General features: G+C 73.2%; 57 protein-coding genes, 1 rRNA gene and 1 riboswitch (1 of these 59 only partly in view). Of the genes, 23 read left to right on the top strand and 35 right to left on the bottom strand.

From position 1 onward, the window contains the following. Both ABTY59_RS35015 and ABTY59_RS35010 read left to right on the top strand, forming a co-directional pair. Positions 1-1,795, top strand: the 3' portion of a protein-coding gene (locus ABTY59_RS35015) for a type I polyketide synthase (protein WP_352023175.1). The gene continues 1,442 nt to the left of window position 1, outside the view; only the last 1,795 of its 3,237 coding nucleotides appear in the window; the start codon falls outside the window, past its left edge; its stop codon occupies positions 1,793-1,795. Positions 1,796-1,882: 87 nt separating this feature from the next. Continuing rightward, positions 1,883-2,428, top strand: a complete 546-nt coding sequence (locus ABTY59_RS35010; protein WP_352023174.1) for a TetR/AcrR family transcriptional regulator — start codon at positions 1,883-1,885, stop codon at positions 2,426-2,428. Between the two features lie 30 nt (positions 2,429-2,458). Here the strand turns inward: ABTY59_RS35010 and ABTY59_RS35005 are convergent, their stop codons facing one another. Continuing rightward, complete coding sequence (locus ABTY59_RS35005; protein ID WP_352023173.1) at positions 2,459-3,217, bottom strand: thioesterase II family protein; 759 nt, start codon at positions 3,215-3,217, stop codon at positions 2,459-2,461. A 216-nt stretch (positions 3,218-3,433) separates the two neighbouring features. Between ABTY59_RS35005 and ABTY59_RS35000 the strand changes: the two genes are divergently transcribed. The 5 genes from ABTY59_RS35000 (at position 3,434) to ABTY59_RS34980 (ending at position 10,656) form a co-directional block, all read left to right on the top strand. Further along, complete coding sequence (locus ABTY59_RS35000) at positions 3,434-4,423, top strand: alpha/beta hydrolase-fold protein (protein WP_352023172.1); 990 nt, start codon at positions 3,434-3,436, stop codon at positions 4,421-4,423. Positions 4,424-4,427: 4 nt separating this feature from the next. Beyond that, entirely contained in the window at positions 4,428-5,939 is a 1,512-nt protein-coding gene (locus ABTY59_RS34995; RefSeq protein WP_352023171.1) for a DUF8189 domain-containing protein, read from the top strand. A 10-nt stretch (positions 5,940-5,949) separates the two neighbouring features. Then, positions 5,950-7,989: a DUF8189 domain-containing protein gene (locus tag ABTY59_RS34990; protein ID WP_352023170.1), complete on the top strand. Its 2,040-nt coding sequence runs from the start codon at positions 5,950-5,952 to the stop codon at positions 7,987-7,989. A 457-nt stretch (positions 7,990-8,446) separates the two neighbouring features. Further along, positions 8,447-9,256, top strand: a complete 810-nt coding sequence (locus tag ABTY59_RS34985; RefSeq protein ID WP_352023169.1) for a serine/threonine protein kinase — start codon at positions 8,447-8,449, stop codon at positions 9,254-9,256. Beyond that, the gene (locus ABTY59_RS34980) at positions 9,253-10,656 is read left to right on the top strand and encodes a serine/threonine-protein kinase (RefSeq protein WP_352023168.1); all 1,404 of its coding nucleotides are present in this window, start codon (positions 9,253-9,255) and stop codon (positions 10,654-10,656) included. Before ABTY59_RS34985 ends, ABTY59_RS34980 begins: the two co-directional genes overlap by 4 nt. 288 nt (positions 10,657-10,944) lie before the next feature. Here the strand turns inward: ABTY59_RS34980 and ABTY59_RS34975 are convergent, their stop codons facing one another. The 7 genes from ABTY59_RS34975 to ABTY59_RS34945 form a co-directional block, all read right to left on the bottom strand. Beyond that, a complete protein-coding gene (locus ABTY59_RS34975) occupies positions 10,945-12,612 on the bottom strand; it encodes a PLL family lectin (protein ID WP_352023167.1) in 1,668 nt (555 codons plus the stop codon). Between the two features lie 228 nt (positions 12,613-12,840). Beyond that, on the bottom strand, positions 12,841-13,548 hold the full coding sequence (locus tag ABTY59_RS34970; RefSeq protein WP_352023166.1) for a DUF6230 family protein: 708 nt from the start codon (positions 13,546-13,548) through the stop codon (positions 12,841-12,843). Beyond that, positions 13,545-14,168, bottom strand: coding sequence for a hypothetical protein (locus ABTY59_RS34965; RefSeq protein WP_352023165.1), 624 nt, complete (start codon positions 14,166-14,168; stop codon positions 13,545-13,547). Before ABTY59_RS34965 ends, ABTY59_RS34970 begins: the two co-directional genes overlap by 4 nt. Further along, positions 14,165-14,551, bottom strand: a complete 387-nt coding sequence (locus ABTY59_RS34960) for a DUF6114 domain-containing protein (RefSeq protein ID WP_352023164.1) — start codon at positions 14,549-14,551, stop codon at positions 14,165-14,167. The genes ABTY59_RS34965 and ABTY59_RS34960 overlap by 4 nt, the downstream gene beginning before the upstream one ends. Continuing rightward, positions 14,545-15,297, bottom strand: a complete 753-nt coding sequence (locus ABTY59_RS34955; protein WP_352023163.1) for a DUF6230 family protein — start codon at positions 15,295-15,297, stop codon at positions 14,545-14,547. The genes ABTY59_RS34960 and ABTY59_RS34955 overlap by 7 nt, the downstream gene beginning before the upstream one ends. Further along, positions 15,294-15,758 carry a DUF6114 domain-containing protein gene (locus ABTY59_RS34950; protein ID WP_352023162.1) on the bottom strand — a complete coding sequence of 155 codons (465 nt, stop codon included), beginning with the start codon at positions 15,756-15,758 and terminating at the stop codon, positions 15,294-15,296. The genes ABTY59_RS34955 and ABTY59_RS34950 overlap by 4 nt, the downstream gene beginning before the upstream one ends. A 93-nt stretch (positions 15,759-15,851) precedes the next feature. Further along, the gene (locus tag ABTY59_RS34945; RefSeq protein WP_352023161.1) at positions 15,852-16,538 is read right to left on the bottom strand and encodes a DUF6230 family protein; all 687 of its coding nucleotides are present in this window, start codon (positions 16,536-16,538) and stop codon (positions 15,852-15,854) included. A 135-nt stretch (positions 16,539-16,673) separates the two neighbouring features. Between ABTY59_RS34945 and ABTY59_RS34940 the strand changes: the two genes are divergently transcribed. Continuing rightward, positions 16,674-17,309, top strand: coding sequence for a TetR/AcrR family transcriptional regulator (locus tag ABTY59_RS34940; RefSeq protein ID WP_352023160.1), 636 nt, complete (start codon positions 16,674-16,676; stop codon positions 17,307-17,309). Here the strand turns inward: ABTY59_RS34940 and lepB are convergent. Continuing rightward, a complete protein-coding gene (gene lepB, locus ABTY59_RS34935; protein ID WP_352023159.1) occupies positions 17,298-17,906 on the bottom strand; it encodes a signal peptidase I in 609 nt (202 codons plus the stop codon). The genes ABTY59_RS34940 and lepB overlap by 12 nt on opposite strands. Before the next feature lie 103 nt (positions 17,907-18,009). Then, entirely contained in the window at positions 18,010-19,041 is a 1,032-nt protein-coding gene (locus ABTY59_RS34930) for an AraC family transcriptional regulator (RefSeq protein ID WP_352023158.1), read from the bottom strand. Positions 19,042-19,193: 152 nt separating this feature from the next. On the opposite strand from ABTY59_RS34930, the gene ABTY59_RS34925 reads away from it, so the two are divergent. Further along, positions 19,194-19,592, top strand: a complete 399-nt coding sequence (locus ABTY59_RS34925; protein ID WP_352023157.1) for a Rieske (2Fe-2S) protein — start codon at positions 19,194-19,196, stop codon at positions 19,590-19,592. Here ABTY59_RS34925 and ABTY59_RS34920 read toward each other — a convergent pair. Further along, positions 19,579-20,250: a cysteine hydrolase family protein gene (locus ABTY59_RS34920; RefSeq protein WP_352023156.1), complete on the bottom strand. Its 672-nt coding sequence runs from the start codon at positions 20,248-20,250 to the stop codon at positions 19,579-19,581. The two genes, ABTY59_RS34925 and ABTY59_RS34920, sit on opposite strands and share 14 nt — an antisense overlap. Positions 20,251-20,334: 84 nt before the next feature. On the opposite strand from ABTY59_RS34920, the gene ABTY59_RS34915 reads away from it, so the two are divergent. Next, complete coding sequence (locus tag ABTY59_RS34915) at positions 20,335-20,802, top strand: pyridoxamine 5'-phosphate oxidase family protein (RefSeq protein WP_352023155.1); 468 nt, start codon at positions 20,335-20,337, stop codon at positions 20,800-20,802. 48 nt (positions 20,803-20,850) lie between these two features. Here the strand turns inward: ABTY59_RS34915 and ABTY59_RS34910 are convergent, their stop codons facing one another. Further along, complete coding sequence (locus tag ABTY59_RS34910; RefSeq protein ID WP_352023154.1) at positions 20,851-21,753, bottom strand: LysR family transcriptional regulator; 903 nt, start codon at positions 21,751-21,753, stop codon at positions 20,851-20,853. Positions 21,754-21,826: 73 nt separating this feature from the next. Between ABTY59_RS34910 and ABTY59_RS34905 the strand changes: the two genes are divergently transcribed. Continuing rightward, entirely contained in the window at positions 21,827-22,810 is a 984-nt protein-coding gene (locus ABTY59_RS34905; protein WP_352023153.1) for a DMT family transporter, read from the top strand. Next, complete coding sequence (locus ABTY59_RS34900) at positions 22,807-22,995, top strand: hypothetical protein (RefSeq protein WP_352023152.1); 189 nt, start codon at positions 22,807-22,809, stop codon at positions 22,993-22,995. Before ABTY59_RS34905 ends, ABTY59_RS34900 begins: the two co-directional genes overlap by 4 nt. Before the next feature lie 81 nt (positions 22,996-23,076). Here ABTY59_RS34900 and ABTY59_RS34895 read toward each other — a convergent pair whose 3' ends face one another. From ABTY59_RS34895 to ABTY59_RS34885, 3 genes are all read right to left on the bottom strand, one after another. Next, entirely contained in the window at positions 23,077-23,382 is a 306-nt protein-coding gene (locus tag ABTY59_RS34895) for a hypothetical protein (protein WP_352023151.1), read from the bottom strand. Further along, entirely contained in the window at positions 23,379-24,242 is an 864-nt protein-coding gene (locus ABTY59_RS34890; RefSeq protein ID WP_352023150.1) for an isocitrate lyase/PEP mutase family protein, read from the bottom strand. The genes ABTY59_RS34895 and ABTY59_RS34890 overlap by 4 nt, the downstream gene beginning before the upstream one ends. Positions 24,243-24,453: 211 nt before the next feature. After that, positions 24,454-25,788, bottom strand: a complete 1,335-nt coding sequence (locus ABTY59_RS34885; RefSeq protein WP_352023149.1) for an aminotransferase class I/II-fold pyridoxal phosphate-dependent enzyme — start codon at positions 25,786-25,788, stop codon at positions 24,454-24,456. Between the two features lie 35 nt (positions 25,789-25,823). Here ABTY59_RS34885 and ABTY59_RS34880 point away from each other — a divergent pair, with 35 nt between their 5' ends. Both ABTY59_RS34880 and ABTY59_RS34875 read left to right on the top strand, forming a co-directional pair. Next, positions 25,824-26,528 (top strand): pyridoxamine 5'-phosphate oxidase family protein, encoded by a 705-nt coding sequence (locus ABTY59_RS34880; protein ID WP_352023148.1) that lies wholly within the window; start codon positions 25,824-25,826, stop codon positions 26,526-26,528. Positions 26,529-26,548: 20 nt separating this feature from the next. Continuing rightward, positions 26,549-27,193: an FMN-binding negative transcriptional regulator gene (locus tag ABTY59_RS34875; RefSeq protein WP_352023147.1), complete on the top strand. Its 645-nt coding sequence runs from the start codon at positions 26,549-26,551 to the stop codon at positions 27,191-27,193. A 60-nt stretch (positions 27,194-27,253) separates the two neighbouring features. Here ABTY59_RS34875 and ABTY59_RS34870 read toward each other — a convergent pair whose 3' ends face one another. The 3 genes from ABTY59_RS34870 to ABTY59_RS34860 all read right to left on the bottom strand — a co-directional run bounded on the left by ABTY59_RS34870 (position 27,254) and on the right by ABTY59_RS34860 (position 30,040). After that, the gene (locus ABTY59_RS34870) at positions 27,254-28,222 is read right to left on the bottom strand and encodes a DMT family transporter (RefSeq protein ID WP_352023146.1); all 969 of its coding nucleotides are present in this window, start codon (positions 28,220-28,222) and stop codon (positions 27,254-27,256) included. 175 nt (positions 28,223-28,397) lie between these two features. Next, the gene (locus ABTY59_RS34865) at positions 28,398-29,414 is read right to left on the bottom strand and encodes an EamA family transporter (RefSeq protein ID WP_352023145.1); all 1,017 of its coding nucleotides are present in this window, start codon (positions 29,412-29,414) and stop codon (positions 28,398-28,400) included. A 41-nt stretch (positions 29,415-29,455) separates the two neighbouring features. After that, positions 29,456-30,040 carry a Clp protease N-terminal domain-containing protein gene (locus ABTY59_RS34860; RefSeq protein WP_352023144.1) on the bottom strand — a complete coding sequence of 195 codons (585 nt, stop codon included), beginning with the start codon at positions 30,038-30,040 and terminating at the stop codon, positions 29,456-29,458. 196 nt (positions 30,041-30,236) lie between these two features. Here ABTY59_RS34860 and ABTY59_RS34855 point away from each other — a divergent pair, with 196 nt between their 5' ends. Together ABTY59_RS34855 and ABTY59_RS34850 are read left to right on the top strand one after the other, a co-directional pair. Continuing rightward, a complete protein-coding gene (locus ABTY59_RS34855) occupies positions 30,237-30,461 on the top strand; it encodes a hypothetical protein (RefSeq protein WP_352023143.1) in 225 nt (74 codons plus the stop codon). A 69-nt stretch (positions 30,462-30,530) separates the two neighbouring features. Further along, complete coding sequence (locus tag ABTY59_RS34850) at positions 30,531-30,959, top strand: type II toxin-antitoxin system Rv0910 family toxin (protein WP_352023142.1); 429 nt, start codon at positions 30,531-30,533, stop codon at positions 30,957-30,959. Between the two features lie 67 nt (positions 30,960-31,026). Here ABTY59_RS34850 and ABTY59_RS34845 read toward each other — a convergent pair whose 3' ends face one another. Both ABTY59_RS34845 and ABTY59_RS34840 read right to left on the bottom strand, forming a co-directional pair. Then, positions 31,027-31,644 carry a PadR family transcriptional regulator gene (locus ABTY59_RS34845; protein ID WP_352023141.1) on the bottom strand — a complete coding sequence of 206 codons (618 nt, stop codon included), beginning with the start codon at positions 31,642-31,644 and terminating at the stop codon, positions 31,027-31,029. 69 nt (positions 31,645-31,713) lie between these two features. After that, entirely contained in the window at positions 31,714-32,961 is a 1,248-nt protein-coding gene (locus ABTY59_RS34840) for an erythromycin esterase family protein (RefSeq protein ID WP_352023140.1), read from the bottom strand. Positions 32,962-33,030: 69 nt separating this feature from the next. On the opposite strand from ABTY59_RS34840, the gene ABTY59_RS34835 reads away from it, so the two are divergent. The 3 genes from ABTY59_RS34835 (at position 33,031) to ABTY59_RS34825 (ending at position 35,150) form a co-directional block, all read left to right on the top strand. Continuing rightward, positions 33,031-33,756: a TioE family transcriptional regulator gene (locus tag ABTY59_RS34835; RefSeq protein WP_352023139.1), complete on the top strand. Its 726-nt coding sequence runs from the start codon at positions 33,031-33,033 to the stop codon at positions 33,754-33,756. A gap of 88 nt (positions 33,757-33,844) precedes the next feature. Continuing rightward, positions 33,845-34,564 (top strand): GNAT family N-acetyltransferase, encoded by a 720-nt coding sequence (locus ABTY59_RS34830; RefSeq protein WP_352023138.1) that lies wholly within the window; start codon positions 33,845-33,847, stop codon positions 34,562-34,564. 37 nt (positions 34,565-34,601) lie between these two features. Continuing rightward, positions 34,602-35,150 (top strand): GNAT family N-acetyltransferase, encoded by a 549-nt coding sequence (locus tag ABTY59_RS34825; RefSeq protein ID WP_352023137.1) that lies wholly within the window; start codon positions 34,602-34,604, stop codon positions 35,148-35,150. Here the strand turns inward: ABTY59_RS34825 and ABTY59_RS34820 are convergent. Next, positions 35,128-35,490, bottom strand: a complete 363-nt coding sequence (locus ABTY59_RS34820) for a hypothetical protein (RefSeq protein WP_352023136.1) — start codon at positions 35,488-35,490, stop codon at positions 35,128-35,130. The genes ABTY59_RS34825 and ABTY59_RS34820 overlap by 23 nt on opposite strands. 121 nt (positions 35,491-35,611) lie before the next feature. Between ABTY59_RS34820 and ABTY59_RS34815 the strand changes: the two genes are divergently transcribed. Then, a complete protein-coding gene (locus ABTY59_RS34815; protein ID WP_352023135.1) occupies positions 35,612-36,421 on the top strand; it encodes a PhzF family phenazine biosynthesis protein in 810 nt (269 codons plus the stop codon). Between the two features lie 55 nt (positions 36,422-36,476). Here the strand turns inward: ABTY59_RS34815 and ABTY59_RS34810 are convergent, their stop codons facing one another. Both ABTY59_RS34810 and ABTY59_RS34805 read right to left on the bottom strand, forming a co-directional pair. Beyond that, positions 36,477-37,265 carry a CPBP family intramembrane glutamic endopeptidase gene (locus ABTY59_RS34810; protein WP_352023178.1) on the bottom strand — a complete coding sequence of 263 codons (789 nt, stop codon included), beginning with the start codon at positions 37,263-37,265 and terminating at the stop codon, positions 36,477-36,479. Positions 37,266-37,383: 118 nt separating this feature from the next. Next, positions 37,384-38,883 (bottom strand): glutamate-cysteine ligase family protein, encoded by a 1,500-nt coding sequence (locus tag ABTY59_RS34805; RefSeq protein WP_352023134.1) that lies wholly within the window; start codon positions 38,881-38,883, stop codon positions 37,384-37,386. A 480-nt stretch (positions 38,884-39,363) separates the two neighbouring features. Here ABTY59_RS34805 and ABTY59_RS34800 point away from each other — a divergent pair, with 480 nt between their 5' ends. Both ABTY59_RS34800 and ABTY59_RS34795 read left to right on the top strand, forming a co-directional pair. Continuing rightward, a complete protein-coding gene (locus tag ABTY59_RS34800; protein WP_352023133.1) occupies positions 39,364-39,954 on the top strand; it encodes a hypothetical protein in 591 nt (196 codons plus the stop codon). A gap of 332 nt (positions 39,955-40,286) precedes the next feature. Then, positions 40,287-40,493 (top strand): DUF5999 family protein, encoded by a 207-nt coding sequence (locus ABTY59_RS34795; RefSeq protein ID WP_116162112.1) that lies wholly within the window; start codon positions 40,287-40,289, stop codon positions 40,491-40,493. 82 nt (positions 40,494-40,575) lie between these two features. Here ABTY59_RS34795 and gcvP read toward each other — a convergent pair whose 3' ends face one another. Next, the gene (gcvP, locus tag ABTY59_RS34790; RefSeq protein ID WP_352023132.1) at positions 40,576-43,461 is read right to left on the bottom strand and encodes an aminomethyl-transferring glycine dehydrogenase; all 2,886 of its coding nucleotides are present in this window, start codon (positions 43,459-43,461) and stop codon (positions 40,576-40,578) included. 179 nt (positions 43,462-43,640) lie between these two features. Continuing rightward, a riboswitch (glycine riboswitch) is annotated at positions 43,641-43,740 on the bottom strand. A 113-nt stretch (positions 43,741-43,853) separates the two neighbouring features. On the opposite strand from gcvP, the gene ABTY59_RS34785 reads away from it, so the two are divergent. Further along, positions 43,854-44,228 carry a PRC-barrel domain-containing protein gene (locus ABTY59_RS34785; protein ID WP_352023131.1) on the top strand — a complete coding sequence of 125 codons (375 nt, stop codon included), beginning with the start codon at positions 43,854-43,856 and terminating at the stop codon, positions 44,226-44,228. Between the two features lie 51 nt (positions 44,229-44,279). Here the strand turns inward: ABTY59_RS34785 and ABTY59_RS34780 are convergent, their stop codons facing one another. The 11 genes from ABTY59_RS34780 to rrf all read right to left on the bottom strand — a co-directional run. Then, entirely contained in the window at positions 44,280-45,650 is a 1,371-nt protein-coding gene (locus ABTY59_RS34780) for a DNA polymerase IV (protein WP_352023130.1), read from the bottom strand. Positions 45,651-45,767: 117 nt separating this feature from the next. After that, entirely contained in the window at positions 45,768-46,385 is a 618-nt protein-coding gene (locus tag ABTY59_RS34775) for a MerR family transcriptional regulator (protein WP_352023129.1), read from the bottom strand. Between the two features lie 192 nt (positions 46,386-46,577). Further along, positions 46,578-47,051, bottom strand: a complete 474-nt coding sequence (locus ABTY59_RS34770; protein ID WP_352023128.1) for a bifunctional nuclease family protein — start codon at positions 47,049-47,051, stop codon at positions 46,578-46,580. A 185-nt stretch (positions 47,052-47,236) separates the two neighbouring features. Beyond that, the gene (ftsR, locus tag ABTY59_RS34765) at positions 47,237-47,983 is read right to left on the bottom strand and encodes a transcriptional regulator FtsR (RefSeq protein ID WP_352023127.1); all 747 of its coding nucleotides are present in this window, start codon (positions 47,981-47,983) and stop codon (positions 47,237-47,239) included. Positions 47,984-48,014: 31 nt separating this feature from the next. Beyond that, positions 48,015-48,956 (bottom strand): FHA domain-containing protein, encoded by a 942-nt coding sequence (locus ABTY59_RS34760; protein ID WP_352023177.1) that lies wholly within the window; start codon positions 48,954-48,956, stop codon positions 48,015-48,017. A gap of 81 nt (positions 48,957-49,037) precedes the next feature. Beyond that, positions 49,038-50,063, bottom strand: coding sequence for a DUF881 domain-containing protein (locus ABTY59_RS34755; RefSeq protein ID WP_352023126.1), 1,026 nt, complete (start codon positions 50,061-50,063; stop codon positions 49,038-49,040). Continuing rightward, positions 50,060-50,392 carry a small basic family protein gene (locus ABTY59_RS34750; RefSeq protein WP_015032176.1) on the bottom strand — a complete coding sequence of 111 codons (333 nt, stop codon included), beginning with the start codon at positions 50,390-50,392 and terminating at the stop codon, positions 50,060-50,062. Before ABTY59_RS34750 ends, ABTY59_RS34755 begins: the two co-directional genes overlap by 4 nt. After that, on the bottom strand, positions 50,389-51,318 hold the full coding sequence (locus ABTY59_RS34745; protein WP_352023125.1) for a DUF881 domain-containing protein: 930 nt from the start codon (positions 51,316-51,318) through the stop codon (positions 50,389-50,391). Before ABTY59_RS34745 ends, ABTY59_RS34750 begins: the two co-directional genes overlap by 4 nt. A gap of 101 nt (positions 51,319-51,419) precedes the next feature. Next, positions 51,420-53,915, bottom strand: a complete 2,496-nt coding sequence (locus tag ABTY59_RS34740) for a sugar phosphate nucleotidyltransferase (RefSeq protein WP_352023124.1) — start codon at positions 53,913-53,915, stop codon at positions 51,420-51,422. 116 nt (positions 53,916-54,031) lie between these two features. Then, positions 54,032-54,640: a cardiolipin synthase ClsA gene (gene clsA / locus ABTY59_RS34735; protein WP_351181077.1), complete on the bottom strand. Its 609-nt coding sequence runs from the start codon at positions 54,638-54,640 to the stop codon at positions 54,032-54,034. Positions 54,641-54,789: 149 nt separating this feature from the next. Further along, positions 54,790-54,861 (bottom strand): 5S ribosomal RNA (gene rrf / locus ABTY59_RS37735); the annotation flags it as partial.

Genomic DNA, 54,861 nt, shown 5'->3' with positions numbered 1-54,861 from the left:
GGAGGAGGAGGCCGACGAGGCGCCGGAGGCGGACGACGGGAGGGCGACGGGCGCGGGACTCCCGCTGGTCGCCTGGCCGCTGTCCGGGCGGGGCTCGGGAGCCCCGGCCGCGCAGGCGCGGCGGCTGCTCGACCATCTGACGGAGCACCCCGGGGCGTCCGCCGACGAGGTGGCGCGGGCCCTGGCCGCCCGGCCGGCCCTGGAGGACCGGGCCGTCGTGCTCGGCGAGGACCGCGAGGCCCTGCTGCGCGGCCTGGAGAGCCTGGCGTCCGGCGGCCGGTCCCCGTCCGTCGTCCGGGGCAGGACCGAGCGCCGTGCGGGCACCGCGTTCCTCTTCACCGGCCAGGGCAGCCAGCGCCTCGGCATGGGCCGCGAACTGTACGGGTCCCACCCGGTGTTCGCCGCCGCCTTCGACGAGGTGTGCGGGCTCTTCGACCGGCACCTGGACCGGCCCCTGCGGGACGTCGTGTTCGCGGCGCCCCGCACGCCCGAGGCCGCGCTGCTGGACCGTACGCGGTACGCGCAGGCCGCCCTGTTCGCGCTGGAGACGGCGCTGTTCCGGGTGACGGCACACCACGGCCTCGTGCCGGACTTCGTCATCGGGCACTCGGTGGGCGAACTGGCCGCCGCGTACGCGGCGGGCGTGCTGACCCTGGAGGACGGGGTGGCACTCGTGGCCGTCCGCGGCCGGCTCATGGAGTCGGCGCGCGGCGACGGCGCCATGGTGTCGCTCCAGGCCTCCGCCGAGGAGGTCGAGGCCTTCCTGACGGAGGGCACGGGGGGCACGGAAGCCGCAGAGGGCACGCGCGGCTTCGTGGGCCGGCTGTCGATCGCGGCGGTCAACGGGCCCCGGTCCGTGGTCGTCTCGGGCGACGCCGACGCGGCCGCCGAGGCCACGGCGCACTGGCGGGCTCAGGGCCGCAAGACCAAGCGGCTGCGCGTGAGCCACGCCTTCCACTCGCACCACATGGACGGCATCCTGGAGGAGTTCCGCCGGGCCGTGGCGAAGCTGACCTTCGCACCGCCGGTGATCCCCCTGGTGTCCAACCTGACCGGCAGGCCGGCGAGCGCCGGGGAACTGGCCGACCCCGACTACTGGGTGCGTCACGTCCGCGAGGCGGTCCGCTTCCACCCGGGCGTCCGGCACCTGGAGGACGAGGGCGTCCGGCTGTACCTGGAGCTCGGCCCGGACGGCGTCCTCGCGGCGCTCACCGCGCAGAGCCTGCGCAAGGAACCGCCGGTCCTGGTCCCGGCGCTGCGCGGCGACCGGCCCGAGCCGCGGACGCTGCTCTCGGCACTCGGCCTGGCCTGGGCGCACGGCCGCGCGGTGAGCTGGGCCGGGCTCGCTCCGGCGGGCGACCGGGTGCCCCTTCCGCCGTACGCCTTCCAGCGGCGCCCCTACTGGCTGCACGCCCCGGCCGTACGACCGGCCGAGGAGGCGGCCGCCCTCCCGGCCCCGGTGCGGGACGGCGACTCCGATCTGTTCGATGCCCCCGGAGGCCCCGTCCCGCGCCGGAACCTCGCCGGGCTCGCGCCCGAGGAGCGGGAGGCGGAGCTCCTGGAGCTCGTGCTGTCCACGGCGGCGTGCGTGCTCGGGCACGACTCCGTCGCCGAGATCGCTCCGGACGCCACGTTCCTGGAGGCCGGATTCACCTCGTTCACCGGCCTTGAGCTGCGGAATCTCCTGGCGGAGGCGACAGGTCTGGAGCTGGCGGCGACGCTCGCGTTCGACCACCCGACCCCCGCGGAGCTGGCAGCCCGGCTGAGCAGGGAGATCGGCGGGGAGGCAGGGTAGAATCGGGGCTATACCCCGTTTATGGTGCCGCCGCCGTCGCCTACGGCGGCGGCACCGTTCGAGCACGGCTGAGGAGAAGACAGCACGATGCGCGCAGACGCCCGCCGCAACTACGAGCGGCTCCTGGCCGAGGCCGGCAAGGCCTTCGACACGCACGGCATCCACACCTCGCTCGACGACATCGCCAAGCAGGCGGGGCTGGGGAACGCGACGCTGTACCGCCACTTCCCCACCCGGGAGGCGCTGCTGGAGACGATGCTCCGCGAGAGCCTCTCCGAACTCGGCGCCACCGCACGGGAACTGCTGGTCACGGAACCGGCCGGGGAAGCCCTCGCGACCTGGGTCCGGGCGGCGGTGGCGCACGCCACCACGTACCGGGGACTCGTGACCATGCTGATGGACAGCCTCAAGGACGAGACCTCCGAGCTCAACAACGCCTGTACGTCCATGCAGTCGTCCGGCCAGCAGCTCCTTGAGCGGGCGCAGCGGACCGGTGAGGTGCGGGACGACATCTCGGCGGCCCAGCTGTTCGCCCTCATCGCCGCGGCGGCCTGGACGCGCGAGCACGCCCCCGACGAGGCCGATCAGGTCCTGACGGTCATGATCGACGGCCTCTGGCCACCGCGACGCTGACGGGTCCGCCCGTACGGCGACGCGTGCCGGCTAGCGCGGCTGCCGGGCGAGGGTGCCGGTGATCAGGGCGACGAGCTCGTCGGTGCGGTCCGCCAGATAGAAGTGCCCGCCGCCGGGCACGACGGTGCAGCCGAACCCCCCCGTGGTGTGCGCCTGCCAGGCCCGCGCCTCCGCCTCGGTGACCCGCGGGTCCCGGTCGCCCAGGATCACCTCGACGGGCACCCGGACGGCGGCGTCCGGCTCCGGGCGGTAGGTCTCGATCGCCCGGTAGTCGGCGCGCAGCGGCGGCAGGACGAGCTCCCGCATCTCCGGGTCGGCGAGCAGCTCCGCCGAGACCCCGCTCAGCCGCGCCGTCTCGGCGATCAGCGCGTCGTCGTCGAGCAGGTGGAAGGCCTCCGCCCGGTGCGTGGAGGGCGCGCGCCGACCCGAGGCGAACAGCACCCGGGGCTCGCTCAGCCGCGCCGCCTCGAAGGCGACGGCGGCGCCCATGCTGTGCCCGAAGTACGCCGGCCGGCGGTCCGCCCAGGGCGAGAGGGCGGCGACGACCGCTGCCGCGATCTCCCGCACGTCCTCCATCGGAGCCTCGCTCCTGCGGTCCAGCCGCCCCGGGTACTGCACGGCCAGCACCTCGATCCCCGTGGGGGCCAGCAGTCCCGAGAGGCCGTGGAAGTAGGCGGCCGACCCGCCCGCGTGCGGAAAGCAGACCAGCGGAGTCCGCTCCGGCTCGCCCGCCGCCGGCGGATGGAACCGCCTGATCCACACGTCGCTGTCGACCGTGAGCCCCGTCATGCCCGCACTCCTCGTCTCGGTTCCGCTGTGAACGCGTCATCGTCGCCCACCCTCCTTAAGCCGCGATTACGCCCCGGTGGCCTCCCCCTCCTCCCCGCGTTCCCGGCCCTAGCCGACGGGTCGTCGTCCTGTCAGTCCGCAATCTTCCGGGGTCACCCGGCGCGCTCCCGTTGCTAGCTTCCCGAGCGTCGTCACGCTTCTGACCCGGAGGTCACGTTGAGCGCGCAGAACCCCTCCCGCCGGAACATCCTCAAGTCCGCCGGCGGCCTGTCGGCCGCGCTGGCCCTGGGCGGCGCCGGCATGCTGGCGGCCGCCTCGCCGGCCGCGGCCGTCGGGGACGGCTTCGGTCTCCGCATCGTCGACCGCAACGAGGCGGACGCCCGCATGTGGTACTACCGCTTCCAGACGGCCGCCATCGGCTGGAACCCGGGCGTCAACGTGCTCCTGCCGGACGACTACCACTGGAGCGGCCGCACGTACCCGGTGCTCTACCTCTTCCACGGCGGCGGCAACGACCAGGACTTCATCACGTTCGACCGGGAGGGGATCCGCGCCTGGACCGCCGGCCGGCCGATCATCGTCGTCATGCCCGACGGCGGGCACGCGGGCTGGTACTCCAACCCGGTGAGCTCCAACGTCGGTCCGCGCAACTGGGAGCAGTTCCACATCTCGCAGCTGATCCCGTGGGTCGAGGCGAACTTCCGCACCTTCGCCGAGTACGACGGCCGTGCCGTGTCGGGCTTCTCGATGGGCGGCTTCGGCGCGCTGAAGTACGCCGCCAAGTACTACGGCCACTTCGCCTCGGTGAGCGCCCACTCCGGGCCCGCCAGCCTCCGCAGGGACAACGGTCTGGTGGCGCACTGGGCCAACGCGAGCTCGGCGGCGCTCGACCTGAACGGCGGCACGATCTACGGCGCGCCGTTCTGGGACGAGGCGCGGGTCAGCGCGGACAACCCGGTGCAGCGGATCGAGAGCTACCGCAACAAGCGGGTCTTCCTGGTCGCCGGCACCAGCCCGGACCCGATCAACTGGTTCGACACGGCCAACGAGACCCAGGTGCTCGCGGGTCAGCGGGAGTTCCGCTCGCTGCTCGGCAACGCGGGCATCCCGCACGAGTGGTACGAGCTGCCCGGCGGCCACTTCGTCCGCCACGACATGATGCAGCGCGACATCGACGGCATCATCGACCGCCTCCGCAAGGCCTGAGCCCGTGCTCCGCGGACTGTCCTCGCGCACGCTGACCCGGCTCCTCGCGGCGGCCGCCGCCGTGCTGCCGGCGCTGGCCGTCACCACCCCGGCCGAGGCCGGGACCACCGGTTCCGGCACCGCCTGTCCGAGCGTCGGCTTCGTCAGCCAGCCGTTCCATCCCGGGCACAACGGCGTCGACATCGCCGCGGACATCGGTACGCCGATCCACGCGGTGGGCGACGGCGAGGTGACCATCTCCGGGTACGTCGGAGACTACGGCCAGTGGATCCGCGTCCGGCACCCGGACGGCCGGACCTCCGAGTACGGGCACATGTACCGGCGGGACGTCCAGGTCGGCGACCACGTCGTGGCGGGCCAGCAGATCGCGCTGATGGGCGCCGAGGGCAATGCCGACGGCTCCCATCTGCACCTGCGGATCTGGGGCGACGACTCGTTCTCGTACGGGATCGACCCGGAGGTCTACCTCGCGGAGGGCGGCATCACCCTGCCCTGCGTCCCCGGGAGCGGGCCGCGCCCCAAGCCCCTGGTGTATCCGGCGGAGTCCGGCCGGGTGGTGTCGGCCCGGTCGGCGGACGGGCGCCTGGAGCTGTTCGCCGCGGGCGCGGACGGCGTCCACCACGCCTGGCAGCGGGAGGCGAACCGCGACTGGTCGGAGTGGGAGCGGCTCGGCGGGCCCGTGAACGCGGAGCTGGCGATCGCCCCGAACGCGGACGGCCGCCTGGAGATGTTCGCGATCGACGGGAACACCTTCCGGCACCGCTATCAGCTGTCCCCGTCGGGCTCGTGGTCCGGCTGGGAGGAGTTCGGCGGCGGCGGCCGTGACATCGCGGCCGGGGTGAACGCCGACGGCAGGATCGAGGTCTTCGCCTCGGGCCCGGTCGGCGTGTTCCACCGGTACCAGCTGACGCCCGACGGCGGCTGGTCGGGATGGGAGCCCACCGGAGGGGGTCCGGTCGACGGCCGGATCGAGATGGGGAAGTCGCCCGACGGCCGTCTGGAGGTGTTCGCGCTCAACGACGGCACCTTCCAGCACCTGTACCAGACGGCCCCGAACGGCGGCTGGTCCGCGTGGGAGGAGTTCGGCGGCGGCGGCCGTGACCTCACGGTCGACCACAACGCCGACGGCCGGATCGAGGTCTTCGCCTCGGGCCCGGTCGGGGTGTTCCACAAGTACCAGACGGGTCCGAGCAGTTGGTCCGGATGGGAGGGCACGGGCGGCCCCGCGGACTCCCGGCTCAGCAGCGAGCGCACGGCCGACGGCCGCGTCGAGGTGTTCGCGATGAACGGCGAGACGGCCATGCACACCTGGCAGACCGGGACGAACGCGCCGTACGGCCCGTGGGAGACGTTCGGCGGCGGGGGCACCGAGGTCACCGCGGCCTCCAACGCGGACGGCCGGATCGAGGTCTTCGGCACGAGCGCCGCCGGCACGTACCACATCTGGCAGACCGGCTTCGCGACCTGGTCCTCCTGGGTCTGGGTCAACGGCACGGCGGGCCCGGGGATCGGCTGAGGGGACACGGATGCCTCCGATCAGCAGAAGGAACCTGCTGCGCGGCGCCGCCGGGGTGGGCGCGCTCACGGTGCCGGGCACGGCCCGCGCCGTGGCCGCGCCCGCCGCCCCGGTCCCGCCCGCCCGGTGGGTCGGCGCGGGCCCCTTCGCCGCCGTGTACGACCCCTCCACCCCGGCGGGGGCGCGCTATCTCAACGACCACACGATGATCCGGGCCCGGGGCCGCTGGCACCTGTTCGGCATCGTGGGGGACCGCGCGGCCCCCGGCGAGGCCCCGGACAGCGCGAAGGAGATCTCCTTCGCGCACGCCTCCGCGCCGACCCCGCACGGCCCGTGGACCACCCACCCCGACGCGCTCACCGTCGACCCGTCGCACTTCGGCGAGGAGCACCTGTGGGCGCCGCACGTCGTCGAGGCGGACGGCCGGTTCTGGATGTTCTACGCCGCCGGGGGCGGTGCGGCGAGCGGCGGCGCCGCGATCGGCCTCGCCACGTCGACGGACCTGTTCACCTGGACCCGTGAGCCGTCCGGGCCGCTGTTCCGGGGGCTCGTGGCCCGCGACCCGATGGTGCTGCGGGTCGGCGGCGAGTGGGTCATGTACTACACGGAGCTGTCGGCCCCGGGCGGTCACCACGTCGTGGCGTTCCGGCGGTCGGCCGATCTGGTGCGCTGGAGCGAGCCGGGCGTCGCGTTCACCGACGCGAGCACCGACGCGACCGTGTCGGTCACCGAGTCGCCGTACGTCGTCGAACGGGACGGCTGGTACTACCTGTTCATCGGGCCGCGCAACGGCTACACGGGCACCGACGTGCTGGCCTCGCGCGACCCGTTCCGCTTCGACCTCACCGGCCTCGCGGGGCATGTCGCCGGTCACGCGGTGGAGGTGTTCGCCGACGGGGAGACGTGGTGGGCGAGCGCCGCCGGCTGGTTCGGGCGGGGGCTGTACGTCGCGCCCCTGGAGTGGCGGGACACTCCCCCGCCGTGGCAGAGCCCGGACAACCCCGTGGCGGCGCTCGACGCCCTCGGCCGGCTCACCGTGTTCGCGCTCGACGGGGCCGACCGCTCGATGCTGCGGCGCGTCCAGCACGATCCGGACACCGACGGCTGGTCGGAGTGGGAGTCCTTCGGAGGGCCCGCGGGCGCCGTGCCCACGCTGGGACGCGGCACGGACGGCCGTCTTGAGGTGTTCTCGCTCGCCCCGGGCGGCGTGAACCTGCACCACCGGGCGCAGCGGCCGGACGGCGGCTGGTACGACTGGGAGGAGTTCGGCGGGCCGGCGGGAGCCGCCCCCGCCGTCGCCCGCGACGCGGCCGGCCGGCTGGAGGTCTTCGCGTCGGCACCGGGAGCGGCCTCCTTCGCCCGGCGGCGGCAGAGGTCCCCCGGAGCGGCGCTCTGGGACGCGTGGGAGCCCGGCTTCGGAGGAGCCGCGGGTGCTCCGCCGGTGGTCGCCGCGAACGCCGACGGCCGCCTGGAGGTGTTCGTCCTCGCGGTCGGCGGATCGGGGATCCGGCACCGCTGGCAGGAGTCCCCCGCCGGCGCCTGGTCCGGTGCGTGGCAGGCCTTCGGCACGGCGGCCGGCACCGCGCCCCGGGTGGCGCGGGACGGCAGCGGCCGGCTCACGGTCGTGGCCGTCGGACCGTCGGGGGTGGGGACGTTCTACCGGCGCCAGGCGGTGCCGAGCGGCGGCTGGGAGGACTGGCGGCCGCTGTTCGGCTGGAGCGCCGCCGCTCCGGCCCTGGCGGCCGGCGCCGACGGCTGCCTTGAGGCCTTCTCGCTGGCTCCCGGCGGCGCCCGGCTGAGCCATCGCCGGCAGGTGTCGCCGGGCGGGAGCTGGGATCCCGGCGGGGAGTTCGGCGAGCCGGGTGTGGTTCTCGCTGCCACGCCCTCGGTCGCGCTCGACTCCACCGGGCGGCTGCACGTCTTCGCCGTCACCGCCGAGGGCCGGGTGCGGACCCGGGTCCAGGAGCGGCCGGACGGCGGGTGGCTTCCGTGGACGGCCTTCGGCGACCGCACGGTCGCCCCGCTCGTCTCGGGCGCTCCCGCACTCTGAGTGCGGGCCCCGCAGCGCTGCGTACGGATTGCGCCACGCGCGGGGAGCGAACCGGATGTCCGCGCCCCGCACGAACCTCCCGGATCGGCCCTTACTCCCCCGTCGGCGCGGTGACCTGTCCCACCTCGCGTGCGACGGGGGCTCGGGGGCGACGGCCGGCGACGGGCCCGCCGCGCGCGGGGGGCCGCGTCCCCCGACCCTTCCCGCGCTCCGGCCGATCGGCGCCGCAGAGGACCGGAAACGGCGTCAAATCACCGTCCTGCCGGGGCACTCGGTGGCCCGGGTCACACTTCGGGGCCGGGTCTCGGGGGCGCCCGGGACCGGATCCCGCGCCGGGTCGCGCTCCCCGCCGGGGCCGGTCCTCGCCGAAGTGGCCGAAGGACGCCGGTGAACTCTCCTGACTGGTGAGTATCGTTCCGCACGTCCGACAACCGCGACGGGACGAAGAGGGGGAGCGGTGAGCGGCGTAGTCGTGCATCTGCCGCCCGGGAACGGTGGCGCCGAGGACGGCGAACGGGGCGGTGACGCCGTCACGTTGCGGCTCGGTCCCGGTGAGGTCGCCCGCTTCGGCCGGGGTTCGGCGACGACTCCGGTGGAGCTCCGTCTCGCCGACGCGGCGATCTCCCGGCTCGCCGGGGAGATCCGCGCGACCGACGACCACTGGCAGCTGACGAACCACAGCACCAGCCACAGCTACCTGGTGGAGAACCCCGAGGGAGCGGGCGAGTACCTGAGGGTCCCGCCCCGGCGCGTCGGGGCGCCCGTCCCCTTCGAGTTCTCGCGCGTGGTGCTGCCGACGCGCGGCGACCTCACGGTCTCCTTCCAGGTGTTCGCGCCCGACCACGTCTATCTGGACCCGGACGCGATGGGCGTCCCCTGGGGCAGCCGCACGGTCACCGCGTACTCCCTGGACGAGTCCGCCACGTACTTCCTGGTGCTCGTCGCGCTCTGCGAACCCCGGCTGCGCGACCAGTCCCGGGTGGCGGTGCCCACCACCCCCCGGATCGTCGAGCGGCTCCGGGGGCACGCCACGGGAGGCACGCTCACCGCGCGGGCGATCAGCTCGCACATCGACTACCTCGCCGAGGAGAAGCTGCGCATCGGCGTCCTCGACGAGCGGGAGCCCGGCAAGGGCGAGCGCCGCAACGGCAAGCGGGAGGAGATCGTCGGGCTCGCGCTGCGGTTCGGCCTGGTGCGCGAGGAGCACCTCGCACTGCTGCCGTCCCTCGCGGGAGGCGGCGGGCGGGAGCGGCAGAGGTCGCGATGACACCGCCGTACGACACGGGGGACGGGGCGGGGCACGAGGGTACGGAGCCGATCCCGCCCGGCCACCGGGTGGGCGACTGGGTGGTCACCGAGCTGATCGGGGCCGGCGGATGGTCGACGGTGTACGCGGCCCGGCCGGCCCGCGCGGACCGTCGGGACCTCGGAGAGGTCGCGCTCAAGATCATGCCGACCGCCGGGCTCGCGCCGCGTCAGGCACGCAGGATCGTGGAATCGGCACGCCGCGAGGTCGAACTCGGGCGCAGGGCCGGGCACCCCCGGCTGATCGGCCTCAAGGAGTCCTTCGTCCTCTCCGCGCCGGACCTGCCCGCCGTGGACGGTGCGATCGTGCTGGTCATGGAGCGCGCCGCGGGCAGTCTGCGCGAGCTGCTCGACGCCGGGGTGTCCGGGGCGGACCGGGGCCGGCTGATCGCGGGGATCTGCGAAGGCCTGGCCCACCTCCACCGCTCGGGCTGGGTGCACGCCGATCTGAAGCCGGAGAACGTCCTGCTGGGGGCGGACGGTTCGGTGAAGCTCTCCGACTTCGGGCTCGCCACGGAGCTGACCGGCACGCACGGCTTCGTCCCGCCGCTGGGCACCCTGGACTACCTCCCGCCCGAGCGCTGGCGGGCGCCCCTGGGGGAGCTCGGCGTGCAGGTCCGGCCGAGCGCCGACATCTGGGCGCTGGGGGTGGTGATCCACGAGGTGTTCGCCTCCGGCGCCTCGCCGTTCCCCGGTGCCACTCCCGTGGCGCGGGGCGCCGCGGTGCAGGAGTACGGGGAGGGGCGTGCGCCGCTGCGCATGGACCTCGCGGTGCCGCCGTTCTGGCGTGCGCTGGCCGCCGACTGTCTGGCCCCGACGCACGCGGAGCGCGCCCCGCACACGGCCGAGACCCTGCTCGCCCGCATCGCGGCCGGGGAGGCCGCGCGGGGCCCGGCGACGGGCGTGGCCCGGGTGCGGCGCCCGCGGGCGCGGGCCGCGGTGCTCGCCGCCGTCCTGTGCGCGACGGCCGGCGCGACGCTGTGGTCGGACGCGGTACGGGAGGGCTCGGCGGCCCTGGGGGCGACGCCCCGTGCCGTGCGGGTCTTCAACGCCGAGCGCGGCTGCCAGGACCGGGCGGACCGGGACCCGCAGTGCAGTCTGGGCCTGGCGATCGATCCCCTCCGGCCGTACGTCGCGGGGAACGTCGTGCCGACCCGGGTCTGGCACGGCGACCTCCTCACCGCCGACTGCCGGCTGCCCGACGGACTGCCCGTCATCGACGAGGAGGACCTGACGTCCACCCTCTGGTTCCGCGTCCGTCTCCCGCGCGGCTCCGCGTACCCCGCGGCCTGGCTCCCCGCCGTGCGCACGAAGGACCGACCGCAGCTGCCCGGCTGTCCGCATCGCCCGGTCCCGCGCTGACCGACCGCCGCTGCCCGGCTGCCCGCGTCCCCCGGTCCCGCGCTGACCGAACGCAGCTGCCCGGCTGTCCGCGTCCCCCGGTCCCGCGCTGACCGACCGCCGCTGCCGGCTGTCCGCGTCCCCCGGTCCCGCGCTGACGGCCGGCGGGACCCGTCATCGGTGTGCCCTCGCTCCTCCCCGGCGGCCGCGCCGCTGGGAGCGGGAGCTCCGGGACCTGATCTCCCCCGCGGCACGGGAGAGAGGCCGGCCTCCCCCGGAGGTCCGGCCTCCTTCCCGTGCGTGCCCGCCCTACCCGACCGCGGGCCCGGCGTCGTTCAGCCAGCCCCACTCCGCCCAGGTGGTGAAGCCGGTCTGCCAGCGGTGGTAGACGCCGGCGTTGCTGGTGCCGAAGACCTCGATGCGGCCGTCGGCGTTGTTGCCCGCGCCGATCTCGGTGCCCCCGCCGCCGAAGGTCTCCCAGCCGGAGTAGGCGGCGTTCGGGCCGGTCTGCCAGGAGTGGCTCGCGGTGGCGGAGTTGATCGCGAAGACCTCGACCCGGCCGTCGACCGAGCGCGCGGTGGTCAGCTCGGCGTTGCCGATGCCGCCGGTGCCCGTCCACGCCGACCAGGAGGCCGGGCTCGTCTGCCAGCGGTGGAAGATCCCGTCGGCGTTGGAGGCGAAGACCTCCAGGCGGCCGTCCTGGTTGTGGCTGACGGCGACGTCGTGTCCGCCGCCGCCGAAGTCCTCCCAGGCGGACCAGCCGCCGTTGACCGCGGTCTGGTACAGGTGGCCGAACGTCGAGTCCGACAGCGCGAACACCTCCAGGCGCCCGTCGGGGGCGGTCTCCAGGGCGAGACGGGAGTTGGCCGGGCCGCCGCCGGCACCCTCCCAGTTCGCCCAGCCTCCGCTGGGCGCCGTCTGCCAGCGGTGGAAGACGCCGTTGGCGTTGGAGGCGAACACCTCGATGCGGCCGTCCGCGTTGCCGCCCGCGGCCAGCCGGTAGCCGCCGGTGCCGAAGTTCGCCCAGCCCGACCAGCCGGCGCTCGGCCCCGTCTGCCACATGTGGTCGAGGGTGGTGTCCGACAGCGCGAACAGTTCGAGCCGGCCGTCCGCGTTGGGGACCACCGCCAGCTGCGCGTTGCGCGGCCCGCCCTCGAAGCGCCACGGTGACCAGCCGCCGTTCACCGCCGTCTGCCAGGCGTGGTGGACGCCGTCGGCACCTGCGGCGAAGGCCTCAAGGCGCCCGTCGGCGGACCGGCCGGACACCACACGGCCCGAGCCGTAGGGGTGCGCGGGGCCGGCGGACATGCCGGACCAGAGGGCGTTGGCGATGAGCGTCGCGTCGCCCGCCTCGACTCCGTACAGGTAGCGCAGGTCCTCCCGGGGGCGCTGGACGTGCCAGCACACCTCGCCGATCGCCTCGTCGTTCCACGAGCCGCCGGGGTACTGCCGTTCCACCTCGTCGAAGAAGGCGTTGGTGGCGTACACCGGGTCGAGGCGCTGCTCCCTGCTGCCCCACCAGTCCTGCTGCTGGAACAGCCCGAGGCTGGTGTAGTCGACGGCCTGGGCGTAGTTGTTCATGCTGCTCTCGACGATGATCGTGGCGATCGCGATCGCCGCGGCCCTCGGGTTGAGCCCGCGGTCCTTCACCGCCTGGGTCACCCTCCGCGCGCAGGACATCTTGTACGCGTCGAGGTAGCCGGCCATCTTCGCGCCGAGCTGCGGGTTGAGCTGGTCGGCCAGGAGGCCGTCGGTGGCGGTCGGGCCGGCCGGGTCGCAGGGCACGGTGGGAATGGCGAAGCCCTCGGGGCCGCCGAAGTAGCGGGAGACGCCGGCCCGGTCCTTGCCGGGGGCCGGGCTCGGCTCCGGCACGGGCCGGGCCGTGGCGGCCGGGGCCAGGGCGCCGACGGCCAGGGCCCCGGCGCTCGCGGCGACGGCCAGTCGGGTGAGCACGTGACGTAACGAGCCTCTTGCCATGGTGGGCCTCTCTGTCGGGAGGGGGAGGGACCGTCGAGAGTCGGCCGTCGGGGAGCGGCGGCGGGTCGGCCGGTGGTGCCGGTCGTCGGCATCGGTGCTCCCCCGGGCTCCGGACCGGTCGGTCTGGCGGACGCCGTCGTCAAGGTAGCGGCGGGTCCGCCGGGGGAGGCATCCGGAACGATCCGGAGTGACAGCGGGGTGACTCCGGGGTGGGGCGGTGACGGGCGGTCAGGGCGTGCCGGGCGTCCCGGTGGGCGCGGCCGGGGCCGGGCAGGCGACCGTGCCGGGGCGGACGGAGAGCGACAGCTTCGGGGCCGTGAGGAGGCCCGGGATCTGGAAGTCCTGGGCGGTGCCGGTGATCCGGTCGAACTTGGCGTAGCGCGCCTGGATGCCGAAGCGGTGCTGCGGGCTGTCGAGCGGGTTGACGACGTACGCGCCGGTGGCGTCCTTGACGGTCTTCACGTCGGCGCCGTTCGTGTTGAGGTCGACGACGCCGTCCATGTCGAGGACGCCGGTGGCGCCGCGCAGGTCGAGGACGGTGTTCTGCGTCCTGATCTCCCAGGTGCCCGGGTCGCCGTCGCCGAGGGTGAGCAGCAGGGTGTACGTGGCTCCCGCGATCTGCTGCCGCTGGCTCAGGCAGAGGCCGTTGATGACGCCGTCCGCGAAGCCCATGCGGAGCACGCGCTGGGTCCCGGTGGTGCCGTCGGGGCGCCCGACGGTCTGGTCGACGACGGCGGCGCCGTACTGCGTCCCGTACAGGCTGCTGGTGGTGAAGTCGACGGGCCGGTCCTGGATGCGGAGGCCGACGGCGAGGGCCCCGGTGGCCATGGCGGAGCCGAGGCCGCCGGCGGCGAGGAGCGCGGGCAGGGCGACGGCGAGGGACCTGCGCCAGTGGGTGCGGCCTTCCTGACGGGGCCTCGTGCCAGGGGTGCTCATGGGGTGGTCACCGTGATGGTTCCGGGGAGGTGGACGGGGTTGTCGGTGGAGTCGAGGGCCGCGTGGTCGTCGACCGTCCGGATCGCGTAGATGTCGCCGGTGAAGTCCTCTGCCCCGGCGGTGAGCGGGATGAGGGAGCCGAAGAAGTCGAGCAGCCCCTGCACGCCGCAGATCTTGACGAGGACGCGGACGCAGACGTGGGTGATGTCTCCCCACATGGTCGTGGTCTCGGCCTGCCCTGCGCTGTCGTAACCGCCGAGCGAGCCCTCTCCGGGCACGTCGATGGTGACGGTGTGTCCGGCCGCCCGCTGCACCACGTTCAGGTGCGAGCGGATCTTGAGCTTGGTGAAGGTGTACCGGGTGGTGGTGCGCGTCGAGCCGTCCGAGAGCCGGATGGTGACGTTCTTCTCGACGGTCATGGAGACGGCGACCATGCTGGCGATGGTGACGTGCAGGGGGTCGGGGGACGGAAGGAAGGGCACGCCGAGGGGCGTGACCGCGGCGCTCTCGCCCGAGGCGCTGCTCGGCTGCCCGGACCAGACGGCGGTCACGACCGCGAGGGCCAGGGCCACGGCCACGGCGAGGGCCCTGGGCCGCGCCCCGCGCACCCGGGCCGTCACCCCTCCACCGCCCGGCGGCGCGGGCGCTTGACGCCCCAGCCGACCGTCATGGAGCCGCCGAGCACGCCGAGCGCCGTGCCGAGCAGGAAGCCGCCCAGGTTGGAGACGACGAGCGAGACGACGGCGAGGACCGCACCGATGAGCCCGAAGGTGTACCGCTGGGCGGGCAGCGCGAGCGGGATGAGGCCGCACAGGATCATCCCCCCGCCGACCAGGTACCCGGCCACTCCCCCGAAGCCGGTGCTGACGATCAGCTGCAGGGAGCTGAGGGAGAACTTGAGGACGGTCCAGCCGCCGGCGACGAGCCACACCCCGCCCCAGAACGGCCGGGTCCGGCGGAACGCGCGGAACCAGAGGTACGCCGCCCTCGCCCGGCTCAGCATGTCGTCGCCGTTCCCGCCACGACCCGGATCCTCAGGTCGGGCAGCACGAGCGCCCCCGCCATCTCGGCGTCGTACGCGGTGGCGTTCAGTCCGTGCAGCGCGATGGAGCTGCCGCCCTCGCCGCCGGCCGAGCCGAGTCCGAAGCCGCCGGGCAGGGCGCCGGTGAGCGGCTTGCCGGCGACGGTGACCTGGTCGGCGGACTGCCCGAGCACCGCGTTCTGGAGGGTGGTGGGCCCGTACGCCTGGAGTTCGGTGGCCTGGATGTAGAGGTTGGAGGCGTCGATGTCGGTGGTGAAGGCGGCGGGCGGGGTCGCGGTCACCTTCTGGCCGCCCGTCAGGAGCAGCGAGTAGGGGACGCCGGCGATGGTCTGGTGGACGATCCCGCAGAGCCCGGCGAGGCCGGCGCTCGCGAAGCCGACGCGGGCCATCGCGGTGGTGGTGGTCGTGGTGCCGTCGGGGCGCCCGACGGCGGGGGTGTTGACGATGGCGCCGAAGCCGCTGCCCCGGACCCCGTTGGAGGTGAGGGTGAAGGGCTGCCCGGTGACGCTGAAGTTGGCGGCGAGGGCGCCCTGCGCGAGGGCGGCGCCGAGGGCACCGACGGCGAGGACCGAGGGGACGAGGGCGAGCGCTCCCCGTCCCCAGCGGGTGCCGCGGCGGGTGCCGTCGGCGGCCTGGGCGAGCATGCGGGCGTTCCAGTCGGCGGCGGCGCGCAGGCCCGTGCGGGCTCCGGAGGCGAGGGGGTTCACGCGGGTCCGCTCCCTTCGGCGGCGGGGGCCGTACGGGCGAAGGGGCGGCGGCGCTTCGCGGGCTTCTCGGGGAGCCAGGCGAAGGCCATGGAGCCGCCGAGGACCGAGAGGAACATGCCGACGAACAGGCCGCCGAGGTTGGAGAGCGGGAACGAGGCGACTCCCGCGATGACCGCGATGACGCCCGCGGTGTGGCGCTGCCCGGGGAGCAGCAGGATGAGCAGGGCCATGGCCATGAGGAGGACGCCGCCGGCCATGCCCGCGATGCCTCCGACGCCGACCTGGAGGATCTTGCCGAGCGGCGCCAGGGGCAGGAAGAGGATGACGAAGCCCCCGGTCCCGGTCCACAGGGCCGCCCAGAAGGGCCGGGTGCGGCGCCAGCGGCGGAAGGCGCGGCGCGCGCGGCCGGTGGCGGGTCCTTCGGGCGTCTCGGGCTTCGCGGGCGGCGGATCGGTGGTCATGGAGGCCTCGCAGCGGTGGGTCGGGGCGGGTCGGGAGGGCCGGGGCCCCGCGCCGTGCGGCAGGACGCGGAGCCCCGGGGGCGGTGCCTGCGGTCAGGCTCCGCAGGTCTTGTCGCCGTGGGCGATCCCGATCGCGAGGTCCGGGAGGGTGATCGCGCCGGCGATGGTGGCGCCGTTGGCGTCGGCGTTGAGGTTCTTGATGTCGGTCAGGCCTCCGGTGGCGTCGAGGCCGAACTGGCCGGGGGTGCCGTCGTTGATGCCGGTGCTCTTGATCCCGGCGCCGTCGGCTGCCGCGCCGATGACGTTCGGGGTGGTGTCGCTCGCGTTGAGCGTCGCCGTGGCCGCCTTGAGCGCCTGGGCGTCGAGCACGAGCTTGTTCGCCTGGAGTCCGGCGCCGGCGACGAGCTGGTCGCTGGTGAGCGGGGTGGCGGCGGCGGGCGAGGAGATGTTGAGCGACCAGGTGCCGAGGCTGCCGATCACCGGGAGGTTCACCGACTGGACGGCGTGGACGCAGATGCCGTCGAGGCCCGCCTTGGCGATGCCGACCTCGGCGGCGCCCTTGGCCCCGCCGGCGTCGATGGTGTGCATGACGGCGCCGATGCCCTGCGGGGCGGCGACCGTCTTGGAGCTGAGGGTGAACGGGACGCTGGTGAGCGAGAGGTTCGCGGCGAGCGCGCCCTGGACCATGGCGGTGGCCATGGCGGCGATGGCGGCCGTCGCGGGCACGGCGAGGAACGCCGATCTGCGCCAGCGGGTGACGCCCCGGGTCTCGTGCTGCATCTGATCTCCAACCGTCGTGCCGCACGCGTCGGATGACACCCTGCGGCTCCCTGTTCGAGAATTGGACACTCCCATGAGAAGTGTCAACAGTTCTGACAATCCTGAGGATTTTTCCCGCTGGACTAGGCTTGGCCGATGCCACGGTTCAGGGAGACGGTCCGGACACTGCTGCGCGAGCGGCTGCTCGACGCCGCGTACGAGGCGGTCGCGGACCGCGGCTTCGACAAGCTGCGCATGTCCCACCTGGCCGGGGCGGTCGGCGTCAGCCGACAGACGCTGTACTCGGAGTTCCCCTCCAAGGAGGCCGTCGGCGAAGCCCTGTTCCAGCGCGAACTGGAGCGCTGCCTCGTCGGCATCCAGCAGGGCCTGGACGCGCACCGGGACGATCTGCGCGCGGCCGTCGAGGCCGCCGTCGGCTTCACCCTCACGCTGGCCGCCCGGAACCCGCTGATCAAGGCCATGCTGACCAGCACCGGCGAGGACGGACTCCTCCCGTACCTCACGACCCGGTCCACGGCGGCCTTCGCCCTGGCGACCGAGACGGCCGACGCGTACGTCACGGAGGCCTGGCCCTCCGTCGACCCGGTCGCCCGCGAGCTGGCCGTGGACGCGGCGGTCCGGCTGACCGCCAGTCACATCGTCCAGTCCGGGCCCTCCCCCGAGGAGTCGGCCCGCCGCGTCGCGGACACCGTGCTCCGGATCGCCCTGAGCACGGGCCACGAGCGGATCCCCCGGGCGGCGCCTCCCGCCGGACCGGACTCACGGCACTGACCCCCGGTACTCCTCCAGGGCCGGCCGGTTGCCGATGCCCGGGGAAGCGGAGACGGGATAGGCCCGCGCGCCGACCCGCCCCTCGATCCGGTCCAGCGCGCCCCAGCCGTAGGCCCGCGAGTCGTCCGAGAGGTCGGGGTTGTCGCCCAGGTAGAAGAACGCGCCCTCGGGCACCGTCCGCAGCTCGGGACGCGCCGACCGCGTGCCGTCCGGACCGCAGCACGCGCCCGTACGGTGGACCTGCGCCTCCCACTGGGGCGCCACGACCCGCCACACCGGGCCCTCGCCCCGCTCCTGGAGGAGGACCTGGAAGGGCTCCTCCGGCGTGGAGACGATCGCCACCCGGTCACCGGGAAGGGCGATCACCCGCTTGACGAGGAGGGCGTCCCTCCCGGTGGCCCGCAACAGCACCACGTCGAAGCGGTGCGCCCGGCCCGCCGAGCCGGGGGCGACGAGGATCCGGTCTCCCTGGTGGAGGGTGGGGGCCATGCTCGTGCCGTGGACCCGGACGCCCAGGGCCGTGACGGCGACCCCGGCGAGGAGGCCGAGCAGGACGACGGTCCCGAGGGCGGCTCCGGCCGGCCGGCGCGCGTTCACCGGCGGCCCGTGCGGTCCGGCGGCCGGGGGCCCCCGGACCGGTCGATGTCGGTCATGGCGGGACGGTAGGCCCGGCGGCGGACGGCGACCGTGACCGTACCGCTCAGGGTTGTTGACCGCGCGTCTGATAGGAGCGGGGCGTCTCACCGGTCCAGCGTCTGAACGCCCGGTGGAAGGCGCTGGGTTCGGAGAAGCCGAGCTGCCGGGAGAGCCGCTCGATGGACACCCGGCCGCCGGTCAGCTCCGCGAGGGCGTGGTCCCGTCGCACCTGGTCACGGACCCGCTGGTACGTGGTCCCCTCGGCGGCCAGCCGGCGCCGCAGCGTCTGCGGGCTGACGGACAGCCGGGCGGCGAGCTCCTCGGGCGTCGGCACGGGGCCGGCGGGCAGCGCCCGGCCGATCAGGTGCCGCACCCGGCCGGTCACCGTACTGCCGTAGTCGGCGCGGACCAGCACGTCGATGGGGGCGCGGCGGAGGAAGGCCTTGAGCGCCGCCGCGTCCCGCAGGACGGGTTCGCCGAGGTCGGCGCGGTCGAAGACGGCCGTCGTCCGCTCCGCGCCGAAGACGCAGGGCGCCCCGAAGAGCCGGGCGTACTCGTGTGCGTGGCGCGGCTCGGGGTGGACGAACTCGACCCGTCGCAGTCCGATCGGGCGGCGGACGAGCCAGCCGGCGAAGCGGTGCGCCACCAGGACGGTGGACTCGGCCCCGAAGTGGAGGGGGTCGTCGTACCCGGAGAGGTCGAACTCCATCCGCGCCTCGTCGGGCCCGCCGGTCCCGCCCGCGCCGGGTTCGAGGAGCCGGAAGCGCGGGCCCGCCGGGAAGAGGGAGTAGAAGGTCTGGGCGCGCCGGAGCGCCTCGCGCAGGTCGCGGCTGCCGTGGACCACGACGTGGGCCATCATCGCGAAGGTGCCGACCTTGCTGGGTGCGGCGCCGAAGCCGATCAGCTCGTCGTCGAGCGTGGCCCAGAGCGTTCTGACGAGCTGTCCGAACTGTTCGGCGGGGACCCTGGCGGGGAGTTCCTCCAGGAGGGCGGAGGGCAGTCCGGCGCGGGCGAGGAGCGGACCCGGGGCGACCCCGCGCCGCTCGGCGCCGAACAGGACGGCCCGGACGTGATGGGGGCTGACCGAGGCGTTCACCGAAGCTAGACACTTTCATGGAAGGCTGTCCAGGTTCGGACACTCTACTCAGAACTGTAACCCTGCCGAAGTACGCATCCTGTGAACGGGACACAGCTCACAGCCGTACCGTCACCCGTGCAGCAGGCACACCGAGGGAAGAGGGGCATCACATGAGCGACGTGGCACGCCGGACGGTCGTCGCGGCGGCGGGCAGCGCGGGCCTGGCGGCGGCGCTCGCCGCCTGCGGGGGCGGCGGGGACGACAAGAACGCGGCCCCGGAGGGCACGGCGCTGGCGCGGACCGGGGACATCCCGGTGGGCGGCGGGAAGATCCTCGCCGACAAGGGCCTGGTGATCACCCAGCCCAAGGCCGGCGAGTTCAAGGCCTTCTCCTCGAAGTGCACCCACGCGGGCTGCGCCGTGAGCAGCATCGAGGACGGGGTCATCGTCTGCCCGTGCCACCAGAGCCGGTTCGACGTCTCGGACGGCAGCGTGAAGTCCGGCCCGGCGTCGTCGCCGCTGCCGCCGGAGCCGATCCAGGTGGTGGGCGAGGAGATCAGCCTCGGCTGACGGCGCCCCCGCCGGACGTGGGGGCCTTCCAGCACCCCAGCACCTCGTCCGTCGTGGTGATCGTGGCGACGAGCGCGAGGGTGTGACGGATCATCGCCGGGGTGTAGTCGGCCGGCACCCCCGCGATGGCGTCCCCGGGCACGACGACCGTGTAGCCGAGGTTCACGGCGTCGAAGACGGCGTTGGGCACGGCCACGTTCGCGGAGACCCCGGTGACGATCAGCGTGCGGCAGCCGAGGTTGCGGAGCAGCGCGTCGACGTCGGTGCCCGCGAGCGGGGAGAGCCCGTGCAGCCGCCGGACGATCAGGTCCTCCTCGGCGACCTCGATCGGTTCGGCGATCCGGACGGCGGCACTGCCGCTGTGCTGCTGCACGGGCAGCCGGGCGGCGGCCGCGAAGAGCCGCGCGTTGGTGTTGGCGCCCCGCCCGTCGGGGCGCCGTTCGGCGACGGCGTGGATCACCTGGACGTCGGCCGCGTGCGCGGCGGCGACGAGCCGGGCGACGTTGCCGAGGGCGCCCGACGTGCGGGCGACGGCCGCCAGTTCGGGCAGGGCGCTGTCCGTCCCGACGACGCCCCGCTGACATTCGACGGTGAGCAGGACGACTCCGCCGTCCGGACGGATCCGCTCCCCGAGGCGTTCTCTCGGACTCTGGCCCATGATCCCCTGACCTCCCCTTGCACGTGCGCGGTTGGTCCCCCATGCTTTCTGACGACTCATCAGAAATCCAGAAGGGTGCGGACGATGACCGTCGCACAGCGCCGTGGACGCCGGATCATGATGACCCCGGCCGAGCTCGACGCCTTCCTCGCCGAACAGCGCACCTGCCGCGTCGCGACCGTGTCCGCCGACGGCCGCCCGCACGTGAGCGCGCTCTGGTTCGTCTGGGACGGCACCTCACTGTGGCTGTACTCCCTGACGCGCAGCCGTCGCTGGGCGGAACTGCGCGCCGACCCCAGGATCGCGGTGGTCGTGGACGACGGGGAGGAGTACGGGGAGCTGCGCGGCGTGGAGCTGTCGGGGACGGCCGTCTTCGTCGGCGAGGCGCCGAGGACCGGGGAGCCGTGCCCCGAGCTCGAGGTGCCCGAACAGCTCTTCCCCGCCAAGAACTTCGGCCTGGACACCATGCCGCACGACGGCAGGCACGCCTGGCTCCGGCTCACCCCGGACGCCGTCGCCTCCTGGGACTTCCGGAAGCTGGCTCAGCCCTGAGCCGCGCCCGGGACGGATGCGGATCGCCCGTCCGCCCCTCCCGGGCCTTCAGCTCGCCAGGGGTTCCGCCGCCGCTCGCAGCGCCGCGACGACCGCGCGCACGGAAGGGCGGCGGCCCGCGTCGGCGCGCCAGGTCGCGTAGATGTGACGCCGGACCTTCTGCCGGACGGGGACGCAGACGACGCCGTCGGGCACCGGACGGCCGAGCCGGGGCGTGACGCACACGCCGAGTCCGGCGGCGACCAGGGCCAGCTGGGTGTGGTGCTCCCCCGCGAAGTGCCCGATGCGCGGCTCGATGCCCTGCGAGCGCAGCGTGAACATGAGCCAGTCGTGACAGAACTCGCCCTCGGGCCAGGAGACCCACTCCTCGTCGGCGAAGTCCTCCAGGTCCACCGCCTCCCGCTCGGCCAGCGGGTGCCCGGCGGGGAGGGCCACGTCGGCGGAGTCGTCGAGGAGGTGGGCGCGCTCCAGGCCGCCGGGGACGGGTGCCCGCTTGTTGCTCCAGTCCAGGACGATCGCGAGGTCGGCGTCCCCGCGCAGCACCGCCCGCACGCCGGGCTCCGGCTCCAGCTCCGTCGTACGGACGCGGAGTTCGGGGTGGCCCTCGCGCAGCGCGGCGAGCGCGGCCGGGAAGAGTCCCCGGGCCGCCGTCGGGAAGCCGGCGAGCCGCACCTCGCCCACCACCCGCCCCTGCTGGGCCTCGATGTCGGCCTGGGCCATCTGGACCTGGGAGAGGATCCGGGCGGCGTGCTCGGCGAGCAGCAGTCCGGCGTCGGTGAGTCGCACGCCACGGCCGTTCTTGGCGAGGAGCTGCTGTCCGACCTCACGCTCCAGCTTGGACAGCTGCTGGGAGACGGCCGAGGTGGTGACGTGCAGGCCGTCGGCCGCGCCGCTGACCGAACCGTGCCGGGCGACGGCGTCGAGGGTGCGGAGGCGCTCCAGGTTCAACATGTAAGCGATTCTAAGGGAAGGGGTCGAGGAATTCTCGCTTGTCCTAAGACGTCGTTCCGTTCACCCTGAGTGCATGAGCCCCACCACCACCTCACTCGACTGGCGCGTCCGGTTCGGCGCCCTCGCCCTCATCTGGGGCTTCAGCTTCCTCTTCATCAAGGTCGGCACGGAGGGCTTCGCCCCCTTCCAGGTGACCTTCGGGCGGCTCCTGTTCGGTACGGCGGTGCTCGCCGTCGCGATCGTCGTGAAGCGCGACCGGCTGCCGCGCGGGGCCCGGGTCTGGGGCCACCTGGCCGTCGCGGCCTTCCTGCTGAACGCGCTGCCGTTCTCCCTCTTCGCGTACGCGGAGCTGACGATCCCCTCCACCCTGGCGGGCATCTGCAACGCGACGACCCCGCTCTGGGGCATGCTGCTCTCGCTCGTGGCGCTCTCCGAGGACCGTCCGACCCGGGTCCGCGCGGCCGGTCTGGGCATCGGCTTCGTCGGCGTGCTCACCGTGCTCGGCGCCTGGCAGGGCTTCTCCGGCCTCGACGTGACCGGCACGGCCCTGGCCCTGCTCGCCTCGTTCAGCTACGCGGTGGGCTGGATCTACGTCCGCAGGACCCTGAGCGGCACCGGCGCGTCGAACCTCTCGCTCGCCGGCTCCCAGGTGGGTCTCGCCACGCTGCAACTGGCCGTGGCCACCCCCCTGTTCACCTCGGTCCCGGACACGGTCGAGATCGTTCCGCTGCTGGCCGTGATCGCCCTCGGCGCGCTCGGCACCGGGTACGCGATGCTGCTGCAGTACGGGGTCGTCGCCGAGGTCGGCCCGACGACGGCCGCGATGGTCACGTACTTCATCCCGGTGATCGCCACGGCGGCGGGCGTCGCCCTGCTCGACGAGGGCCTCACCTGGAACACGCCGGTGGGCGCCCTCGTGGTCCTGGCGGGCGCGGCCCTCACCCAGACCCGCGCCTCCACCCGGACGGCGGGCGTGCGGGCCTCGGGCGGGCGCCTCTCCCTCTCCCGTGTCACGCTCCGTGACCCCCGCGGGGACAAGATCGTTCCCCGGGCATGAACCTCACCGCACTTCCCCGGACGCTCCTCGCCGCCCTCGCCGTGACCGGCGCCTTCCTCGGATTCGCCGGCCCGGCCCAGGCCACCACCGCCACCGCCGGTGCCGTGGCGGCCGTCGCCCCCATGGACGGGCCGGAGCCCGTCGAGCTCGACGAGCTGGGCCTCCCCGACCTGCTGGAGGACTGACGACACGACGCGGCGCGGCGGGCGCGGGAACGGCCGGACACCACGAGGGCGGTGTCCGGCCGTTCCGTTCGTCACCGGGTGTCAGTCCTCACCCGTGCGCGCGCCTCCGAAGAGCGTCTGCAGGGCGTCGACGGCGCTGCCGTCGTGGTCGCTCCCCGCCGTGCCGCTGCTGCCGTACTGGATGTTGGCCGCCCGGTCGACCTCCACCACGGAGTCGGCGTGCGAGTTGTCGATGACGGTCAGCAGGCTGCCGTCGGCAGCGGCGGGGCCGGCGCCCGCCGCGAGCAGGGCCGCGGCGAGACCGAGCGCCTTCAGCGGCCCCCTGACCCCGGCCGTCGCCCGCGCCGGGGAGCCCTGGGGCGACTGGCGCGGGATCAGCGCGCTCACGCGCCCACCCGCTCGGGGACCGACTGGTGGCGGGTGATGTTCCGCTCCAGGAGCCGGGTCGAGGCGGCGACGCCGACACCCGTCTCGGGATCGAAGGAGGGCAGCCGGCCGTTGGCCCGCTTGAGCTCGACGAGGGCCGAGTCCATCGCCTCGTGCGCCGCGAAGAGACAGGGCGTGCTGTAGATCGCCACGTCGACGCCGAGATCGGAGAGCTCGTCGAGCGAGAGGCGGGGCGACTTGCCTCCGGCGATCTGGTTGAAGAGCAGCGGCTTGCCGCCGACCACCTCGCGGATCCGGTGGATCCACTCGACGCTGCGCACGCCGTCCACCAGGACCACGTCGGCGTCGGTCGCCGCCAGGCACTCCGCCCGGTGCAGGATGTCCGCCTCGTCCGTGGCGTCCGTCCTGGCCACGACGACCATGTTCCGGCGGGTGGCGAGGACCATCTTCAGCTTGGCGAGGTACTCGTCGAGCGGCAGCACCTGCTTGCCGTCCGCGTGGCCGCACCTGCGGGGCCGCTTCTGGTCCTCCAGGATCACCCCCGAGGCGCCGATCCGCTCCAGTCCCTCCACCACGTGACAGGCCACCTCGGGGTCGACGTAGCCGTCGTCGATGTCCACGAGCAGGTGGTGGCGGGGGAACGCGCCGCGCAGCCGCTGCACGAACGCCACCATGTCCGGCCAGGCGATGAAGCCGATGTCCGGCAGCCCGTAGTACGAGGCGGCGAAGCCGAACCCGGAGACGAACATCCCGTCGTAGTGGTCGGCGGCGACGGAGGCCGAGTACATGTCGTACACGCCGATCAGCGGGGTGGTCCCCGGCGCCGCGACGGCCTCGCGCAGACTGCTTCCGTAGTTCAAGGGGTGACTCCTGGTCATCTCGGGAAAACACGACATCGGGGCAGAACCGCCGCAACACGACGGAGCTTTACCAAAACCTGATGATTTCCTGAGCTGGAGACGATCAGCGCCATACGAGCCCTTGACTCACTCTCCAGGCGTAGCGCATTCACCAGAGAAACGTCACTTGTGGGCGGAACAGGCCAGGCCCGTACGGCAGATGGAGCGCCCCCTACCCGTAGCTCCGCGCCGGCGCCGGGCCCGCCGCCCGGGCCACGGCGTCGGCCAGCGCCTCGACGTCCGCGACGGCGAGACCGGAGACGGTGAGCCGGACGGCCGGTCCCGCGTCCATCCGGAAGCGGGCACCCGGCGCGACCGCCCAGCCGGCGGCGAGCAGCCGGGCCACCGCGCCGGTCTCGTCGGCCACCGGCACCCAGACGTTCATGCCGCCGCGCCCGTGCGCCTCGACGCCGCGCCGGGCCAGGGCCCGCACGAGGCCGTCGCGCCGCCTCCCGTACGAGCGCGCGACGAGGGCCGGGTCCACCGCGCCCGTGGCCCACAGGCGGACGACGGCCCGCTGGAGCAGCTTGCTGACCCAGCCGGGGCCGAGCCGCTGCCGTCCGAGCACCCGGTCGACGGTCTCGGCGTCGCCGGTGAAGGCGGCGATCCTGAGGTCGGGGCCGTACGCCTTGGCGACCGAGCGGACCAGGACCCAGTGGTCGGTGACGCCGGCCAGCGGGTGGAGGCGCTGCGCGACGATGCCGTGCCCGTGGTCGTCCTCGACGAGCAGGACGCCGGGGTGTGCGGCGAGGACCCGCCGCAGCGCGCGGGCACGGTCCTCGGTGACGCAGGCCCCGGTCGGGTTCTGCGCCCGGTCGGTGACGATCACGGCGCGCGCGCCGTCCTGCCGGATCGCGCGCTCGACCGCCTCCGGGAGGGGGCCCTCGTCGTCGACGGCGACCGGCACCGGGCGCAGTCCCAGCGCGGGCACGAGGTCGAGGAGGCTGCCCCAGCCCGGATCCTCGACGGCGACGGCGTCGCCGGGCCTGAGGTGGACCGCCAGCACCCGTTCGATGGCGTCGAGGGAGCCCGAGGCGACGGCGACGGGCCCGGCGGGCACCCCGTCCGCGTCGAACGCGGCGCGCGCGAGGCGCCCGAACTCCTCGTCGACGGGGGCCTCTCCGTACATGTCGGGCCGCTCGTCGTACCGCCGGGCGACGTCGGCGAAAACCTCGGCGAGGGGAGGCAGCAGCGCGGGGTCGGGGCTGCCGTTGCTCACGTCCCTGACCCCGGCGGGTGCCTCCACGCGGATCGAGCCGCGCGCGGTCGTGGCGGGTCGCGGGCGCACCCGGCTGCCGCGCCGGCCGTCCGTCTCGATGACCCCGCGCTCGCGCAGGGTGCGGTAGGCGGCGGCGACGGTGTTCGGGTTCACGCCGAGGGTCGTCGCCAATTCCCGCATGGGCGGGAGGAGTTGGCCGGGCTGCAGCGCGCCCGTACCCACTCCCCGCTCGATGCTGGCGGCGATGTCCGATGCACGGCGGCCTTCGATCCGATATTCTCCTAGCACAAACATGAGTATGCACTAGTGCAATGGAGTACGCAATGAGCGCCGTCGACACGCGCACCGCGACCGACACGTCCGCGCCCCGCGAGGCCTACGCGCCGACCGACCGCACCGTGCCCACGCGCTCCCGGCAGCGCGCCTCGTACGACAGGGAACTGGTCCACTCGATACTCGACGAGGCCTACGTCTGCCACCTCGGCTTCGTCCGCGACGGCGCGCCGGTCGTCCTCCCCACGCTCTTCGGCCGGGTCGGCGAGCGCCTCTACGTCCACGGTTCCACCGGCTCGCGGCCGCTCCGCGCCGCCGGCGACGGCGTCGAGGCCCCCGGCCTGCCCGTCTGCCTGACCGTGACGCACGTCGACGGCCTCGTCCTCGCCCGCTCCGCCTTCCACCACTCGCTCAACTACCGCTCGGTCGTCGTCCACGGCACCGCCCACCAGGTCACCGACCCCGAGGAGCTGCGGACGGCCCTGGACGCCCTCGTCGACCACGTCGTCCCCGGCCGCTCGGCCGACTCGCGCCCCGGGAACGCCAAGGAGCTCGCCGCCACCGCCGTGATCCGGCTCGACCTGGACGAGGTCTCGGCGAAGGTCCGCACCGGCGGCCCCAACGACGACGCGGAGGACCTGGCCCTCCCCCACTGGGCCGGCGTGGTCCCGGTGCGCGGCGGCTACGGCACGCCGGTCCCGGCCGACGACCTCGCCCCGTCCGTCGCCGTGCCGGACTACCTCACGGCCCTCTGACCGGGCGGGACGGACCGACCATGCTGATCCACCCCTGGGACGCCGCTCTCGACGAGGACGAGTGGCGCGACTGGCTCTCCCGGCACGACTTCGGGCAGCTCGCCGTCAACGGAGCGGCCGGTGAGCCGCCGTGGGTGCAGCCCACGCACTTCCGGTACGACCCCGAGCCCGGCCCGTACGGCCGCGCCCTGACGCACCTCGCCCGGCCCAACCCGCTCTGGCGCGCCCTGGAGGCGAACCCGACGGTGCTCCTGAGCGTGGTCGACGACTACGTGTACGTACCGGGGCACTGGACGGCCCCCGAGGGCGTGCCGTCCGAGCACTCCACCCCGACCTCGTACTACGCGGCCGTCCAGCTCCGCTGCACCGCGCGCGTGGTCGACGATCCGGCGGAGAAGGCCGCCCTGCTCGACCGGCAGGTCGCGCACTTCCAGCCGGAGGGCGGCACCGCGCCCGTCACCCCCGGCGAGGCTCCCTTCGGCAGGCTCCTGTCGGGGATCCGGGTGCTGAGCCTGGAGGTGACCGAGGTGCGGGCGAAGTTCAAGTACGCGGGCAACAAGCCGCGGGAGGTCCAGGAGCGGGTCTCCGAGCGGCTGGCCGAGCGGGCGGGCCCCGGCGACCTGAACGCCCGGGCCCACCAGCTGCGCCGGCGCGCGCACGGGTGACGGACCGGGGGCGGGGGCCGGCGGGAACCCGCCGGCCCCCGCCCCCGGCCGCCCCGCCGCCTACGCCGTCACCGGCTCCGACCTGCGCGCCGCCGCGGCCGTCCGCGCCTCCGCGAGGGCGAGGCCCGTCACGGCGGCGAGGAGCAGCAGCGTGCCGAGCACGATCGCGGCGGTGAGCCGCTCGCCGAGGAGCGAGACCGCGATCAGGGCCGCGCTCACCGGCTCCAGGAGCATGATCACGGAGACGGTGGCCGCCCGGACGACGGCCGCTCCGGCGAAGTACAGCGCATAGGCGAGCGCGGTCGGCACCGCGGCCACGTACACGAGGAGCAGTACGACGCTCACCGGCGCGTCGGTGTGCGGGACGAGCCCCTCCGCGAGCGCGGCGGGCAGCAGCCCGACGGCCCCGATCGCGAAGGCCCAGGTGGTCGTCCCCAGGGCGTCCGAGGCGCCGCCGTCCCGGCCGAGCCACCGGGTGAGCAGGGTGATCGCCGCGTATCCGGCGGCCGAGACGACCGCGAGGACGACACCGAGCGGCCGCACCTCCGCCGCCCCGCCGCCGAGGACGAGCACGAAGAGACCGCCGAGCGCTCCGGCGACGGCGGCGACCCCGCCGCGCCCGAGGCGCTCGCCCATGGTGAGCCGGGCGCCGATCGCGATGAGGACGGGTCCCGCGCCCAGGGTGACGACGGTGCCGACCGCGAGGCCGGTGGCCTCGACGGCGGCGAAGTAGGCGCTCTGGAAGACGGTGAGCCCGATCCCGGTGCCGAGGATGCGGGCCGCCCGCCGACCGCCCGGCTCCGTGACGGTACGGGCGGCGGACCGACGCGGCCGCCGCAGCGCCAGTGCTCCGAGCAGCAGGGCGAGCCCGCCGACGCAGCGCCAGAAGGAGAGGGCCAGCGGGCCCATGTCGCTGATGCGGAAGATCAGCGAGGCGGCGGCGCCGGCGGTGCCCCAGGCGATGCCGGCGACGATCAGATAGAGGAGGCTCCGCCCGACGGACAGGGCGGGTCCCGAGGAGTTCGACACGTGGATGCTCCGTGGAAGACAGGAGGGAAGGGTGGTCGCTGGGATCCGCGCGCGGGCAGCGACGAACCGCTCGGGGGCGGGGAGCCGCCCGGCCGAGCCCGGTCTTCGTCGGAGAGGTCTCCGCCCGCGCTAGGCGGCGGGAGGCGGAAGCACGGTCGAATGCATGATCAGCACCCTACGAGGAGGTCCGGCCGGCCGACAACTCCGCGTCCCGCTCCGTGGGATCCTCCGCTCCGGCCGCCGGAGCGGAACCGGCCACCGGCTCGCTCGGGGCCGCCTTCGGCGTCGAGGACTGGGCGATGAAGGCCCCGACCAGGACCACCGCACCGCCGATGATCTGCGGCGCGCCCAGGTGCTCGCCGAGCAGCACCCAGGCCAGGACGGTCGCGATGACCGCCTCCAGGCAGGCCACGACGCCCGCCACCTGCGGGGAGAGCTTGCGCACCGAGATGACGCCGGTGACGTACGCGAGGACGGTGGCGATCAGGACGATCCAGCCGAGCAGCAGCCACGCGGGAACGCTGGTCCCGTTCATGTCGGCGCGCCCGCCGAGGACGCCCCAGTCCATGCCCCAGGGCCGGGCCACCGCGGTCAGGACGAGGGCGCCGATGAGCAGCCCGTACGCGATGACGCCCACCGGATCGGCCCGCTCGGCCTCCTCGGCGCCGTCGGCGCCCTGGTCGGAGAGGACGAAGTAACCGACCTGGCAGCAGGCCGCGGCCAGGGCCAGGAGCAGGCCCAGGAGGTCGAAGCTCAGGCCGGACCAGACCTGGACGACGCAGGCGAGGCCGCCGGCGGCGAGGACGACGCCGAGCGCGGCGGCACGGGTGACGGGCCGGCGCTGGACGAAGCGGACCCAGCCGAGGACGAGGGCGGGGGCGAGGTACTCGATGAGCAGGGCGACGCCGACGGGGATGCGGGAGAGCGAGGCGAAGTAGAAGGCCTGGACTCCGGCGACGGCGAGCAGGCCGAAGCCCACGAGCAGCGCGGGTTTGCGGCGCGGGAGGTCCCGGTGGCGCCAGGCCACGGGCAGCAGGACGAGCGCGGCGCCGGCGACCCGGAGCCACACCACGTGGAGCGGGTCGAGGCCCGCCTCGATGAGCGGCTTGGCCGCCACTCCTGAACCACCGAATGCGAAGGCCGAGGCCAGGGCGAGTCCCAGGCCGGCGCTTCTCCCCTGAGACGCGTGCATCGGGCCATCATGGCAGGACGCGGTCAGGGGCGTAACCCCCGTTACACCTGTTGAGACGGCTCCTCGTCCGGGGCGGCCGTGAGGGCGGTGGCACGGGCGGCCAGCACGGCCGGTTCGACCCCCGCGCGACGGAGCACCTCGGCGGCCCTGCTCTCGGGATCGGCGGCGACGGCGGCGAGCACGTCGAGGCCGCGGGCCTGGGGCTCGCCGCGCTCGGCGGCCCGCCGGAAGGCGCTCTCCAGGGCGGCGGTCGCGGCCGGCGACCAGGGCGAGGCGCGGGTGCCCGGGGGCTCGGCCCCGCGCGCGGCGGGCAGCAGGCGCCGCACCGCGGACTCCTCGTCCGAGCGCTGCCAGCGCAGGCCGTAGCCGATGGAACGCTGGACGAGATAGCCGAGCACACGGGCGAGCTGAGGGCCGCCCTCGAAGGCGGCGCGGACCTCGGGGTCGGACTCGACGAGGGCGTGCAGGAGATGGGCGGTGTCGATCTGGCGGTCGCCGTCCCTGAGGGCCCTGCGGCGCGCGCCCGACACGACCGTCGCGAGCGAGGGCGTCAGGCACGGCGCGAGGTCCGCGCGCGGGACGGCGGCGGACGGGAGCGACTGGGGGCGCGGGACGGGATGGTGCACCCTCCCACCTCATCAGGCCGGGGCGGCCGGAACATCACCGGGGAGAAGCATGTCCGCATCCCACCGGAGTTGGGCACGGGCGAGCGGTTCCTCCTCCTTACGGATGAGATCGGGCGCGTCGACCCCGAAGGGCGCGCGCCGCCTTGCTTCGCGCCCCCTTCGCAACCGCGCCCCCTCCCCCGCTCGTCCTCCGGTCGTGTTCTGGATGGTGGCGCTGCCCTCACGCGACGGGCGGCAGTACGTGTACCGGGTGTACGCACCCCGGGAGGCGCTGCCGGCCGATCTGTTCTGGGCGGCCTTCCACCGCCACGAGGAGGACGGGGCGCCCCGGGCGTCGGACAGCTTCGACGCGGCCGAGATCTGGTGGATCGGCGACGGGGCGGGGCCGGCCGCCGCAGAACTGACGGTTCATCAGTATTGAATGTTCACGGCCGCCCCGCTACGTTCCGCGACACCGGAACCCAGTTGGCACGCGTGAAGGGGTGGTCTCATGGCCGAAGTCAGCGCGGAGGCACGGATCGAGGCACCGGCCGGGAAGGTCTGGGCGCGGCTCACCGACTTCTCCTCGTACGGCGAGTGGAACGCCACCCACACCGGCTTCCCGAACGGCGGGCCGGCCGCGCTGGAGGCGGGCGCCACCTTCACGGAGAACATGAAGCTGATGGGCTTCCCCGCCGAGGTCCTCTGGACGGTGGAGGAGCTGGAGTCGGAGCGGGCGTTCGCCATCCGGGGCAAGGGCCCGATGGGGGTCGTCGTCACCACGCGCTACTCGCTGGCGGCGGACGGCGAGGCCACGACGGTACGGATCGACGGGGAGTTCACCGGTGCGGCGGTCTCCCTGATGGCGGGCAAGCTCAAGGACTCGGCGACGGCGGCACTGACCGAGTCCCTGCGCAAGCTCTCGGGCCTGGTGGCCTGAGCCGTACCGCGCCGAGAACGCCCGGGGCCCCGCGACGACGGTCGCGGGGCCCCGGGCGCTGTCCGCCTCAGTGCTCGTCGGCGAGGATCAGGTAGAGCTTCTTGCGGGCCTCGTTGATCACGGTGACCGCCTTCTGCCGCTGCTCGGGGCTGCCGGTCTTCCAGACCTGCCCGAACGCCTCCATCAGACCGAAGCCGGCCTGCCGGATCTCGTTCACGGCGTCCCAGTCGACCCCGCGCCCGGCCTCCTCCCACGGCGCCTCGGGGCCCTCGTCGGCCTCGGCGCGCCCGGTGTCGGTGAGCGTGAACAGCTTCTTGCCGCCCTCGCTCGCGCTGGTGATCAGCCCCTCGTCCTCCAGCATCTGGAGGGTCGGGTAGACGGAGCCGGGACTGGGCTTCCACGCCCCGTCGCTGCGCTCGCCGATCTCCCGGATCATCTCGTAGCCGTGCATCGGGCGGTCCTTCAGGAGCGCCAGGATCGAGGCACGCACGTCACCGCGCCGCGCCCGTCCCCGGCCGCCGCCGCGGCCTCGCCCGCCGAAGGGGCCACCGCCCCACGGCCCGCCGCCGAATCCGGGCCCGAACGGCCCGAACGCGGCGCGGCGCCCCTCGAAGTCCCCCCGAGCCCCGGGGCCGCAGCCTCCACGGCCGGGTCCGTTTCCGTACTCGTGTCCATGTGAACGCATCGCAACGCTCCTTCCATCGAGAATCCATCGTTGAACTGTCGCGATGCCTCAACGATATATCGGAACTGTTCACCGAGCAAGACCCGACAGGTCGGTTCCGCCTTCCGGACGGGCCTGGCCTCGCGTCACGTTCCTGACGAACACCAGCGCGTCACAGTCCGCGAGATGGTCCGGGTCGAAGGGGGCGTAACCGAACCAGGGGGACACCCGCGCGGCGGGCCGGGTGTCGCCGAGGGCGTCCGCGAGCCGCCGGGCGTCGACGACGCAGCGTTCCTCCGGCAGCGCGGACAGCAGCCCTTCGACGGTGTCCGGCGGCGGCGCGTCCACTCCCTGGTGGCCGATCGTGCCCAGGGCCGTCGCCACGAAGGCGTACTCCTCCCCGAGTTCGGCGCTCACCTGCGCCCCGGCGCTCCACCACTCCAGCCGCCGGCCGCCCATCCGCATCGAGCTCTTCTCCCGCTGGAGGTGGCCGTTGTGGGCGAAGACCAACGTCGGGCCCCGCTCGGCGAGCGCGAGGAGATTGAGGGACATCATCCGGTCCCGAGCCGCCACCAGCCGGGCCGGCCGGACCGGCGAGGTGTCGGCCATCCAGTGGTGGTAGCGCAGCAGACCGTGCGCGGTGCGGGCGTACAGGCGGGCCCGGTCCCACTCCTCGGCCGAGCTGACCCCGACGAGGTGCGGACGCTGCTCGTCGAGCAGCGCCGCCAGGTCGTCGGCGATCAGCCGCAGCCGGACCGCCGGCTCCGACCGCCCCACCGACCGGGCCGGCTCCCTCATCACGGCCGGGTCGGTCCACCGCTCGTCGCCGCCGAGCAGCTCGTCCAGCGTGTCCGGGGCGCAGGGCAGCAGGTCCGCCTCCACCCGTTCCGCGAGGTACCCGTGGAGCGCGGTGAGGGCCCGCCGGGGGCTCTCGGCCGCGGCGATCTCCAGCGGCCCGTCGAACCCGGCGAAGCGGACGCGCCGGTCCGCGGGCCGGCCCTCGTTGTACGCGCGCATCCAGCGCACGAGTTCGCGGTTGGCCGCGTCGGCGCCCCACTCGTGGCTGAAGCCGTGCTCCATGACCTCGTCGAGGGTGCCGGCGCCGGAGGTGACGTGGTCGTCCACGACCAGGCCCCTCAGGCAGTCGGTCTCCAGCGCGATCGTCCGGTAGCCCTCCCGCTCGACGAGCTGCCGGAACAGCTCGTTGCGCAGGCCGAGCAGCGTGTCCTCGCGGTGGGTGGGCTCGCCCAGCGCGAGCAGCCGGGGGCGGGCACGGAGCAGCCCCATGACGGAGGAGGAGTCGAAGGGATGGGCGGAGTCCTTGATGTCAGTCGCCATGACTTCGACGCTATCGTTGAACCTTCGGTGGAGACTTTTACGCAGAAAGCCCGCGCTATCGTCGAAGGCATGGGGAAAAACCTTCAAACCGCTGAGCGCGTGAGGCTCAGGCCGGTGGATCTGGCGCGGGAGCACGGACTGTCGACGCAGGCCGTCAGGAACTACGAGGAGGCCGGCATCCTCCCCGCCGCTGCTCGCACCCCCCACGGCTACCGCGCCTACACCCCCCGGCACGCCGCTGCGCTCCGCGCGTTCCTGGCCCTGCTGCCCGGTCACGGCCACCCGACGGCGACGGCGATCCTGCGTGCCGTCCACGAGGGCGCGACCGACGAGGCCCTCCGCCTGATCGACGAGAGTCACGCGCAGCTCCTGGAGGACCGGCGGACCCTCGGTGCCGTGGAGAGCGCCCTGCGCGACCTGGACCCGGGGCCGGCCGCGCCACCCGAACCCGGGGGCACGTTCATCGGGCCGCTGGCGCGGAAGCTCGGCATCCGCCCCGCGACCCTCCGCAAGTGGGAGGACGCCGGCCTGGTGATCCCGCACCGCGACCCCCGCACCGGCTACCGCGTCTACGACGAGAGCGCCGTCCGGGACGCCCGCACGGCCCACCAGCTCAGACGCGGCGGCTACCCGCTGGACCGGATCGCCCCGCTGATCGCCCATCTCCGCACGGCGGGCGGACTGGAGCCCCTGGAAGCCGCCCTGACCGACTGGCACAACCGCCTCTCCACCCGCGGCCGCGCCCTGCTGACCGGCGCCGCGGCACTGGAGACGTACCTGCGCGAGCACGGATGAGCCGGAGACGGCTCCGACTCCGACTCCGGCTCCGACTCCGACTCCGACTCCGACTCCGACTCCGACTCCGACTGGCATGATCGGCGCCATGTCGACGCATCCCCTCGCGCACAGAGCCCGCGAGCTCTGGGAAGAACTCGCCGGGCCCGCAGGGTCGTTCACACCCGAGGGTGCGGTCACCGTGCTCGTCTCCCCGGAATCGGGCCTGTGCCCGTCCGGATGGGTCGGTGTGGTCGCCCTCGGCGGATCGGCGATCGTGACCGTGCCGAACGAGCAGTCCGCCGCGACCGTGCGCGCCGCCCTGCCGGGCCTGCCGGTCGAGGCCCTGGTGGACCCCGCTTCCCTCCGAGGCGTCCTGCCCGTGACCGGGACGCTCGGGCCCGCGACCCTGGCCTACGTGTCCCCGGAGGGCTTCCGCCCCACGACCGGACCCTCGCCCGTGGAACGGCTGCCCGCCGGCCATCCGGCCCTGCGCGCGCTCGAAGCGGCCGCCGGGCAGGACGACTCCGCGGAAGCCTCCCTGGACGAGATCACCTCACCCGCGTTCGTGGTCCGCGCACACGACCGCGTGGTGGCCGCCGCCGGCTACCGGGACTGGCCCCGCCGGACCGCCCACGTCAGCGTGCTGACGGCCCCGGAGGCCCGGGGCCGCGGGCTCGCGCGGTCGGTGGCCTCGGCGGCGGTCGCCCACGCCCTCGCCGCGGGGCTCCTTCCGCAGTGGCGCGCGCGACCCCCCGCTTCCCGGCGGGTCGCCGCCGCACTGGGCTTCGAGGAGCTGGGCGCCCAACTCTCCCTGGAACTCGGGTGAAGGAGCCGGCGCCGGGAGGGTCTGCGACACTCCTGCGATGACCAGCAAGGAAAGCCGTCCGCTCCTCGCCCAGTTCACCGCCCCCGAGGCGGTCCCCGACGGTCTCGTCCCCGACCTGGCCGCGTGCTGGACCGAGGTGAGCGACGCGGGCGGCGCCGCCGGGTTCCCCTTCCCGCCGGTCGACCCCGTCGAGGTCGCCGCCGCGGTCGACCGGATCGTCACGGGGCTCGCCCCGGCGAGCTGCCGCCTCGTCACGGCCTCGGTCGACGGCGCCCTCGCGGGCTGGCTGTGCCTGCGTCGGGACCCGCATCCGCTGGTCGCCCACTGGGGCAGCCTGCACCACGTCCAGACCCGCCTCGGGGTGCGGGGGCGGGGCGTCGGCGCGGGCCTGGTCCGGCACGCGCGGGCGATCGCCCGCGACGAGATGGGCCTGGAGCAGCTGCGCCTCGCGGCCCGCGGCGGCGTCGGTCTCGAGGACTTCTACGGCCGGCTCGGCTGGCGGGAGGTCGGCCGCTGGCCCGGGGCCCTGCGCCTCGCCGCCGACGACGACCGCGACGAGATCCTCATGGTCCTGACGCCTCTGTGACCTGACCGGCCCCGCGCCGGCGGACCCGCACGGCACGCACCACCCGGGTGATCCCGTACCCCAGCAGCCACGGCAGCACGGTGATGCCGAGGACGTACACGAGGAGGTAGCCGACGAGGTCGTCGGTGTCCGTCGGCTGGTCCCAGGGCAGGAGCAGCACCGTCGCGGAGACCCCCACCGGCACCAGCGGCAGCAGGACCGTCCACACCCAGGGCCACGGGCCGGACCGCCGGGCGCACCACACCCCCGTCGCGCCCATGAGGAACGGGCCGAAGGGCACCCACAGCAGGACCGGGTAGAAGAACAGGACCCACCACTCGTCGCTGTACCCGAACATCATGGAAGCCCCCCGGCGCACTCGTCCCCGACCCGTCCGTCCAGGACGACGCGCGGGAGAAGGGGTCCAGTTCTCCGCGATTGGCCTTGGTCCCCGGATTTCCGGCCCCGGTACGGTCGGTGGCATGCGCATCCGAATCGTCGACGCCTTCACCGACCAGCCCTTCTCCGGCAACCCGGCCGGAGTCCTGCTCCTCGACTCCTTCCCCGACGACGCCTGGCTCCAGAAGGTCGCCGCGGAGGTCAACCTCTCCGAGACGGCCTTCGCCCACCCGCTGCCCGCCGGCGGGGAGGCCGACTGGGCGCTGCGCTGGTTCACCCCGACCACCGAGGTCGACATGTGCGGCCACGCCACCCTGGCCACGGCGCACGTCCTGCACACCACCGGCACCGCGAGCGGCACCGTCCGCTTCGCCGCCCGCTGCGGCCTCCTGATCACCACGGCCGAGGCGGACGGCACGATCACGATGGACTTCCCGACCTCCTCCCTCACGCCGGTCCCCGCCCCCGAGGGGCTGGAGAAGGCGCTCGGCGCCGAGGTCGTCGCCGTCCACGACACGGCCGACCACATTGGCGACCTCCTCGTCGAACTGCGCGACGAGACCACCGTCCGCTCCCTCGCCCCGGACTTCGCCGCCCTGAAGGGACTCTCCACGCGCGGCGTCATCGTGACCGCCGCCGCCGAGCGGCCGGACAGCGGATACGACTTCGTCTCGCGCGGCTTCTTCCCTGCCGTCGGGATCGACGAGGACCCCGTGACGGGCAGCGCCCACACCGCTCTCGCCCCGTACTGGGCGGCCCGGTTCGGCCGTGAGGAGCTCACCGGCTTCCAGGGCGGCGCCCGCACGGGCCTCGTCCGCACCCGGCTCGACGGCGACCGCACCCTCCTGAACGGCCACGCCGTCACGGTCATCGAAGGCGACCTGCGCGCCTGAGGCGACGCGGGAGAGCAGGGGGGGCGGGCGGCCCGTGCCGCACGCCCCTTCCCCGTCACACGGTGGGCAGCCAGTCCACCTTCCCGGCCAGCAGCCCGTACCCGACGAAGGCCACGATGTCGAGCAGGGCGTGCGCGGCGACCAGCGGCCCGACCCGCCCCCAGCGGCGGTAGAGCAGCACGAAGACCACGCCCATCACCATGTTGCCGAGGAAACCGCCGATGCCCTGGTAGAGGTGGTAGGAGCCGCGCAGCACCGAACTCGCCAGGAGCGCGGCCATCGGCGACCACCCCAACTGGCCGAGCCGGCGCAGCAGGTAGCCGACGACGACGACCTCCTCCAGGACGGAGTTCTGGATCGCCGAGAGGATGAGCACCGGGTACTTCCACCACACCTCGGGCAGCGACTCGGGCACCACGGTGAGGTTGAACCCGGAGGCCCGCGCCGCCAGGTAGAAGGCGAGGCCCGCGCTGCCGATCCCCGCCGCGACCAGCGTCCCGCGCCCGAGGTCCGACCACGGCCGGGTCCGGTCGAAGCCGATGGCCCGCAGCCCCCGTACCCCCGGCCCCTCCCGCATCAGCAGATGGGCGACGAGCACGACCGGCACGAGCGCGGTGGCGATGCCGAAGAGCTGCCAGGACAGGTCGAGCCAGGGCCGCCCGGGGGCGTACGAGCCGTTGAGCGTCGCCGCCTGTTCCTTGAGCGACCCGGGCTTGGTCAGCGAGCCGATGAAGCTGATGAGCGCCGACACCCCGCTCGCCCCGAGCGACAGCGCGAGGACGATGAGCGTCTCGGAGCGCAGTACGCCGCGCGGCAGGCCGTCGGGCGGGGAAGCGTCCCTCAGTCGTTGCTCCGACACCACACCTGTCTCCACTTCCCCTCGCGGGCTCACGCCGTCCGGCGGGCCCCGGCCGACCGGGACCACCTTGACATGATCACCCATGGAGGGGACGGGGAGGAGGTCAGTCGATCCCCACCGGCCAGGTGTGCACCGGCTCGCCCCCGAGCATGAGCGTCCGGTAGCGGCGGGTCGTCGCCGCGAGGGCCGCCTCCCGGTCGAGGCCCGACTCCAGGGCCCGGTGGAAGGTGTCGGCCTGCCAGGAGGCCCCGTTGACCCGCCGCAGACAGCGCTGCTCGATGACTCCCAGGTAGAAGTCCCGGTCGGCCGGCTCGATGTGCCAGGCGTCGAGCCCGGCGGCGGCGAGCGGCAGCAGCTCGTCGAGGACGAGCCGTACGGCGGGTACGGCCGTGACGCCGCCCGCCCGGCCCGGGCGGGGCCAGCGCAGCTCCGCCTCGATGCCGTGGCGGCAGGCGGTGTCGAAGTTGGCCTCGGCGTCCTGGAAGGCCATCCGCTTCCACACCGGCCGCGGGTCGTCGGCGAGCGAGCGGACGAGCCCGTAGTAGAAGGCCGCGTTCGCGATCACGTCGGTGACGGTCGGCCCCGCCGGCAGCACCCGGTTCTCGACCCGCAGGTGCGGGACCCCGTCGACCCAGCCGTACACGGGCCGGTTCCAGCGGTAGACGGTGCCGTTGTGCAGGACCAGCTCCTGGAGGCGCGGCACCCCTCCCCGGTCCAGGACGAGCAGCGGGTCCTCCTCGTCGCAGAGCGGCAGCAGGGCGGGGAAGTACCGGACGTTCTCCTCGAAGAGGTCGTACACCGAGTCCACCCACCGCTCCCCGAACCAGGTGCGCGGCCGTACGCCCTGCGACTGGAGCTCGGGCGGCCGGGTGTCGGTGGCCTGCTGGAAGAGCGGCGGCCGGGACTCGCGCCACAGTTCGCGGCCGAAGGCGAAGGGCGCGTTGGCGCCGAGCGCGATCTGGACGGCCGACACGGCCTGCGCCGCGTTCCACACGGCGGCGAAGCGGGCGGGGGTCACCTGGAGGTGCAGCTGGACCGAGGTGCAGGCCGCCTCGGGCACGATCGACTCCGTGGTGCACAGGAGGCGTTCGACGCCGTGGATGTCGAGGGTGAAGTCCTCGCCCCGGGCCGCGAGTATCTGGTCGTTGAGGAGGGTGTAACGGTCGTTGTCCGAGAGGTTCTCGGGAATCAGGTCGCCCTGGGTGAGGGTGGGGAGTATGCCGATCATGACGACGCCCGCGTCGAGTTCCGCCGCCTTGCGGTCGGCATATCCGATGCCGGTTCCGATCTCTTCCGCGAGCCGGTCGAATACGCGGCCGTCGAGCTGGTGGGGCGCGATGTTCACTTCGAGGTTGAACATTCCCAGTTCCGTCTGGAAATCGGGGCTCGCGATCTTTTCGAGAACCGGGCCGTTCAGCATCCTGGGGAGCCCGTCGGGGCCGGCGAGATTGAGTTCGATCTCCACTCCCATGAGATTCCGCGGCCGGTCGAACCTCTTCTCCGCCAGCAGTCGCGCGAGCCCCGCCAGACACTGCTGGAGCTTTCTGCGGTACTGCTGCCGGTCGGACGGGCCGAACCCGTCGGCCACGACCTTCTCCCCCATCGAAGCGTCCCTCCCCGCTCGGGCGGCGACCGGGACGGCCGCGCGTCACGGACGATGATGCCCACACCGCTGATCCACAACGCCTGCGGAACCGGCCGCGCGGAGGATAGGCTGGACGGAGCACCCCACGGGCACATCCCGAAGGCAAGGAACAAGCGACATATACCAATGTCGTATTGTCCCGGGGCCCGGGGTCGGAATTCGGCCGTCCGCCTTGGCGAGGAATACCCAGGTGAGGGCGGTATCGTCCTCGTGATTCCGCTTCAACTCCCTGTGATTAAGGCCTGATGACGCCTTGTCAGGAATATCCGCGAGGTCTAGCGGAAACACTGTGTGAACACGTGTCGTATAAACTCCGCGGACGAGGCAGAGTGTTGGCGCCCCGCCATGGCCCCATGGCCCTTCTCTGGCCCCGCCGCCGACAGCGCCGTCGTACCTGCCCACGCGTCACCGTGTCTCCTGAGTGAGAGGCGACCCACCATGCTCCGACCCTCCCCGGCCCCTGCGCCGGCCCTCCGCAGCGTCCTCGCGGCCCTCGGCTCACCGACCGCCGTCCGCGAGCCGCGAACTCCCGCACTGCGGACCGCGCAGGGACCACTGAGCCCCGAACACCCGCTGCCCGTGCACGTCCTCGGCGTCACCGGAGCGCCGGGGCTCGCACCCCGCACCCGGCTCGCCGGCTGGCGCTTCCTGATCCGGAACGGCGACCGGGCGATCGCCGCCGCGGACACCATGCTCACCCCGGACGGCTGGGCCTTCTCGCACTTCTTCGAGGGCCCGTACGTCGCCGCCACCGAGCGGGCCCTGCTCCAGGCCGAGGCCCTGCCCGTCACGTACCTGCCGAGGCTGCTCTCCGTGCCGGAGCTCTACATGCTGACGCTCTGGCTCCAGCCCGACCCGGAGGCGGACGACACGATCGCCGCTCCGGCCGCGGCCGATCTGATGGTGCCCCTGGCCCCCGCACCCCCGGGGATCGCGGCCCACCGCCCGTACCAGGTCGCCGACCTCCTGCCCGTGCTCAGTACGCGACTCGCGCCGCCGCCCCTTCTGGGCTCGCCGGCGCCCGCCTGATCCGCCGCACGCGCGTCCCCGCCCCGTGACCCGCTCGGGTCACGGGGCGCACTCCTGTCCGAACAGTGCGCCCGAACGCGCCGCCCGAACGCCCCTCCCGTACGGACTAGCCCGCTCGGACCATTCCGAACCACCCGAAGAGACGGTGCAGTTGACCTGAACCGCCCCTGCGGGTGATGCGTCTTCCCGGGAAAGGACGAGCTGCCGCGAAATACCTGCGGAAGACCGTCCGTGGGGCAAGACTGGGACCGGAACCGAACCGACCGACGGGGGCGGCCATGAGCGCGCAGAGCCGCAGGACATCCACCACGACGCAGCGAAAGAACCCACCCATGTGCCAGCACCAGCCTGCCTGTCCGACCGCCGACTCAGCCGACCGGGAGGCGGCCCGACTGGTGGCACACCACCCGGAGCAGGGCTGGAGCCTGCTGTGCAACGGCGTCCTGCTCTTCGAGGACACCGGTGAACTGCTGCCGGACGGGCAGATCATCGCCCCGCACCGGCCGCTGACCGCGGGACAGGTGACGACCGCGGCCTGAGGGCGGCGCACCGGGACGTCGTACGAGGAGACGCCGAGGGCCGGCCCGGAGGAGATCCTCCGAACCGGCCCTCGGCGCGTGCTCAGTTGTCGTACTCGTCCAGCGGCGGGCAGGAGCAGACCAGGTTCCGGTCGCCGAAGGCACCGTCGATGCGGCGCACCGGCGGCCAGTACTTGTCGGCGGCCGAGACACCGGCCGGGAAGACCGCCTCGTCGCGCGTGTACGGGTGGTTCCACTCGCCGCCCAGCGCCGCCGCGGTGTGCGGGGCGTTGTGCAGCGGGTTGTCGTCGGCGGGCCACTCGCCCGAGGCGACCTTCTCGATCTCGTTCCGGATCGCGATCATCGTGTCGCAGAAGCGGTCGAGCTCGGTCAGGTCCTCGGACTCGGTCGGCTCGATCATCAGCGTGCCGGCCACCGGGAACGACATCGTCGGCGCGTGGAAGCCGTAGTCGATGAGGCGCTTGGCGATGTCGTCGACGCTGACGCCGGTGGCCTTGGCCAGCGGGCGGATGTCCACGATGCACTCGTGCGCGACGAGCCCGTTCGGACCGGTGTAGAGCACCGGGAAGTGCGGCTCCAGGCGCTTGGCGATGTAGTTCGCCGCGAGCACCGCGACCTGGGTGGCGCGCTTGAGGCCCTCGCCGCCCATGAGGCGCACGTACGACCAGGAGATCGGCAGGATGCCGGCGGAGCCCCAGGGGGCGGCCGAGATCGGACCGACGCCCGTCTCCGGGCCTGCGGTGGGCTGGAGCGGGTGGTTCGGCAGGTACGGGGCGAGGTGGGAGCGGACGCCGACCGGACCGACGCCGGGGCCGCCGCCGCCGTGCGGGATACAGAAGGTCTTGTGCAGGTTCAGGTGCGAGACGTCGCCGCCGAAGTGACCCGGCTTGGCCAGGCCGACCAGCGCGTTGAGGTTGGCACCGTCGACGTACACCTGGCCGCCGGCCTCGTGGACCTCGGCGCAGATGTCGGCGACGTGCTCCTCGAAGACGCCGTGCGTGGACGGGTAGGTGATCATCAGCACGGACAGCTCGTCACGGTACTGGGCGATCTTGGCGCGCAGGTCCTCGACGTCGATCTCGCCGTCGTCGGCGGTCTTGACGACGACGACCTTCATGCCGGCCATCACGGCGGAGGCGGCGTTGGTGCCGTGCGCGGAGGACGGGATGAGGCAGACGGTGCGCTGCTCGTCGCCGTTGGCGCGGTGGTAGGCGCGGACGGCGAGCAGACCCGCGAGCTCACCCTGCGAACCGGCGTTCGGCTGGATCGACACCTTGTCGTAGCCGGTGACCTCGGCGAGGCGCTCCTCCAGCTCGGTGATGAGCGTGACGTAGCCCTGCGCCTGCTCGATCGGGGCGAAGGGGTGGATCTGGCCGAACTCGGGCCAGGTCACCGGCTCCATCTCGGTGGTCGCGTTCAGCTTCATGGTGCAGGAGCCGAGCGGGATCATGCCGCGGTCGAGCGCGTAGTCGCGGTCCGCGAGCTTGCGCAGGTAGCGCAGCATCGAGGTCTCGGAGCGGTGCGCGTGGAAGACCGGGTGGGTCAGGTACGCGTCGGAGCGCAGCAGACCGGCGGGCAGCGTCTCGTCGACGGAGGCGTCCAGGGCCTCGATGTCGCCCTCGACACCGAAGGCGCCCCAGACGGCGGCGAGCTGCTCGCGGCCGGTGGTCTCGTCGCAGGCGATCGAGACGAGGTCGGCGTCGACGCGGTGGAGGTTCACCCCGGCCCGGCGGGCGGCGGCGACGACCTCGTCGGTCCTGCCGGGCACGCGGACGGTGACGGTGTCGAAGAACGCGCCGTGCACGACCTCGACGCCGCCGGCGGTGAGCCCGGCGGCGAGGATCGCGGCGTACCGGTGGGTGCGCGCGGCGATCTGCTTCAGACCGTCCGGACCGTGGTACACGGCGTACATGCCGGCCATGACGGCGAGCAGCACCTGAGCGGTACAGATGTTGCTGGTGGCCTTCTCGCGGCGGATGTGCTGCTCGCGGGTCTGCAGGGCCAGGCGGTAGGCGCGGTTGCCGTCGGCGTCGACGGAGACGCCCACGAGGCGGCCGGGCAGGGAGCGGGCGTGCTTGTCCTGGACGGCCATGTAACCGGCGTGCGGACCGCCGAAGCCCATCGGGACGCCGAAGCGCTGCGTGGTGCCGACGGCGATGTCGGCGCCCAGCTCGCCGGGCGAGGTGAGCAGGGTGAGCGCGAGCAGGTCGGCGGCGACGGTGACGATCGCGCCGAGCTCGTGCGCGGCGTCGATCAGCGGCTTGATGTCGCGGACGGCGCCGGAGGCACCGGGGTACTGCACAAGCACGCCGAAGACACCGCGCTCGGCGACGTCGGCGGGGATGCCGGCGCTCAGATCGGCGACGACGACCTCGACACCGGTCGGCTCGGCGCGGGTCTCGATGACGGCGATGGTCTGCGGCAGGGCGTCGGCGTCGACGAGGAAGACCCCGCCCTTGACCTTGCCGACGCGCCGGGCCAGGGCCATGGCCTCGGCGGCGGCGGTGCCCTCGTCGAGGAGGGACGCGCCGGAGGTGGGCAGACCGGTGAGGTCGGCGACCATGGTCTGGAAGTTGAGGAGGGCCTCCAGGCGGCCCTGGGAGATCTCCGGCTGGTACGGCGTGTAGGCCGTGTACCAGGCGGGGTTCTCCATCACGTTCCGGAGGATGACCGGCGGGGTGAAGGTCCCGTAGTAGCCGAGCCCGATCATCGGGGCGAGGACCTGGTTGCGGTCGGCGAGCGTGCGGAGCTCGGCGAGGACCTCGGCCTCGGTGCGCGCGGCCGGCAGGCCCAGGGCCTCGGCGTTCTTGATCACGTCCGGCACCGCGGCGGCCGTGAGCTCGTCGAGCGAGCCGTAACCGACCTGGGCGAGCATCTTGGCCCGGGCCTCGGCGTCGGGCCCGATGTGCCGCTGCTCGAACGGGATGCCCTGTTCGAGCTCGGAGAGCGGAGTGCGGTTGGCGGTCATGTACGGAGGCCTCCTGGTCGTCACGACCTGCGAGGGGCACCACGGCGCGGGTACCCGGACGGCCTCCCCCTCTGTCATCTCAACCTGAGAGTTTCACCGGCACGCCTCGCGGCACGCCGGCTTTCACCGTCGGTGAGAGCGGAATGCCGTCGGGCATCCGCTCTGCTTTCCAGAGTGACCTCGTCCGCGCGGTACAGGGGCCTGAGAGATTCCGGGGAGGATTTGCTCCTTCGGCGCCCACCGGAAGATTTCTCCGGGGGACTCTCCCGCACGGGGTCGACAGCCACAACCAGCCTACCAGCGAGGTTGCGGCTCCCATCGCTCAAGTGGCCGACATCCCAGATGTGCACTTTCGTAGGGGTGTAGAGCAGTTGCGACCAGTTGGAGGGACCGTGCAGACCGACATCGATCCGCGCAGCCTGATCGGCCGCAAGGCGTTCGACCGGAACGGGCACAAGATCGGAACCGTGGACGAGGTGTACCTGGACGACGCGACCGGCATCCCCGAATGGGCCGCCGTCCGTACCGGCCTGTTCAGCCGGGACGCGTTCGTCCCCCTGGAGCCGAGCGCCCTGCTCGACGACGGCCTCCACATCCCCTACGAGAGGGCACTGATCAAGGACGCCCCCGACTTCGGCGTGGGCCGCCATCTCTCCCCCGAGCAGGAGCTCCAGCTCTACCGCCACTACAGCCTGGCCCTCCCGCCCCCGCCCACGGACGCGCCGGACAAGGACTTCGGCCGCCTGGCGGGCCAGGACGGCGCCTGAGCCCACCGTCCGAGGACGGACCCACCCGCGCGACGGCGCGGGTGGGCAGCGTCACGCCGCCTCGTCCCCCCGCACCAGCGGCAACGGCTCCGACGGCTGGAGTTCCGGGTCGTCCACGGCGAACGTCCGCACCCGCCCCGGACCGGACCACGGCTCCTCGAACCGCACCGTGACCCGCCCGACCCCGCTCCCCTGGACCCACCCGGCCCCGTGCACGGCGTGCCGCACGTCGTGCCCGGGCGCCCACACCCGCTCGGCGCTCTCCACCGCGGGGGCGGAACGCGCCTCCTCCGCCTCCGGGGCCACGACCTCCTCCGCCGGCCGCTCGGCTGCGGAGGCGCCCGCCTCCGCCTCCGCCTGTGCGAACAGGTCCTCCTGCGTGTAGTCCGCCAGCCCGCTCACCCCGACCCCCAGCAGCCGCACGCCCCCCGTGGTGTCCACGGCCTCCAGGAGCCGCCCCGCGGCCTCCCGTACGACGGCCGGGTCGTCCGTCGGCCCCCGCAGCGTCTCGGACCGGGTGAGCGTCGAGAAGTCGTAGCGCCGCACCTTCAGGACGATGGTCCGGCCCGAGTGCCCGGAGGCCCGCAGCCGCCCCACGCAGCGCTCCGCGATCCGCTCGACCTCGGTCCGGATCCGCACCCGGTCGTGCAGGTCCACGTCGAAGGTGTCCTCGACCGACACGGACTTGGCGTCCCTCTCGGCCACCACGGGCCGGTCGTCGTACCCCTGGGCCATCCGGTGCAGCGAGGCCCCGTGCGCCCGCCCCAGGAGCCGTACGAGCTCGTCCTCGCCCGCCTCCACGAGGTCGGAGACGGTGGTCATCCCCGCACGCCGCAGGTGCTCCCCGGTGGCCGGCCCGACCCCGGGCAGGATGCGCACCGACCGCGGCCCGAGCAGCTCCCGCTCGGTGCCGGGTTCGATGAGGACGAGACCGTCCGGCTTGGCCTCCTCGGAGGCGATCTTCGCGATCATCTTGGACCCGGCGAGCCCCACGGACCCGGTGAGCCCCGTGGTCGCGAGGATGTCGACCCGCAGCCGCTCCCCCACGGCCCGCGCGCTCGCGCTGTCGTCGGCGACCTCGCCCGCCTCCAGGTCGACGAAGGCCTCGTCGAGGCTGAGGGGCTCCACGAGCGGGGACAGCCCACGGAGCAGCCCCATGACCTGCTCGCTGATCGAGCGGTAGAAGGCGAAGCGCGGCACGAGATAGGCCGCGTGCGGCGCGAGCCGCCGCGCCTGGCCCATCGGCATGGCCGAGTGCACGCCGAAGCGCCGGGCCTCGTAGGAGGCGGTGGCGACGACGCCCCGCGGCCCGAGACCGCCGACGACCACGGGCTTTCCGCGCAGGCTGGGCTTCGACGCCTGCTCGGCGGCGGCGAAGAAGGCATCCATGTCGAGATGCAGGATCGTGGGCGCGGCTCTCACACGTCCGATGCTGCCGTACGCCACTGACAACGCCCCCGCGGAACACCCGGGAGCGTCCGCCGAGCCCCCGGGAGCGGCCACCCGCCCCCACGGGACCCGGCCGCCCGGCAGGCGCCCTCAGACGGCCCTGTCGCGCCGCCGTCGCGCCAGCTCGTCGCCGGGGTTGTGGCCGACCAGCGTCTCGCCGGTGTCGACCCGCTCCCCGTGGAGCTGCGAGAGCGCCGCCTCGACGTCGCGCCACACCACCCCGACGGCGATGCCGAAGACGCCCTGCCCGCCCTGGAGGAGGTCGACGACCTCGTCGGGCGAGGAGCACTCGTAGACCGTGGCCCCGTCGCTCATGAGCGTCATGCGTTCCAGGTCCCGGAAGCCCCGGGCGCGCAGGTGCTGCACGGCGGCCCGGATGTTCTGCAGGGCCACCCCGGTGTCGAGGAACCGCTTGACGATCTTCAGCACGACGACGTCGCGGAAGCTGTAGAGACGCTGCGTCCCCGACCCGTAAGCGGGCCGGACGCTCGGCTCGACGAGTCCCGTGCGCGCCCAGTAGTCCAGCTGGCGATAGGTGATCCCGGCGGCCGCGCAGGCCGTCGGTCCCCGGTAGCCGATCGCCTCGTCGGCCACGCCGGCACCGGTGTCCGTCCCGGAGTCGCCCACACTGCCGTGAAGCGGATACGGACCGCTCTCCCCGGACACGCGTCCGAGCGAGCTCCCTGCCGTACCGTCCGCGCTGCTCATCACGCCGACCCTCCGTCCTTGACCTGCCCACACGAAGGTAGGCAGTCACTCGGGGTGCGTCAACGATCGCCACACTCGGCACGCCGAGTGATAATCACCCTGAGAGTGGTTTCGCGTGTCCCTCTCCGGGGAACGGCTAGTCGAATGCCCTGACGGCACCCCGCGGACGGCCTCCGGCCGCACCGCTCCGCCTCACTGGCTGCTGCTCCCGAAGTCCTCCGGCGAGATCTGGTCGAGGAACTCGCGGAACTTCTCCACCTCGTCCTCCTGCTCGTCCGGAATCGCGATACCGGCGTCGTCCAGCACACCGTCGCTGCCGAAGATCGGCGTCCCGGTCCGCAGGGCCAGTGCTATCGCGTCCGACGGCCGCGCGCTCACCTCGACGCCGCTGGCGAAGACCAGCTCGGCGTAGAAGACCCCGTCACGCAGATCCGTGATGCGGACCTGGGTGAGCTCCTGCCCCACGGCCTCCAGCACGTCCTTGAACAGGTCGTGCGTCAGCGGCCGCGGAGGGGCCATCCCCTGCTGGGCGAAGGCGATCGCGGTCGCCTCCCCCGGTCCGATCCAGATGGGGAGGTACCGATCGCCTCCCACTTCACGCAGGAGCACGATCGGCTGGTTGGAGGGCATTTCCACCCGGACACCCACAACGTCGAGCTCGTTCACACAGCAACCCTAGGACGTGCCCGACCGGTTTGGATAGTCGGGCCGGTCCTGAGCCCCCCGCCGGACACCCCGCGAACCGCGTCCGAAGCCCCGCCGGACACCCCGCGAACCGCGTCCGAGGCCCTTTCCCGGGAGCCGCCAGGCCGGTTCGCGGCACCTTCCGGAACCCCTCCCGAGGCCCCGGGTCACTGGAGCCGGACGCCCAGAGCGGTCTGGACGAGCGCGGCGTGCAGCCGCACCGACTGAGCGGCGAGCTCCTTGGCCGTGGCCTCCGCATGGGCCCTGGTCTGCGGGTTGCGGTGCCGGCGCAGCGGCGCGACCACCTGCTCGATCAGCCCGGCCTCCCGGTCGGCGGCCGCCTTCACGGCCCGCAGGTGCCGGGGTTCCAGACCGAAGCGCCCCAGGTCCGCGACGAGCCGGGCGACGGTGACGGTCTCGGCGTCGTAGCCACCGCCCTCCGCCTCGGCGATCAGACCGTACGACTCCCACTCGGCGAGCTCGGCCTCGGTCACCTCGGCCGCGGCGATCAGTTCGGCCCGCCCGAGACGGGCGACGGTCGGCGACTCCGCCTCGCCCTCGTCCCAGGCCCCTTCGACCAGGTCCCGCCGCCGCCCGGGCGCCGGGAGCTTGATCGGCTCGCCCCGCTCAAGGGCGTCGAGGTGCTCGCGGATCACCTTCAGCGGAAGGTAGTGGTCCCGCTGCATCCGCAGGATGCGGGCGAGCCGCTCCACGTCCTGCGGGCTGAACTTCCGGTAGCCGGAGGCCGTCCGACGGGGCTCGACCAGCCCTTCGGCCTCCAGGAACCGGATCTTGGAGATCGTCACTTCGGGAAACTCGTCGCGCAGCTGGTTCAGCACCGTTCCGATGCTCACCAGCCGGTCGCCCGCGGTGGCGGTGCCGGACCCGGCACCGCCCGTCGGTGTTCGCAGCATGGACCTTCCCTGAAGGGGCTTCCCCGAGGCGTCACACGCCTCGCTGGCTCGAGTAGAAGACCAGCCGGTACTTGCCGATCTGCACCTCGTCGCCATTGGACAGAACGACCGAGTCGATCGGCTCACGGTTGACGTACGTGCCGTTGAGGCTGCCGACGTCGGCGACGGTGAAGCTGCCGTCCTGCGCCCGCCGGAACTCGACATGCCGCCGGGAGACGGTGAAGTCGTCCAGGAAGATGTCGCTCTGCGGGTGACGACCGGCCGTGGTCAGCTCACCGTCGAGCAGGAACCGGCTGCCCGAGTTCGGTCCCCGACGCACCACGAGGAGCGCGGAGCCCGAGGGCAGCGCCTCCACGGCGGCGAGCGCCTCGGGAGACAGCGACGGAACGGCGGTCTGGCCGGTGACCTCGGCGTCGTACGCCTCGAGCCCCGAGATGGAGATCGTCGACGTCGTCTCCGACGCACGCTCGGCGGCGACCCCGCCCCGCAGCGGCGTGCCGCAGTGGGAGCAGAAGCGGCTGTCGGCCGTGTTGCGGTGACCGCACCTCGTGCACACCGGCATGGACGCATCCTCCTGCCGCGGCTGCCCCGCCGAGGTCTGTGTCGCGTACGGGTCGGGCGCAAACCCTCCACCCGTACTTGAGGTTGATGGTTCTCCGAAACCTATGCGGGCGGCCCCGGCGGGGTCAACAGAAGACGCGCCCTGTGTGCCCGGAATGTCACCGCCCCGACCGTCGACCTCGTCGCGGAAGAGCGGGCGTTCGCCGCCCTGCTCCTCGCTCTGGGCGTGGCGCGACGCGCGGTGCTTGGCGTTACCGCCGTCCTCGCGTCCGCTCTTGCCGAACAACTTCGCAAAAAAACTCACGGGCGATTCCCCTTGACCGAAACAGACCCGCCCGTGGGGCAGGACGAACCGAGATCCTTCACACCTGCCGACCCGGACACCTTCACAACGTCCGTATCCTCCGGACAGTTTCCACCACGCACCACCGTTGTGGTGCGCCGACCCCCCGCAACGTCATGCCCTTGTCGCGGGACCCCCCTCGTCCCCCTCTCACTGGGAGGACGACTGAGCGTAGTCAGGCCGCTTCGCGGGTCGCAAGGCGTCGACGACGATCTTCGCCGACCGCTCCACCGTGGCCGTGGCCTGCTCCTTCTCCAGGGTCTGCACGACACCGCCGGGGATGTTGAGCGCGGGCTCGAGATCCTCCGGCTTGCCGATGACCTTGAAGACGTACGGAGCGGCCACCTTCGTTCCATCGATCCGCATGTCATCACCGCTACCGGTGAAATAACTGTCCGCGACCACCCGGACACCGTTGACCTGGATCGCCTCGGCGCCCGCCGCGCGCAGCTCCTGGATGGCGTCGAGCAGCATGTCCGACTCGACCGCCCCCGTGGGATCGCCCACGGTGAGGGTGATGCCCGGCCCCTCGGCGGCGACGCTGCCGGCCAGGATGCCGAGCTGCTGCTCCTTCTCCTGGGTCTGCTTGCGCGCCTCCTCGGCCTGGTCCGAGCTGGACTCCAGCTCGGAGCGCTGCTTCTCCAGACGCGCCTTCTCGTCCTCCAGGCGCTGCGTGCGGTCGTCGAGCTCGTCGAGGATCCGCACGAGGTCCTCCTGACGGGCCCCGCGCAGCGCGCTGTTCTCGCTCGTGGAGGAGACCTGGATGGCCAGGCCCAGACCGAGGACGAACAGCAGCAGAGCGACGACGAGTTGGGCCCGGGTCACCCGCGGCGGCCACAGGGCGGAGGCGAGCCGCCGCCGCCCGCTCGGCTCGGCGCCGCCCGGAGCACCGGGGCCCGCGGGCCCGGGCGAGGAGACGTCGGACGCCCCGGCCTCCGGCTGCCCGACGGACGGCTGCCCGACGGACGGCTGCACGGCCTCGGGCCGTACGGCCCCGGGCTTCACGACGGGCGGCTCCACGACCGGGGGCTGCGCCACAGGCGCCTGCTCGACAGGCGGCTGCACCGGCTCCGGCCTCCCGGGACCACCGGCGCTCCCGGCCGCCCCTGGGCTCTCGGGGTCCACGGGCTTCTCGGGCTTCTCGGGGTTCGAAGGCTGCTCGTTCATCGGCCTCACGCCCGGAACACGTGACGCCGGATGGCGGCCGCGTTGGAGAAGATCCGGATGCCGAGCACGACCACCACACCGGTCGAGAGCTGCGCGCCCACGCCCAGCTTGTCGCCGAGGAACACGATCAGCGCGGCGACGACCACGTTGGAGAGGAACGAGACCACGAAGACCTTGTCGACGAAGATCCCGTCGAGCATGGCCCGCAGGCCGCCGAAGACCGCGTCGAGGGCGGCGACCACGGCGATCGGAAGATAGGGCTCGACCACCGCCGGAACCTCGGGACGGACCAACAGTCCGACCACGACTCCGACGATCAGGCCCAGTACGGCGATCACGATGTGCCCTTCCCTGTGTCGGCCGTGGCCCGACCGGACGGCGTCGCCGCCCCGGCCCCCCTCGGCTCTGCGGTACGTACGGTCAGGCTCGGCGCGGCCGGCAGGCGCACGTCGCCCTCGGCCGAGATCCTGCTCCTGATCCCGAAGTTCTCCACCAGCGCGTGCAGGTACTGCCCGTCGGCGCTGTCCTGGAACGCGGTGCTCAGCCGCTGTCCGTCCCCGATCGCGAGGACGGTGTACGGCGGCACCAGCGGCTTGTTGTCGACCAGTATGGCGTCACCGGCGGCCCGGATCGCGGACAGCGACGTCAGCCGCTGCCCGTTGATCGCGACGGCCTCGGCGCCCGATTCCCACAGCCCGTTGACCACCCGCTGCATGTCCCGGTCGCGGACCCGGCCCGTGTCGGAGAAGCCGGCGCTCTCCCTCGGCCCGCCACCGCCGGTGTCGGTGTCCTTGGCGTCGTCGACGACGAGCTTCACCCCGGGGCCGTGCACGGGCGTCGCGCCCGAGAGGAGCGCCACGAGCTCGGCCTGGTCGCCGCCGTGCTGCTGCAGGGCCTGCCGCTGGCGCGCTCCGACCTCGTCCCGGATCCGCTCGACGTCCTCCTCCAGCTGGTCGGCGGTCGACGTCTCCTTCTCGATCCGGTCGATCAGGTCCTGCCGCTCCTTGGCGACGACCGGCGCGGAGATCCGCGCTTCGGCGGCGCCGACGGTCACCACGGCGGCCGCGAGCAGAAGGCCCGCGGCGACACCGAGTCTGGCCCGCAGGTTACGGGGCATGCCGCCGCCCTCGGCTGCCCGCCGGGCGGTCGCCTCGGCATAGCCGTCGTCGAGGGCGTGGTCGATCACGTTGTTCAGCAGCGACATGGACGCGTCCGGACGCGGCGGCGGTGATCCGGTGCTCCGAACGGGGGGCTGCTGCGACATGCCGCACATCGTCGCACGTCGCACGGCCTACCGCCGAATGGCCCCTCGGTGCGGCCGGGAGGCGCCCCTCGGGCACCTCCCGGCCGCGACCGCCCGGACCGTCAGTTACCTGCGCTGTCGACCACCTCGGCCCACTCGTCGAGCAGGGCCTGCGCGGAGGTGTCGTCGGGGCCTTCGGCCCACAGATGGGTGACGGCCTCCGCGGGGTCGGGCAGCACCATCACCCACCGACCGTCGGCCTCCACCACCCGCACGCCGTCGGTGGTGTCCACGGACCGGCTGCCCGCCGCCTCCACCACCCGCCGCATCACGAGACCCTTCACGGCCCACGGGGTCGCGATGTCCCGCCGCAGGACGTGCGCCCGCGGGATCCGGGCGTCGATCTGGCTCAGCGTGAGCTGCGTCCGCGCCACCAGGCCGATCAACCGCACGAACGCGGCGGCCCCGTCGAAGACGCTGCTGAACTCGGGCACGATGAACCCGCCGCGCCCGTCGCCGCCGAAGATCGTCGACTCCTCGCGCCCGACCCGCGTGAGGTCGTCGGGCGAGGTGGTCGTCCACTCGACCTGCGTGCCGTGGTACGCGGCGACCTGCTCGGCGATACGGGTCGTGGTGACCGGCAGCGCGACCCGCCCGGACCGCCGCTCGGCGGCCACCAGGTCCAGCATCACCAGGAGCGCCCGGTCGTCCTCGATGATCCGCCCCCGCTCGTCCACGAGCGAGAGCCGCTCGCCGACGGGGTCGAACCGCACCCCGAACGCGGCCCGCGCCGAGGCCACGATCTCCCCGAGCCGCACGAGACCGGCCCGCCGGCTCTCGGCCGACTCGGTGGGCCGGGACTCGTCGAGCCCGGGATTGATGGTCAGCGAGTCGACCTGGAGCCGCCCGAGGAGGCTGGGCAGGACGAGCCCGGCGCTGCCGTTGGAGGCGTCCACGACGACCTTCAGCCCGGCTTCCGCGATGCCGGAGGTGTCGACGTTCCGCAGCAGCGAGCCGGTGTACGAGTCGAAGACGCTCGCCGGGAAGGAGAGGTCGCCGATCTCACCGGGGAAGGCCCGCCGGTACTCCTGACGCGCGAACACCCGGTCGAGCTTCCGCTGCCCGCCCTGCGAGAGGTCCGCGCCGCGTTCGTCGAAGAACATGATGTCGACGGAGTCGGGCACGCCGGGTGAGGTCCGCACCATGATCCCGCCCGCGCTCCCCCGGGCGGTCTGCTGGCGCGCCACGGGCAGCGGTACGTTCTCCAGGTCCCGTACATCGATGGCACTGGCCTGGAGCGCCGAGATCACCGCCCGTTTGAGTGCACGGGCGCCACGGGAGTGGTCGCGCGCGGTGGTGACGGTCGACCCCTTCTTCAAGGTCGTCGCGTACGCGCCGGCGAGCCGGACGGCCAGCTCGGGGGTGATCTCCACGTTCAGGATGCCGGAGACCCCGCGCGCCCCGAAGAGATGGGCCTGTCCCCGGGACTCCCAGATGACCGAGGTGTTGACGAACGCGCCGGCCTCGATCGTCTTGAAGGGGTAGACGCGCACGTTCCCCTGCACGATCGATTCTTCACCGACGAGGCACTCGTCCCCGATGACGGCTCCGTCCTCGATCCGGGCGGCCCGCATGATGTCGGTGTTCTTCCCGATCACACAGCCCCGCAGATTGCTCTGCTGCCCGATGTAGACGTTGTCGTGGACGACGGCCTTGTGCAGGAAGGCGCCGCTCTTCACGACCACGTTCGAGCCGATGACGGTGTGCTCCCGGATCTCGGCGTCCGCCTCCACCTTGGCGTAGTCGCCGATGTAGAGCGGTCCGCGGAGCACGGCGTCGGGGTGCACCTCGGCGCCTTCGGAGACCCACACCCCGGGCGAGATCTCGAAGCCGTCGATGTCGACCTGGACCTTGCCCTCCAGGACGTCCGCCTGGGCCTTCACATAGCTCTCGTGGGTGCCGACGTCCTCCCAGTAGCCCTCGGCGACATAGCCGAAGATCGGCTTGCCCTCCTTCATCAGCTGCGGGAAGACATCACCCGACCAGTCCACCGGAACGTCCGCTTCGACGTAGTCGAAGACCTCGGGCTCCATGACGTAGATGCCCGTGTTCACGGTGTCCGAGAAGACCTGGCCCCAGGTGGGCTTCTCCAGGAAGCGCTCGACCTTGCCCTCTTCGTCGACGATCGTGATCCCGAATTCCAGTGGATTGGGGACCCGCGTCAGACAGACCGTGACGAGGGCTCCCTTCTCCTTGTGGAAGGCGATGAGATCGGAGAGGTCGAAATCCGTGAGCGCGTCCCCCGAGATGACGAGGAAAGCGTCGTCCTTCAACGCTTCCTCGGCGTTCTTCACACTTCCCGCTGTACCGAGTGGCTTTTCCTCGTTGGCATACGTGAGCTCCATCCCGAGCTCTTCTCCGTCGCCGAAGTAGTTCCTGACGAGAGAGGCGAGAAACTGCACGGTGACGACGGTCTCGTTGAGACCGTGCCTCTTGAGCAGTCGTAGGACGTGCTCCATGATCGGCCGGTTCACCACCGGCAGAAGAGGCTTGGGCATGCTCGAGGTCATGGGGCGAAGGCGGGTTCCTTCGCCACCGGCCATCACGACGGCCTTCATGTCGGAAGCGTCCTCCTTGAAGAGACGACGGTCCTGCCGACTTCACCTGTCCGCTCAGAGGCCCTCGGACGTCCTCGTTGTTGCCGGCGACGCTGCTCGACACAGGACAGACGGGCTCAATCGGCCGCGGTATCCGCCTTCACGAGTCGACGGACCTGGACCACGTAGAGGATCCCTGCCCACCAATACAGAGTTGTACCCCATCCGGCGAAGGCCCACCCGAAAACTTCAGCGAGTGACGAGAGCCAGCCCGTTCCGTCACTGAGAAGCAGCAGCGGGAAGGCGTACATCAAGTTGAAAGTCGCAGCTTTCCCGAGGAAGTTCACCTGCGGCGGCGGGTAGCCGTGCCGGCGGAGGATTCCCACCATCACGAGCAGCATGGCCTCGCGCGCCAGGAGCGCGGCGGTCAGCCAGAGGGGAAGGATCTCCCGCCAGGTGAGCCCCACGAGAGTGGACAGGATGTACAGACGGTCGGCGGCCGGATCGAGCAGCCGGCCGAGGCTGCTGATCTGGTTCCAGCGCCGGGCCAGTTTCCCGTCGAGGTAGTCGCTGACACCGCTGAGCATCAGCACGAGCAGGGCCCAGCCATCGCTGTTGGGTCCACCGAACACGGGTCGGAGAATCAGCCACAGGAAGAGCGGCACGCCGACGAGGCGAGCCATGCTCAGAATGTTGGGGATGGTGAGGACCCGGTCGGTCTGAACGCGAGTCTCCTGGACCTCCACCCGGGGGCCTCCTGCTGGGAACGTACGGACGATGCCCCCTGACCTTACCCTCAGCCACAACACCGCCGCGCACAGGGGGCAGTGCCCGGTGGCAGAACGCAAAAATGCCTCAACCCCCGGACATAATCCAGGGGTTGAGGCTAAAAATTGTTCGGCGGCGTCCTACTCTCCCACAGGGTCCCCCCTGCAGTACCATCGGCGCTGAAAGGCTTAGCTTCCGG

It is taken from the genome of Streptomyces sp. NPDC096079, from assembly GCF_040303145.1.
Lineage (GTDB): Bacteria > Actinomycetota > Actinomycetes > Streptomycetales > Streptomycetaceae > Streptomyces.
The sequence above is the reverse complement of the archived record's forward strand: the minus strand, read 5'-3'. Positions and strand labels throughout refer to the sequence as shown.

What these genes read in the sequence shown, in the direction of transcription:
- ABTY59_RS35010 (WP_352023174.1), top strand. Translation starts at nt 1,883, where the DNA reads ATGCGCGCAGACGCCCGCCGCAACTACGAGCGGCTCCTGGCCGAGGCC.
- ABTY59_RS35005 (WP_352023173.1), bottom strand. Translation starts at nt 3,217, where the DNA reads ATGACGGGGCTCACGGTCGACAGCGACGTGTGGATCAGGCGGTTCCAT.
- ABTY59_RS34990 (WP_352023170.1), top strand. Translation starts at nt 5,950, where the DNA reads ATGCCTCCGATCAGCAGAAGGAACCTGCTGCGCGGCGCCGCCGGGGTG.
- ABTY59_RS34980 (WP_352023168.1), top strand. Translation starts at nt 9,253, where the DNA reads ATGACACCGCCGTACGACACGGGGGACGGGGCGGGGCACGAGGGTACG.
- ABTY59_RS34975 (WP_352023167.1), bottom strand. Translation starts at nt 12,612, where the DNA reads ATGGCAAGAGGCTCGTTACGTCACGTGCTCACCCGACTGGCCGTCGCC.
- ABTY59_RS34970 (WP_352023166.1), bottom strand. Translation starts at nt 13,548, where the DNA reads ATGAGCACCCCTGGCACGAGGCCCCGTCAGGAAGGCCGCACCCACTGG.
- ABTY59_RS34960 (WP_352023164.1), bottom strand. Translation starts at nt 14,551, where the DNA reads ATGCTGAGCCGGGCGAGGGCGGCGTACCTCTGGTTCCGCGCGTTCCGC.
- ABTY59_RS34950 (WP_352023162.1), bottom strand. Translation starts at nt 15,758, where the DNA reads ATGACCACCGATCCGCCGCCCGCGAAGCCCGAGACGCCCGAAGGACCC.
- ABTY59_RS34945 (WP_352023161.1), bottom strand. Translation starts at nt 16,538, where the DNA reads ATGCAGCACGAGACCCGGGGCGTCACCCGCTGGCGCAGATCGGCGTTC.
- ABTY59_RS34940 (WP_352023160.1), top strand. Translation starts at nt 16,674, where the DNA reads ATGCCACGGTTCAGGGAGACGGTCCGGACACTGCTGCGCGAGCGGCTG.
- ABTY59_RS34925 (WP_352023157.1), top strand. Translation starts at nt 19,194, where the DNA reads ATGAGCGACGTGGCACGCCGGACGGTCGTCGCGGCGGCGGGCAGCGCG.
- ABTY59_RS34920 (WP_352023156.1), bottom strand. Translation starts at nt 20,250, where the DNA reads ATGGGCCAGAGTCCGAGAGAACGCCTCGGGGAGCGGATCCGTCCGGAC.
- ABTY59_RS34915 (WP_352023155.1), top strand. Translation starts at nt 20,335, where the DNA reads ATGACCGTCGCACAGCGCCGTGGACGCCGGATCATGATGACCCCGGCC.
- ABTY59_RS34910 (WP_352023154.1), bottom strand. Translation starts at nt 21,753, where the DNA reads ATGTTGAACCTGGAGCGCCTCCGCACCCTCGACGCCGTCGCCCGGCAC.
- ABTY59_RS34905 (WP_352023153.1), top strand. Translation starts at nt 21,827, where the DNA reads ATGAGCCCCACCACCACCTCACTCGACTGGCGCGTCCGGTTCGGCGCC.
- ABTY59_RS34900 (WP_352023152.1), top strand. Translation starts at nt 22,807, where the DNA reads ATGAACCTCACCGCACTTCCCCGGACGCTCCTCGCCGCCCTCGCCGTG.
- ABTY59_RS34880 (WP_352023148.1), top strand. Translation starts at nt 25,824, where the DNA reads ATGAGCGCCGTCGACACGCGCACCGCGACCGACACGTCCGCGCCCCGC.
- ABTY59_RS34875 (WP_352023147.1), top strand. Translation starts at nt 26,549, where the DNA reads ATGCTGATCCACCCCTGGGACGCCGCTCTCGACGAGGACGAGTGGCGC.
- ABTY59_RS34865 (WP_352023145.1), bottom strand. Translation starts at nt 29,414, where the DNA reads ATGCACGCGTCTCAGGGGAGAAGCGCCGGCCTGGGACTCGCCCTGGCC.
- ABTY59_RS34850 (WP_352023142.1), top strand. Translation starts at nt 30,531, where the DNA reads ATGGCCGAAGTCAGCGCGGAGGCACGGATCGAGGCACCGGCCGGGAAG.
- ABTY59_RS34845 (WP_352023141.1), bottom strand. Translation starts at nt 31,644, where the DNA reads ATGCGTTCACATGGACACGAGTACGGAAACGGACCCGGCCGTGGAGGC.
- ABTY59_RS34840 (WP_352023140.1), bottom strand. Translation starts at nt 32,961, where the DNA reads ATGGCGACTGACATCAAGGACTCCGCCCATCCCTTCGACTCCTCCTCC.
- ABTY59_RS34835 (WP_352023139.1), top strand. Translation starts at nt 33,031, where the DNA reads ATGGGGAAAAACCTTCAAACCGCTGAGCGCGTGAGGCTCAGGCCGGTG.
- ABTY59_RS34830 (WP_352023138.1), top strand. Translation starts at nt 33,845, where the DNA reads ATGTCGACGCATCCCCTCGCGCACAGAGCCCGCGAGCTCTGGGAAGAA.
- ABTY59_RS34825 (WP_352023137.1), top strand. Translation starts at nt 34,602, where the DNA reads ATGACCAGCAAGGAAAGCCGTCCGCTCCTCGCCCAGTTCACCGCCCCC.
- ABTY59_RS34820 (WP_352023136.1), bottom strand. Translation starts at nt 35,490, where the DNA reads ATGATGTTCGGGTACAGCGACGAGTGGTGGGTCCTGTTCTTCTACCCG.
- ABTY59_RS34815 (WP_352023135.1), top strand. Translation starts at nt 35,612, where the DNA reads ATGCGCATCCGAATCGTCGACGCCTTCACCGACCAGCCCTTCTCCGGC.
- ABTY59_RS34805 (WP_352023134.1), bottom strand. Translation starts at nt 38,883, where the DNA reads ATGGGGGAGAAGGTCGTGGCCGACGGGTTCGGCCCGTCCGACCGGCAG.
- ABTY59_RS34800 (WP_352023133.1), top strand. Translation starts at nt 39,364, where the DNA reads ATGCTCCGACCCTCCCCGGCCCCTGCGCCGGCCCTCCGCAGCGTCCTC.
- ABTY59_RS34795 (WP_116162112.1), top strand. Translation starts at nt 40,287, where the DNA reads ATGTGCCAGCACCAGCCTGCCTGTCCGACCGCCGACTCAGCCGACCGG.
- gcvP (WP_352023132.1), bottom strand. Translation starts at nt 43,461, where the DNA reads ATGACCGCCAACCGCACTCCGCTCTCCGAGCTCGAACAGGGCATCCCG.
- ABTY59_RS34775 (WP_352023129.1), bottom strand. Translation starts at nt 46,385, where the DNA reads ATGAGCAGCGCGGACGGTACGGCAGGGAGCTCGCTCGGACGCGTGTCC.
- ftsR (WP_352023127.1), bottom strand. Translation starts at nt 47,983, where the DNA reads ATGCTGCGAACACCGACGGGCGGTGCCGGGTCCGGCACCGCCACCGCG.
- ABTY59_RS34745 (WP_352023125.1), bottom strand. Translation starts at nt 51,318, where the DNA reads ATGTCGCAGCAGCCCCCCGTTCGGAGCACCGGATCACCGCCGCCGCGT.
- ABTY59_RS34740 (WP_352023124.1), bottom strand. Translation starts at nt 53,915, where the DNA reads ATGAAGGCCGTCGTGATGGCCGGTGGCGAAGGAACCCGCCTTCGCCCC.